49 protein-coding genes (2 of these 49 running past the window's edge) are annotated in these 55834 nt (G+C 70.0%); 20 read left to right on the top strand and 29 right to left on the bottom strand.

Annotated elements, in window-relative coordinates; all coding sequences use genetic code 11:
* The 4 genes from GTZ93_RS00745 to GTZ93_RS00730 form a co-directional block, all read left to right on the top strand.
* On the top strand, nt 1-1498 hold the 3' portion of the coding sequence (locus GTZ93_RS00745; RefSeq protein ID WP_167547836.1) for a M3 family metallopeptidase. 461 nt of this gene lie to the left of the window's left edge; the window shows 1498 of its 1959 coding nt (coding positions 462-1959); the start codon falls outside the window, past its left edge; its stop codon occupies nt 1496-1498.
* Nucleotides 1499-1777: 279 nt separating this feature from the next.
* Nucleotides 1778-3454, top strand: coding sequence for a DUF1592 domain-containing protein (locus GTZ93_RS00740; RefSeq protein WP_257979365.1), 1677 nt, complete (start codon nt 1778-1780; stop codon nt 3452-3454).
* Nucleotides 3451-4779: a DUF1552 domain-containing protein gene (locus GTZ93_RS00735; protein WP_139920634.1), complete on the top strand. Its 1329-nt coding sequence runs from the start codon at nt 3451-3453 to the stop codon at nt 4777-4779. Before GTZ93_RS00740 ends, GTZ93_RS00735 begins: the two co-directional genes overlap by 4 nt.
* 87 nt (nt 4780-4866) lie before the next feature.
* The gene (locus GTZ93_RS00730) at nt 4867-5520 is read left to right on the top strand and encodes a CAP domain-containing protein (protein WP_257979364.1); all 654 of its coding nucleotides are present in this window, start codon (nt 4867-4869) and stop codon (nt 5518-5520) included.
* Here GTZ93_RS00730 and GTZ93_RS00725 read toward each other — a convergent pair.
* The 3 genes from GTZ93_RS00725 to GTZ93_RS00715 form a co-directional block, all read right to left on the bottom strand.
* Nucleotides 5514-6470: a WD40 repeat domain-containing protein gene (locus GTZ93_RS00725; protein WP_257979363.1), complete on the bottom strand. Its 957-nt coding sequence runs from the start codon at nt 6468-6470 to the stop codon at nt 5514-5516. The genes GTZ93_RS00730 and GTZ93_RS00725 overlap by 7 nt on opposite strands.
* A 69-nt stretch (nt 6471-6539) precedes the next feature.
* On the bottom strand, nt 6540-7217 hold the full coding sequence (locus GTZ93_RS00720) for a tetratricopeptide repeat protein (RefSeq protein ID WP_139920628.1): 678 nt from the start codon (nt 7215-7217) through the stop codon (nt 6540-6542).
* A gap of 8 nt (nt 7218-7225) precedes the next feature.
* On the bottom strand, nt 7226-7438 hold the full coding sequence (locus GTZ93_RS00715) for a hypothetical protein (RefSeq protein WP_120566951.1): 213 nt from the start codon (nt 7436-7438) through the stop codon (nt 7226-7228).
* A 114-nt stretch (nt 7439-7552) separates the two neighbouring features.
* Here GTZ93_RS00715 and GTZ93_RS00710 point away from each other — a divergent pair, with 114 nt between their 5' ends.
* Nucleotides 7553-8161, top strand: coding sequence for a CAP domain-containing protein (locus tag GTZ93_RS00710; protein ID WP_139924212.1), 609 nt, complete (start codon nt 7553-7555; stop codon nt 8159-8161).
* A gap of 28 nt (nt 8162-8189) precedes the next feature.
* Here GTZ93_RS00710 and GTZ93_RS00705 read toward each other — a convergent pair whose 3' ends face one another.
* The 3 genes from GTZ93_RS00705 to GTZ93_RS00695 all read right to left on the bottom strand — a co-directional run bounded on the left by GTZ93_RS00705 (nt 8190) and on the right by GTZ93_RS00695 (nt 10519).
* Entirely contained in the window at nt 8190-9023 is an 834-nt protein-coding gene (locus GTZ93_RS00705) for a dienelactone hydrolase family protein (protein ID WP_121756209.1), read from the bottom strand.
* Nucleotides 9024-9202: 179 nt separating this feature from the next.
* Complete coding sequence (locus GTZ93_RS00700; protein WP_161662675.1) at nt 9203-10045, bottom strand: FKBP-type peptidyl-prolyl cis-trans isomerase; 843 nt, start codon at nt 10043-10045, stop codon at nt 9203-9205.
* 210 nt (nt 10046-10255) lie between these two features.
* The gene (locus GTZ93_RS00695; protein ID WP_120598713.1) at nt 10256-10519 is read right to left on the bottom strand and encodes a GlsB/YeaQ/YmgE family stress response membrane protein; all 264 of its coding nucleotides are present in this window, start codon (nt 10517-10519) and stop codon (nt 10256-10258) included.
* A gap of 154 nt (nt 10520-10673) precedes the next feature.
* On the opposite strand from GTZ93_RS00695, the gene GTZ93_RS00690 reads away from it, so the two are divergent.
* Entirely contained in the window at nt 10674-11858 is a 1185-nt protein-coding gene (locus GTZ93_RS00690; RefSeq protein WP_139921080.1) for an AAA family ATPase, read from the top strand.
* Nucleotides 11859-11876: 18 nt separating this feature from the next.
* Complete coding sequence (locus GTZ93_RS00685) at nt 11877-12983, top strand: GNAT family N-acetyltransferase (RefSeq protein WP_120579444.1); 1107 nt, start codon at nt 11877-11879, stop codon at nt 12981-12983.
* A 3-nt stretch (nt 12984-12986) separates the two neighbouring features.
* On the opposite strand, the gene GTZ93_RS00680 is transcribed toward GTZ93_RS00685, so the two are convergent.
* Nucleotides 12987-14441: an MATE family efflux transporter gene (locus GTZ93_RS00680; RefSeq protein ID WP_139921078.1), complete on the bottom strand. Its 1455-nt coding sequence runs from the start codon at nt 14439-14441 to the stop codon at nt 12987-12989.
* A gap of 223 nt (nt 14442-14664) precedes the next feature.
* Here GTZ93_RS00680 and GTZ93_RS00675 point away from each other — a divergent pair, with 223 nt between their 5' ends.
* Entirely contained in the window at nt 14665-15720 is a 1056-nt protein-coding gene (locus GTZ93_RS00675) for a DapH/DapD/GlmU-related protein (protein ID WP_139921076.1), read from the top strand.
* A 44-nt stretch (nt 15721-15764) separates the two neighbouring features.
* Nucleotides 15765-16148 carry a hypothetical protein gene (locus GTZ93_RS00670; protein WP_139921074.1) on the top strand — a complete coding sequence of 128 codons (384 nt, stop codon included), beginning with the start codon at nt 15765-15767 and terminating at the stop codon, nt 16146-16148.
* Here the strand turns inward: GTZ93_RS00670 and GTZ93_RS00665 are convergent.
* From GTZ93_RS00665 to GTZ93_RS00650, 4 genes are all read right to left on the bottom strand, one after another.
* Nucleotides 16145-17293 carry an aromatic ring-hydroxylating oxygenase subunit alpha gene (locus GTZ93_RS00665; protein ID WP_139921072.1) on the bottom strand — a complete coding sequence of 383 codons (1149 nt, stop codon included), beginning with the start codon at nt 17291-17293 and terminating at the stop codon, nt 16145-16147. The genes GTZ93_RS00670 and GTZ93_RS00665 overlap by 4 nt on opposite strands.
* Entirely contained in the window at nt 17290-18930 is a 1641-nt protein-coding gene (locus GTZ93_RS00660) for a GH3 auxin-responsive promoter family protein (RefSeq protein WP_139921082.1), read from the bottom strand. The genes GTZ93_RS00665 and GTZ93_RS00660 overlap by 4 nt, the downstream gene beginning before the upstream one ends.
* Nucleotides 18931-19035: 105 nt before the next feature.
* Nucleotides 19036-19797: a hypothetical protein gene (locus tag GTZ93_RS00655; protein WP_126935686.1), complete on the bottom strand. Its 762-nt coding sequence runs from the start codon at nt 19795-19797 to the stop codon at nt 19036-19038.
* Nucleotides 19798-19801: 4 nt separating this feature from the next.
* The gene (locus GTZ93_RS00650) at nt 19802-22639 is read right to left on the bottom strand and encodes an FG-GAP-like repeat-containing protein (RefSeq protein WP_257979390.1); all 2838 of its coding nucleotides are present in this window, start codon (nt 22637-22639) and stop codon (nt 19802-19804) included.
* A gap of 117 nt (nt 22640-22756) precedes the next feature.
* Here GTZ93_RS00650 and GTZ93_RS00645 point away from each other — a divergent pair, with 117 nt between their 5' ends.
* Together GTZ93_RS00645 and GTZ93_RS00640 are read left to right on the top strand one after the other, a co-directional pair.
* Complete coding sequence (locus GTZ93_RS00645) at nt 22757-23680, top strand: fatty acid desaturase family protein (protein WP_161662598.1); 924 nt, start codon at nt 22757-22759, stop codon at nt 23678-23680.
* Nucleotides 23680-24306 carry a hypothetical protein gene (locus GTZ93_RS00640; protein WP_121781177.1) on the top strand — a complete coding sequence of 209 codons (627 nt, stop codon included), beginning with the start codon at nt 23680-23682 and terminating at the stop codon, nt 24304-24306. Before GTZ93_RS00645 ends, GTZ93_RS00640 begins: the two co-directional genes overlap by 1 nt.
* Here GTZ93_RS00640 and GTZ93_RS00635 read toward each other — a convergent pair whose 3' ends face one another.
* The 7 genes from GTZ93_RS00635 to GTZ93_RS00605 form a co-directional block, all read right to left on the bottom strand.
* Nucleotides 24307-25542 (bottom strand): imm11 family protein, encoded by a 1236-nt coding sequence (locus tag GTZ93_RS00635; protein ID WP_139923107.1) that lies wholly within the window; start codon nt 25540-25542, stop codon nt 24307-24309.
* 21 nt (nt 25543-25563) lie between these two features.
* Nucleotides 25564-26889, bottom strand: coding sequence for an AHH domain-containing protein (locus tag GTZ93_RS00630; protein WP_139923109.1), 1326 nt, complete (start codon nt 26887-26889; stop codon nt 25564-25566).
* Between the two features lie 23 nt (nt 26890-26912).
* Complete coding sequence (locus tag GTZ93_RS00625; RefSeq protein ID WP_139923111.1) at nt 26913-28136, bottom strand: imm11 family protein; 1224 nt, start codon at nt 28134-28136, stop codon at nt 26913-26915.
* 21 nt (nt 28137-28157) lie between these two features.
* Entirely contained in the window at nt 28158-29483 is a 1326-nt protein-coding gene (locus GTZ93_RS00620; RefSeq protein WP_139923113.1) for an AHH domain-containing protein, read from the bottom strand.
* A gap of 12 nt (nt 29484-29495) precedes the next feature.
* Nucleotides 29496-29894, bottom strand: a complete 399-nt coding sequence (locus GTZ93_RS00615) for an STAS/SEC14 domain-containing protein (RefSeq protein WP_120566935.1) — start codon at nt 29892-29894, stop codon at nt 29496-29498.
* Between the two features lie 84 nt (nt 29895-29978).
* Nucleotides 29979-30470 carry a CinA family protein gene (locus GTZ93_RS00610; protein WP_121781181.1) on the bottom strand — a complete coding sequence of 164 codons (492 nt, stop codon included), beginning with the start codon at nt 30468-30470 and terminating at the stop codon, nt 29979-29981.
* A complete protein-coding gene (locus GTZ93_RS00605) occupies nt 30467-31576 on the bottom strand; it encodes a GRAS family protein (RefSeq protein ID WP_139924229.1) in 1110 nt (369 codons plus the stop codon). The genes GTZ93_RS00610 and GTZ93_RS00605 overlap by 4 nt, the downstream gene beginning before the upstream one ends.
* A gap of 410 nt (nt 31577-31986) precedes the next feature.
* On the opposite strand from GTZ93_RS00605, the gene GTZ93_RS00600 reads away from it, so the two are divergent.
* The 3 genes from GTZ93_RS00600 to GTZ93_RS00590 all read left to right on the top strand — a co-directional run bounded on the left by GTZ93_RS00600 (nt 31987) and on the right by GTZ93_RS00590 (nt 36708).
* Nucleotides 31987-34767 (top strand): TonB-dependent receptor domain-containing protein, encoded by a 2781-nt coding sequence (locus GTZ93_RS00600; RefSeq protein WP_139920297.1) that lies wholly within the window; start codon nt 31987-31989, stop codon nt 34765-34767.
* Between the two features lies 1 nt (nt 34768).
* Complete coding sequence (locus tag GTZ93_RS00595) at nt 34769-36046, top strand: hypothetical protein (RefSeq protein ID WP_139920298.1); 1278 nt, start codon at nt 34769-34771, stop codon at nt 36044-36046.
* A gap of 143 nt (nt 36047-36189) precedes the next feature.
* On the top strand, nt 36190-36708 hold the full coding sequence (locus GTZ93_RS00590; protein ID WP_139920300.1) for a hypothetical protein: 519 nt from the start codon (nt 36190-36192) through the stop codon (nt 36706-36708).
* Here GTZ93_RS00590 and GTZ93_RS00585 read toward each other — a convergent pair.
* The 5 genes from GTZ93_RS00585 to GTZ93_RS00565 form a co-directional block, all read right to left on the bottom strand.
* On the bottom strand, nt 36677-37987 hold the full coding sequence (locus GTZ93_RS00585) for a sensor histidine kinase (RefSeq protein ID WP_139920315.1): 1311 nt from the start codon (nt 37985-37987) through the stop codon (nt 36677-36679). The genes GTZ93_RS00590 and GTZ93_RS00585 overlap by 32 nt on opposite strands.
* 146 nt (nt 37988-38133) lie before the next feature.
* Nucleotides 38134-39540: a sigma-54-dependent transcriptional regulator gene (locus GTZ93_RS00580; RefSeq protein ID WP_257979345.1), complete on the bottom strand. Its 1407-nt coding sequence runs from the start codon at nt 39538-39540 to the stop codon at nt 38134-38136.
* A 42-nt stretch (nt 39541-39582) separates the two neighbouring features.
* Nucleotides 39583-42003, bottom strand: coding sequence for an ABC transporter permease (locus GTZ93_RS00575; protein WP_139920304.1), 2421 nt, complete (start codon nt 42001-42003; stop codon nt 39583-39585).
* A gap of 14 nt (nt 42004-42017) precedes the next feature.
* Entirely contained in the window at nt 42018-42761 is a 744-nt protein-coding gene (locus tag GTZ93_RS00570; RefSeq protein WP_390624853.1) for an ABC transporter ATP-binding protein, read from the bottom strand.
* Nucleotides 42761-44005, bottom strand: a complete 1245-nt coding sequence (locus GTZ93_RS00565; RefSeq protein ID WP_139920307.1) for an HlyD family secretion protein — start codon at nt 44003-44005, stop codon at nt 42761-42763. The genes GTZ93_RS00570 and GTZ93_RS00565 overlap by 1 nt, the downstream gene beginning before the upstream one ends.
* 218 nt (nt 44006-44223) lie before the next feature.
* Here GTZ93_RS00565 and GTZ93_RS00560 point away from each other — a divergent pair, with 218 nt between their 5' ends.
* Nucleotides 44224-45312 (top strand): hypothetical protein, encoded by a 1089-nt coding sequence (locus tag GTZ93_RS00560; protein ID WP_139920310.1) that lies wholly within the window; start codon nt 44224-44226, stop codon nt 45310-45312.
* 49 nt (nt 45313-45361) lie between these two features.
* Here the strand turns inward: GTZ93_RS00560 and GTZ93_RS00555 are convergent, their stop codons facing one another.
* On the bottom strand, nt 45362-45691 hold the full coding sequence (locus GTZ93_RS00555) for a helix-turn-helix domain-containing protein (RefSeq protein WP_139920311.1): 330 nt from the start codon (nt 45689-45691) through the stop codon (nt 45362-45364).
* Nucleotides 45688-46074: a type II toxin-antitoxin system RelE/ParE family toxin gene (locus tag GTZ93_RS00550; RefSeq protein WP_219629090.1), complete on the bottom strand. Its 387-nt coding sequence runs from the start codon at nt 46072-46074 to the stop codon at nt 45688-45690. The genes GTZ93_RS00555 and GTZ93_RS00550 overlap by 4 nt, the downstream gene beginning before the upstream one ends.
* Before the next feature lie 124 nt (nt 46075-46198).
* Between GTZ93_RS00550 and GTZ93_RS00545 the strand changes: the two genes are divergently transcribed.
* Nucleotides 46199-47767, top strand: coding sequence for an AMP-binding protein (locus tag GTZ93_RS00545; protein WP_139920313.1), 1569 nt, complete (start codon nt 46199-46201; stop codon nt 47765-47767).
* Between the two features lie 177 nt (nt 47768-47944).
* Nucleotides 47945-48313, top strand: a complete 369-nt coding sequence (locus GTZ93_RS00540) for a response regulator (protein WP_139924107.1) — start codon at nt 47945-47947, stop codon at nt 48311-48313.
* Here the strand turns inward: GTZ93_RS00540 and orn are convergent.
* The 3 genes from orn to GTZ93_RS00525 form a co-directional block, all read right to left on the bottom strand.
* On the bottom strand, nt 48310-48861 hold the full coding sequence (gene orn, locus GTZ93_RS00535; RefSeq protein ID WP_120579015.1) for an oligoribonuclease: 552 nt from the start codon (nt 48859-48861) through the stop codon (nt 48310-48312). The genes GTZ93_RS00540 and orn overlap by 4 nt on opposite strands.
* Nucleotides 48862-48967: 106 nt before the next feature.
* Complete coding sequence (locus tag GTZ93_RS00530; RefSeq protein WP_139924109.1) at nt 48968-49423, bottom strand: archease; 456 nt, start codon at nt 49421-49423, stop codon at nt 48968-48970.
* Between the two features lie 51 nt (nt 49424-49474).
* Nucleotides 49475-50161: a phosphoribosyltransferase gene (locus tag GTZ93_RS00525; protein ID WP_161662597.1), complete on the bottom strand. Its 687-nt coding sequence runs from the start codon at nt 50159-50161 to the stop codon at nt 49475-49477.
* Nucleotides 50162-50294: 133 nt separating this feature from the next.
* Here GTZ93_RS00525 and GTZ93_RS00520 point away from each other — a divergent pair, with 133 nt between their 5' ends.
* Nucleotides 50295-51206, top strand: coding sequence for a ribose-phosphate diphosphokinase (locus GTZ93_RS00520; protein ID WP_043320864.1), 912 nt, complete (start codon nt 50295-50297; stop codon nt 51204-51206).
* Nucleotides 51207-51217: 11 nt separating this feature from the next.
* Nucleotides 51218-51970 carry an enoyl-CoA hydratase gene (locus GTZ93_RS00515; protein ID WP_120579011.1) on the top strand — a complete coding sequence of 251 codons (753 nt, stop codon included), beginning with the start codon at nt 51218-51220 and terminating at the stop codon, nt 51968-51970.
* A gap of 78 nt (nt 51971-52048) precedes the next feature.
* Here GTZ93_RS00515 and GTZ93_RS00510 read toward each other — a convergent pair whose 3' ends face one another.
* The gene (locus tag GTZ93_RS00510; protein ID WP_306464195.1) at nt 52049-54640 is read right to left on the bottom strand and encodes a M1 family metallopeptidase; all 2592 of its coding nucleotides are present in this window, start codon (nt 54638-54640) and stop codon (nt 52049-52051) included.
* Nucleotides 54641-54900: 260 nt separating this feature from the next.
* Here GTZ93_RS00510 and GTZ93_RS00505 point away from each other — a divergent pair, with 260 nt between their 5' ends.
* Nucleotides 54901-55834, top strand: the 5' portion of a protein-coding gene (locus tag GTZ93_RS00505; RefSeq protein ID WP_390624845.1) for a lysophospholipid acyltransferase family protein. Its footprint extends 101 nt past the window's final position; the window shows 934 of its 1035 coding nt (coding positions 1-934); the start codon lies at nt 54901-54903; its stop codon lies beyond the right edge, outside the window.

Genomic DNA, 55834 nt, shown 5'->3' with positions numbered 1-55834 from the left:
CGGGCAGAACATCGCGGAGGACACGCGCAGCGTGGCCTTCACGACCAAGGACCTGGACGGGCTGCCGGAGGACTACAAGAAGGCGCACGCGCCCGGCGCGGACGGCAAGGTGGTCATCACCAGCAACTACCCGGACTACTTCCCGTTCATGACGTACGCGAAGAACGCGAAGGCGCGCGAGAAGCTCTGGCGCACCTACCGCCAGCGCGCGTTCCCCAAGAACCAGGCGGTGCTCGCGCAGCTCATCGAGAAGCGCAACGAGCTGGCCACGCTGCTGGGCTACGACACCTACGCGGCCTTCACGACCGAAACGCGCATGACGCGCACGCAGCAGGCCGCGGCGGACTTCATCGACCAGCTGGCGCAGGCCACGGAGGTTCGCGCGAAGAAGGAGATGGCGGACCTGCTGGCGCGCAAGAAGAAGGACGTGAAGGGCGCCACCGTGGTGGAGCCCTGGGACCAGGACTACTACGAGGACCGGCTGCGCGCGGAGAAGTTCGGGTTCGACTCGCAGGCGGTGCGGCCCTACCTGGAGTACGCGCGGGTGAAGGACGGCGTGATGGGCATCACCTCCAGCCTGTGGGGGGTGGCCTTCCAGCCGGTGAAGGACGCGAAGACGTGGCACACCGACGTGGAGGCGTATGACGTCGTGGACGGCGGCAAGCCGCTGGGCCGCATCTACCTGGACATGCACCCGCGCGACGACAAGTACAAGCACGCGGCGCAGTTCGACCTCGTCACGGGTGAGCTGGACAAGCGGCTGCCGGAGGCCGTGCTGGTGTGCAACTTCCCGCGCCCCGGAGACCTGATGACGCACGACGAGGTGGGCACGTTCTTCCACGAGTTCGGCCACCTGATGCACACCATCTTCTCCGGCCATCAGAAGTGGACGCCCATCTCCGGCATCTCCATGGAGCGTGACTTCGTGGAGACGCCGTCCATGCTGCTGCAGCAGTGGGCGGAGCAGCCGGAGGTGCTCAAGAGCTTCGCCAAGCACCACGAGTCCAACGAGCCCATCCCCGCGGAGCTGGTCGAGAAGCTGCGCGCGTCGAAGGAGTTCGGCCTGGGCCTGTACGCGCGCCGCCAGCTGTTCCTGTCCGCGGTCAGCCTCCAGTACTACTCGCGCGCGCCGGGCTTCGACACGTCCGCGGTGCTCTCCGAGCTGCAGAAGAAGCTGTCGCCCTTCCGCCACGAGTTCCGCGACGGCACCCACTTCGAGCTCGCCTTCGGGCACCTGGATGGGTACTCGGCCGCGTACTACACGTACCTCTGGTCCTCCGTCATCGCGAAGGACCTGGAGTCGAAGTTCCAGGAGAACGGCTACCTGGACCGCGACACGGCCATGCACTACCGCAAGACGGTGCTGGAGCCCGGCGGCTCCAAGCCCGCCGCGGAGCAGGTGAAGGACTTCCTCGGCCGGCCGTACGGCTTCGAGGCCTACCGCGCGTACCTCGACGGCTCCGCGAAGACGACGGGCACCGCGAAGGAAACGAAGTAGCGCAATCGCTTCTCCGGAAGCGGGCCGCATCCTTCAAGCCCGCTTCCGGGAGTGCCGCGCCGCCTGACCCGCCCTCGAGGGCAGGAGTCGGCGCGCGGTGCCCTTGCGGTCCCCGGGCCCTGCCCGGTCGCGGAACTCCCCTTCCCCACCTGAGCCCTCGCTCGTGCCCATCTCCACCCCGGGGACGGAGCCTGGCGTCGGCCTGTCGTCACGCCGCGGCTGGTGAGGGTCTTGCTTTGGAGCGCGCTCGCCGGGGCCCATTCGCGGCCCTGAGGAGGCGTGCACGCGGTGACGGCCTGCGGTTGGAGATGGTGGAAGGTGGGCCTCGCGGCGGTGGCGGTGGTGCTGGCCGCGGGCTGCAGCGATTCACTTCCCAAGGCGCGGGTGCTGCCAGGGCCGGACGCACCCGTGGATCCGCAGGACGCGCTGTGCCGCTCGGCGGCGCGAGACCCGGGCCGCGTCACGCTGCACCGCCTCAACCGCGCTGAGTACAACAACACCGTGCGCGACCTCTTGGGCGACACGGGCTCGCCCGCGAGCAGCTTCCCGCCGGACGACCACGGCTTCGGCTTCGACAACAACGCGGACGTGCTCAGCATGTCCCCGCTGCTGATGGAGAAGTACTCCCACGCGGCGGAGGCGCTGGTGGAGGCCGCGTGGAGGCGAGGCGCGTTCAATGCGTGCGTGCTCGACCCCGCCCAACCGGAGGCGTGCGCGCGCGAGCTGCTCAAGACCTTCGCGCGCAGGGCCTGGCGCCGGCCCGTCACGCCGGAAGAAGTCGAGCGGCTGGTCGCGTTCGTCGCGCTGGCCCGGCAGCAGGGCGACACGCCGGAGGCGGGCGTGAAGCTGGCGCTGCGCGCGGTGCTGGTGTCGCCGCACTTCCTCTTCCGCGTGGAGCTGGACCCTGCACCCACGTCCACGGTGCCGCACACCGTGAGCGACCTGGAGCTGGCGAGCCGCCTGTCCTACTTCCTCTGGAGCAGCATGCCGGATGAAGCGCTGCTGCAAGCGGCGGAAGGCGGCCACCTGCACGAGCCGGAGGTGCTGGAGGCGCAAGTGCGGCGCATGCTGGCGGACCCCAAGGCCCGCGCGCTGGTGGACAATTTCGCGGGGCAGTGGCTCTACACACGCGCGCTCGACTTCTCCCAACCGGAGTCGCGCTACGGCTTCGACGAACCGCTGCGCGAGGCCATGCGCCAGGAGATGCAGCTCGTCTTCCAGGAGTTCGTCACCGGGGACCACCGCCTCAAGGACCTGCTGGACGCGCCCTTCACCTACGTGAACGACCGGCTCGCTTCGCACTACGGCCTGCCCAAGCCCGGCACCCCCGCGATGACGCGCGTGGAGCTGAAGGACCACCCGGAGCGCGCAGGCTTGTTTGGCAAGGGCGCGTTGCTCACCGTCACCGCGAACCCGGACCGCACGTCGCCAGTGAAGCGCGGCGTCTGGGTGCTGGAGCAGCTGTTGTGCAAGGGGCCGCCACCGCCACCTCCCGACGCGGGAGGACTGGCCCCGGCGGTGGACCCCACGCTCAACATCAAGGCACGCATGGCGCAGCACCGCGTGGACCCCACCTGTTCGGGCTGTCACACGCTGATGGATCCGCTGGGCTTCGGCATGGAGAACTTCGACCCGGTGGGCCGCTGGCGCACGAAGGAGGAAGGCGGCGCGGTGGTGGACCCCAGCGGCGAGCTGCCCGGCGGCAAGGCGTTCAACGGCGTGACAGAGATGCGCGCCGTGGTGAAGCAGGACCCGGACCTGTCCGCGTGCATGACGCGCCACCTGCTCACCTACGCGCTCGGACGCGGTGCGGAAGAGCAGGACCGCTGCACCGTGCGCGACATCTCCCAGCAGGCCGAAACCCGGGGCGGCCGGCTCACCGACTACATCCTCGCCATCGTCCGCAGCGACGCGTTCCTGCAACGGCGTGGCGAAGCGGAGGGACAAAAGCCATGAGCCGCACCCCTGCCCTCTCCCGCCGGACGCTCCTGCGAGGCATGGGCGCGCTGATGGCGCTGCCCCTCCTGGACGTCATGCGCCCGCGCACGGCCCGCGCCGCCACGCCGGCCCCGCGCCGCTTCGTGGCCTTCTACACGCCCTGCGGCATCCACATGCCCAAGTGGACGCCCGGTGGGGAGGGCGCGAACTTCTCCCTGACGCCCACGCTCGCGTCGCTGGCGCCGGTGAAGGGGGACCTGCTGGTGCTGAGCGGCCTGGACAACCTGCCCGGCAAGCCAGACGGCGACGGCCACCACGCCGCCGCGACGTCCGCGTTCCTGTCCTGCGTGAAGGCGCGCAAGACGGAGGGCACCAATATCCGCACCGGCATCTCCATGGACCAGGTGATGGCGAACGCGCTGGGCAAGGCCACGCGCTACCCGTCGCTGGAGCTGGGCATCGACCAGGGCAAGGGCATTGGCAACTGCGACTCCGGCTACGCGTGCCCATACGCGAACAACATCGCGTGGGCGGGGCCGTCCACGCCCGTGCCCAAGGAGACGAAGCCTCGCGCGGCCTTCGAGCGGCTCTTCGCGGACTTCGACCCGAACGTCACGCAGGCGGAGCTGGCGAAGCGCAAGGCGTACGGTTTGAGCATCATCGACGCCGTGCGCGACGACGCGAAATCGCTCCAGGGGAAGCTGGGCACCACGGACAAGCGCAAGCTGGATGAGTACTTCACCGGCGTGCGCGAACTGGAGCTGCGCGTGAACGCGATGGACGGCACCGGCCCCACGTGCGGCGCCGCCATGACGCCCGCGGACAGCGACGACGTGCGCGAGAAGACGAAGGCGATGCTGGACCTCATCGTGCTCGCGTTCCAGTGCGACCTGACCCGCACCTGCACCTTCATGCTGGGCAACGCGCGCAGCACCCGCGTGTATTCGTTCCTGGGGCTGTCCGGCGAGCACCACACGTACTCGCACCACCAGCGGGTCCAGGCCAACTACGACGCGCTGGCGAAAATCGACAAGTGGGAGGTGGAGCAGTTCTCGTACCTCCTCCAGCGCATGAAGGGCGTGCAGGAGGAGGGCGGGACGTTGCTGGACCACAGCGCCGTGTACTTCTCCAGCGAGATTGCCGACGGCAACATGCACGAGCACAAGAACCTGCCCATCCTGCTCGCGGGCCGCGCGGGCGGCGCCATCGCTCCTGGCCGGCACATCCGCTATGGGGGGCAACCGCTGGCGAACCTCTACATCGCCCTGCTCGGCATGTTCGGCGTGTCCGCGACGTCCTTCGGCGACGACGGCACCGGGCCGCTCCCGGGCCTGAGGGCGTAGGGCAGGAAGGGGCTCGGGCCCCTCGGGGGTAGCCTGCCCGGTTCGGTTCTCCTGCACGCGGGGCCCAGGTGCGGAATGATTCCGCGCATGGCACTTCCTGTGTTCCGTCGCGGGCTCGCCGTGTTGCTGCTGGCCCCGTTGCTTGGCTGCGGTTCCAGCGCGAACGCGCAGCGGCCCGTCTCCGCCTCCACGAAGAAGGCCGCGGCCACCGCCGCCGCGCGCAAGGCAAATACGGCCACGCCCGCGCCTACCGAGGGCACGCGCAAGCCGGTGCCGACCGCCGCGGAGCTAAAGCGCGACATGGTGGCCGCGCACAACGAGGCGCGGTCGAAGGCCTCGCGCCCCACGCCGAAGCCGGCGCTGCCAGCGCTCACCTGGTCCGACGAGGCGGCGCGCAAGGCGGAGGCCTACGTGAAGGAGTGCCGCTTCGAGCACAACCCGGACCGGGGCACCTTCGGAGAGAACCTGGCCGCCGCGACGCCGGACACCTGGAACACCGCGCAGGTGGTGAAGGGCTGGGCGGACGAGTCCGCTGACTACGACTACGCCTCCGGCAAGTGCAAGGCCGGGAAGATGTGCGGCCACTACACGCAGGTGGTGTGGCGCACCACGAAGGCGGTGGGCTGCGCGACGCAGCTGTGCACGAAGAACTCGCCCTTCGGCGGCAACGTGAAGACGTGGCAACTCTGGGTGTGCAACTACGCGCCGCCGGGCAACTGGGTGGGCGAAAAGCCCTACTGAGCCGCGAGCGTGATGACCTCGATGCCGCTCGCCGTACCCACGGCGAAGCGGCGGTTCGCGGCGTCCAGCGCGAAGTGCGGCGGGGGCGGCAGATGGTGACGGATGCTGGCCAGCACCTTCCCCGTGTCCAGGTCCTCCCAGCGCTGCACCACGCGGCCGGTGGAGCGGGACACGAGCTTCGGGTGGCCGAAGAAGTCCACCACGTGCTCCGCGTCCACGACCATCAGCGGGCCTGCGGGCTCCTCCAGCTCCACCTCCGACAGCACCTTGCGCTCCGTGAGCGAGTACGTGCCCAGGTAGAAGGTGTCGCCGTCGCGGGACTCATCCACGCGGACGAAGACGAGCGTGTCCTTCACTCCAAAGGCGACGGACGTGAGGAAGATGCCGCCCTCCACGCCCTCCATCAGCGCGGCGCTGTCCAGCGACGCGGGCTCCTCCAGCGCGCGGGGCACGTCGAACACCGACGCCGCGTCCACCGGGTGCCAGATCCACCCCGCGCTCGCCAGGTAGCGCCCGTCCGGGCTGAACTGGAGCCGCGAGTGGAAGATGTCCGTCGGGGTGTTGTCGCGCTTCGTGAGGCGCTCGCCCGTGGCGGCGTCCTCCAGCTCCACCACGCAGTACGACTCCGGGCAGTGCGCCAGCAGCGTGCGTCCACTGGGGAGCGTGTGCAGGGCCACGGGATAGTCGTGGGTGTGCGCCTGGTAGAAGTCGCGCATGAGCTGCCTCACCACGCGCGTGCCGTCCAGCAGCAGTCCCGCGGTCCCCAGCGATTCGTACAGCACGCTGTAGCGGCCGTCCGGAGACATCACCGCTCGGTCGAAGCGGTAGGCGTAGCGCACATGCGGGTCGAAGGTGGTGCCATCCAGGTGGTAGCGCGTCAGCCCACCCACCGGGTCCACCAGCGCGTCGCCGCTCCAGCAGAGGGAGGACACGGCGCCCGGGGTCTTCAAGGTCTGTTTCTGGAAATCCATGGCGCCGGGGACGGGGGCGCCCGGCGCGGCCTGACGGCCCGCCCGGCTTCAGGCGGGGATCATCGTCAGCAGCTGCTGGGCCTTCGCGCGGAGCTCCTTGTCACCACCCTGGAGCACCTGCTGCGCGTGGTGGCGGGCCTTCGCCGGCTCTCCCAGGCGCAGCGCCAGCGCCAGGTTGAAGTGCGTGGTGGGGTCCTGGGGATGCGCCTCCAGCACCGGGGCCAGCACGCTCGCGGCGAGCGCCGGGCCTTCCTGCGGCACGTGCTCCAGGTAGTGCACCGCCAGGTCGTTGGGCGCGCCCGTGTCCGAGGGCGCCCGCGCGACGGCTTCTTCCAGCAGCGTGCGCACCCGGCCGCGCTGGCCCGCGACGTCCAGCGCCCGCGCCAGCTGCCGGCGGGCCTCCACCGACTCAGGGTCGCGCTGGAGGACCTCCTCGAAGAGGGGCACGGCCTCCGTCAGCTTGCCCGCGAGCAGCGCGGCCATGGCGTGCAGGCCGATGAAGTTGGGGTTCTCCGGCGCCAGCTGGCGCAGCCGCAGCGCGGCGGCCAGGGCGTTCTGCGTGAGTCCCCCGAGCAGCGACAGGTTGAAGATTTCTTCCCAGAGGACCGCGTCGTCCGACGCCAGCGTCAGCGCGTCCCGCAGCTCCTGAAGCGCGAGCCCCAGGTCCCCCGTCTCCAGATACGCCCGCGAGCGCTCCCACTGCGCGCGGTAGGACTCCTTGACCATCGTGCCCCTCAACCCCGGAACATCTTGTGGAACAGCCGCATGAACATGCCCGACTTGGGCGCGGTCTCCGGGCGGCCGGACTGCTGCTGCTGCGCCTCCGACTGGAGGTCCAGCTTCATCTTCAGCTTCTTGAGGTCCGGGTCGATGGAAAAGGTGCTGAACTCATCGTTCCCTTCAAGGGCTGTCTGGATCTTCCGCGCGCGGGATTCGTCTTGGCTCATGTCGCGTCTCCTGACCGGACCCTGACCCTACCACGGGGTCCTCGCCCCTCCCCATCCTCGCTGTCCCCCTGTCCGCTTGCCCGCACACCCACCCGCGCGCGGATAATCCCTCCCATGCGACGCCCTCCCCTCTTCCGTCCCCTGTCCGCCGTGCTGCTCACCCCGTTCCTCCTGCTCGCCTGTATCCCTGACGGGGACTCGGACGACACGCTCGAGGACGCGGGCGTCCAGGAGGACGGAGGCACCAGCGCCGATGGCGGCGGCGTGGAGCTGACGCAGTTCGCCCGCGACATGCTGGAGGCCCACAACGCGGCCCGCGCCGCCGCGAAGCCCACGCCGTCACCCGCGCTGGAGCCGCTCACGTGGGACCCCGCGGTGGCGGAGATCGCCCAGAAGTGGGTGGACAACTGCGATTACGAGCACAACGCGGGCCGTGGCAACGCGGGAGAGAACATCGCCGCCGCCACGCCGGACTACCTGAACGCGAAGACGGTGGTGAAGGGCTGGGTGGACGAGGTGGCGGACTACGACTACTCGAAGAACGCCTGCGCGTCGGGCAAGGCCTGCGGCCACTACACGCAGGTGGTGTGGCGCAACACGCGCCGCCTGGGCTGCGCCACGAAGCGCTGCACCGTCAATTCGCCCTTCGGGACGTCCAGCTGGGACTTCTGGGTGTGCAACTACGCGCCCCCGGGCAACTACGTGGGCCAGCGTCCCTACTGAAGGCCGCTGGCCCCACTGCGATGCGTCCTCAGCGCTTGAGCGTGCGCGCGAGGAACGCGGACGTCTCCGCCCAGGCGGACGCGGCGGCGCGCTCGTCGTAGCGGCCGCCGGAGGGGTTGGCGAAGGCGTGGTCCGCGTCGTACTCCACGATGCGGCTGCGCACGCCGGCCTCCTCCAGCGCCTTCTCGAAGGCCTGCACCGTCTCCGGCGGGATGGACTTGTCCTTCGTGCCAAAGATGCCCAGCACCTGGGCCTTGATGGTGGAGAGCTGCTGCGGGTCGGTCACCGGGTGGCCGTAGTAGATGACCGCCGCGCTCAGCTCCGGGATGGCCATGGCGGTGCGCAGCGACCAGCCGCCGCCAAAGCACCAGCCGATGCTGCCGGTGCGCACGGCCTGGATGCGCGGGTCTCCCTTGAGGAACGCGTGCGCGGCCAGCAGCGTCTTCGTGGCCTGGTCCGGGTCCACGGCCTTCACCAGCGCGAGCGCCTCGTCGGGGTTGGCGCCCACCTTGCCGTGGTAGAGGTCCACCGCGAGCGCCGCGTAGCCCTCCGCCGCCAGCCGGTCCGCCCAGGCCTGCACGTGCTCGTTGAGGCCCCACCACTCATGGATGACGATGACGGCGGGCAGGGGGCCCTTCGCGTTCGGAGGCAGGCTCAGGTAGGCCTTGGAGCCGTCGGACAGCTCCACCGGCTGGCCCTTGCGCTCGGGGGCGGCGTCCGTGCGCAGGGTGTGCATGGCCTTGAACTCCTCCTCGGAGACGGCGCCCGTGGCGGACGGCGTGCGCGCCACCTCCGCCGGACTGCTCGTCGCGCAGGCGCCCAGCATCAGCGCCGCCGCCAGCACCCACGTGAGCCTCTTCATGTCCGGCTTCATCGTCCGTGTCCTTTCGGGCCCGGGCTGTCCGGGCCGCCTTCCGGGCGTAGCGCGGTGAAGGTGGACGCGCCAGCGCGTTGAACCCCGGACGCGAAGAGGGCCGGCGCGAGGGGAAGTCCCTCACGTCGGCCCTCGGTCCCGCCGCTCCCGTCAAGGAGAGGGGGTGACTACTTCGTCGCCGGGGGCGGCTTGGCGGCCGGGGGCGGCTTCGCGCCGGGGGCCGGCGGCTTCGCGCCAGGGGGCGGGGTGCCCATGCCGGGCATGCCGGGCATGCCCGGAGGGGCCTCGGGGGCCTTCACGATCTCGAGCAGCTCGACCTCGAACACCAGGGCGGCGCCGCCGGGGATGTTCGGGGGCGCGCCGCGGTCGCCGTAGGCGATGTCGGAGGGGCACACGAGCTGCGCCTTGCCGCCGACCTTCATCTTCTGGAGGCCCTCGGTCCAGCACTTGATGACGCCCTGGAGCGGGAACTGCGTGGGCTCACCGCGCTTGTAGGAGGAGTCGAACTCCTTGCCGTCCGCGAGGGTGCCCTTGTAGTGCACCTTCACGATGTCGGAGGCCTGGGGCTGGGGACCGGTGCCCGCCTGGGTCTCCTTGTAGATGAGGCCGGACTCGGTCTTCACCGCGCCGGGCTCCTTGGCCTTCTCCTCCAGGAACTTCGCGGACTTCTCCTTCTCCGCGGTGGCCTTGCGCAGCGAACGCTCGCGCGCGAGGTCCTGGAGCTTGGGACCGTAGGTCTCCAGGTCCACGTCGGTCTTCTGACCGGTGACCTGGGCCGTGAGGCCGGCCTTCACGAACTCCAGCTCCTGCGGGGTCATGTCGAACACGCTGATGCTGCGGCCGATGGACAGGCCCAGCGCGTACAGCGTCTTCTGCTCCTCGGTCTGAGGAGCACCGGCGGTGGCCGCAGCCGTGGAGGTGCCGGTGGCGGAGGTCTCGCCCGGCTTCGCTCCCTGGCCCTGGCAGGCCGTCAGGCTCAGCATCGCCGCGATCAGGATCGTCTTCTTCATCATGATGTCGTCGCCTTTCCTTTGGCTCAGCGGCGGCCGACCGCCCCCCGCTGCATGCCTGGGGCGCGGTCTACTACAGAAAGTGCCCGGCATCCTCTTGGGAACCGTGCTTTCCCCGGATGGGGGTCCATGCAGGTAGGACAACCGGCCGCCGGGCCCCCAACCGGTGGGACGGCCCCGGATTCCCGGCCTGGGAGCGCTGGAAGGGTCCTACCGGGAGGAACGACCGCCAAACGCGGCCTGGGAGACCCCGAGCAGGACGATGGCGCCCAGGATGGCGCCCAGGAAGCCGGTGGGCTCCGGGTCGCGCCAGTCGGTGCCCCGCCAGACGGACGTGAGGAAGCCGCCCACGAAGGCCCCGGCGACGCCCAGGAGCGTGGTGCCAATGCACCCCAGGCGCTGGTTCCCCGGCAGCACGGCCCGGGCGATGAGCCCCGCGAAGAAGCCGAAGATGATCCACCCCAACAGCCCCATGACGTCCTCCCCGTGCGGCGAGTGAAGGCCCGCAATGTGGCGCAGGGCGGGCGGGGGCGGAAGTGCGGAGGTGGTGTCCTTGCCCCCTACCGGAAGCGTGTGGTGCGGTCGTTCGACCCCGGAGCGCCCTGGGGGGGTACCGGGAGGGAGCGCGATGCCCACGCTGACGCGACTCACCATCCGCCATTTCCGGAACGTCATTCCCACGACCCTGGAGTTCCGCCCGGACATCAACGTCCTGCTGGGCGGGAGCCAGACCGGGAAGACGACGCTGCTGCGGCTGCTGTCCACCGTCGTGGACCATCCCGACGAAGCCCTGAAGGATGACCCCTTCGACGTGAGCTGGCGCATCGCCAAGGAACAGCTGGAACTGGAATGCGCGATGACCCGACCGCGAACCGAAAGCGCCACGGACGAGTCTGGCGCGTCACGTTTTCCGCGGACGTTCTCCTGCACGCTCACGGACCACGGCACGGAGGTCCTCAAAGGGGACATCGGTCCGGATGGCACCCGTATCGAGCGGGACGGGAGAACGGAGCACCATCGCTACCCGCTCGTGACCTCGCCCTTCACGATCCTCCGCGTCGTCCTCTCCAAGCACGACGCACCCATGGAGCTGCGCTACCGGCTCATCACCTTCTCCCTGTTGACGGCGGGCAGGCTGGACGAAGGCCTCGAGGGCTACCACGCACTGCTCGACCTCGAGGGGTGGAGGATGGGCGTCCACGGCGCCTGGAACCTCCGCGCTGTTCCTTCTTCCTTCAGGGACCTGCTGGACACCGACCCGATTGGCACGACGTTGACGTTCACGCCGGAGTTCCTGACACACGCGGTCCGGGCACTTGGCTTCGACTCGGCCAGCGCGCGATTCGATATCGAGAGGCTGCCCGCGATCCCCAGCGGCTACCTCACCCAGCTGCGCAATCTGAGGTTCGTCTTCAAGCACGCCGATGAGGAGATCCCTCACGACCTGCTCGCCCCCGAGGAAAAGCTCCTCCTTGCTTTCTTCGCCCACGCCGACGCATCGCGCACCATCCTCATCGCGGACGAGCCGATGCATGGCTTCCACTTCAAGTGGGTCACCGACTGTCTGAGGCAAGTGGGTAATCGGCAGATGTTCCTGACCAACCAGAACCCTCTGCTCCTGGACGTTCTCCGCTTCGGGAGCGCCGAGGACGTTCGCCGGACCTTCACCCTGTGCAAGCAGGCCCACGATGAGTCGGGAGCACGGCTGGTCTGGCGCAACCCCACCGAGGACGAAGCGGAATCCTTCTTCCAGGCCCATCTGGCCGGGGGGCAGAGCGTTTCGGAGATCCTCCGAGCCCAGGGCCTCTGGTAACACGTCACCTCACCACCCATGAGCCCCCTCCGCCGAGCCACCCGGGACGACAACGCCGCGCTGCTGGACCTGTTCGGCGACGTGCCCATGACCGGGGACCTGGTGCTCAGCACGCAGCGGTCGCCGGACTACTTCGGCCTCTTCGCCATGCAGCGAGGTGACGCGGAGGTCTGGGCCCACGGCGAAACATCCCGCCTGGATGGAATGGGCGCCATCCACGTCCGCGACGGATGGCTGGAAGGCAGACCGTGCCGCGTGGGCTACCTGGGCGATTTGCGCACCCGCTTCTCCGCGCGCCGCGCCCGGGGCCTGGCCCGGTTCTATGGCCCCGTCCTGGAGGAGACCGCCCGCCGCCACGGCGTGGACGTGTTCCTCACCGCCGTCATGGCCTCCAACGCGGCCGCGCTCCAGGCGCTCGTGCGTCGTGGCGCGTCCCGGGAAGCGCAGCCGCACTACCACCTGATGCGCGCCTTCTCCGCCGTCTCGCTCCAGTTCGTGCTGCGCCGCAAGCCGCGCCCCAGCCGCTACACCGTTCGCCAGGCCACCGCCGCGGACGTGCCCGCCATGGCCGCGCTGCTGGACGCGGACCACCGTCAACGCCCCTTCGGCTACCGCTTCGACACCGGTGAACTGGAGCACCGGCTCGCGCACTGGCCTCGGCTTCGCGTGGAGGATTCGTTCCTCGCGTTCGACCCCGCGGGGAACCTCGTCGGCTGCACCTCCGCGTGGAACCCCGACGCCGTGAAGCGCTACCGCGTGCTCGCGTACCGGGGCGGCATGAAGTGGGTGCGCCGGGGCTTCAACGCGCTCGCCACCGTCACCGGCGCGCCCCGCCTGCCCGCGCCCGGCGGCGACTTCCGCTACTTCTACCTCTGCAACACCAGCATCCCCTCGGAGGACCCCGGCGTCCTGCGCGCGCTGCTGGACGCCGTCTACGCCGCGTTCCACGGCCGGGGCTTCCACTTCTTCACCGTGCAGCAGGACGCCAGTGACCCGCTGGCCTCGGCCTTCGATGGCTTCATCCAGCGGAGGCTGGACTTCCACCTCTACGCCGTCACGCCCGCGTCGCGCCCCCCGAGGACCTTCCCCGGGGGACGCACCGGCTTCGAAATCTGCCTGCCCTGACGCTCACACCACGCGCGTCTTCCAGCGCCCGCGCCGGAACAACACGATGCCCAGCACGGACATCAACGCGAAGGCCGCCGGCACCGCCCAGTACGCGCCCACCGAGCCCAGGCCCACCGGATGGGCCAGCACCCACGCCAGCGGCAGCTCCAGCACCCAGAGACACCCCAGGTCGATGAGCGTGGGCGTGCGCGTGTCCCCCGCGCCATTGAACGCGGAGGTGATGACCATGCCGTACGCGCACGACAGGAAGCTCAGGCTGAAGATGCGCAGCGCCGTGGCCCCTTCGTCCACCACCGCCGCATCCGTCGTGAACGCTCCCAGCAGCGGATGCGCGAAGATGAAGAACACCACGCCGATGCTGCCCAGCACCATCAGGTTGTACTTGCCCGCCAGCCACACCGCCTTCGCGCCCCGCTCCGGGTCCCCCGCGCCCATGCTCTGCCCCAGCAGCGTGGCCGCCGCGTTGCCCAGGCCCCACGCGGGCAGCAGCGCGAACATCACGATGCGGATGGCGATGGTGTAGCCCGCCAGCGCCGTGCTGCCGAACGACGACACGATGCGCACCAGCACCACCCAGCTGGACGTGGTCACCAGCGCCTGCACCATGCCCGCGCTCGACAACCGCAGCATCGCGAGCATCGTCGCGGGCTCCAGCGACACGTGCTCGCGCCGAATCTGGAGCCGGCCGTTGGACCGCACCAGCCGGAAGAGCTGGTACACCACGCCCGCGCTCCGGCCCAGCGTGGTGGCCCACGCCGCGCCCACCACGCCCATCTCCGGAAACGGCCCCCAGCCGAAGATGAGACACGGCGCGAGCACGATGTTGAGCCCGTTGGCCAGCATCAGCACGCGCATCGCGATGGCCGCGTCACCCGCGCCCCGGAAGATGGCGTTGATGAGGAAGAGCAGCAGGATGCTCACCACGCCGCCCATCATCACGCGCGTGTAGCCCACGCCGTGCTCCAGCACCCACGGCGAGCCGCCGAGCGCCGCCATCATCGGCCGGGCGAAGATGATGCCCGCCACGGCCAGCACCGTGGAGATGATGACCCCCAGGCCAATGGCTTGCACCGCCGTGCGCCCCGCGCGCTCCGCGTCCTTCTCTCCGATGCGGCGGGCCACCATCGCCGTGGCGCCGATGCTCAGGCCCATGCCGGCCGCGTAGATGATGGTGAGGATGCCCTCGGTGAGCCCCACCGTGGCCACCGCCTCCGCGCCCAACCGGCCGACGAAGGCGACGTCCACCACGGCGAACACCGACTCCATGCACATCTCCAGCACCATGGGCACGGCCAGCAGGAAGATGGCCCTCCCGAGTGGCAGCTGGGTGAGGTCCTGCTCCGTGCCGTGCAGGGCCTCTTTCGCGAGGGACCACAGCCCCTTCTTCACGGCGTCGCGGCTGGCCACGGGCTCGGGCGCCTGGGCGTGGCTGTCCGCCAGCGGTGTCTCTTCCACGGGGTGAGGCCTTTCGAGAGCGAGGGGACTTCCTACCGCGAAACGCCCACACGTGGCGCCCAGCGACGCGGCTTCCTACGCCCGCTGCCTCCCACTCCTGACATCTGAAGGTGCCGCACCCACCCTCATCGAGCCAGCAGGTGAGCGTCCGCTGCTGGACGGCTGCGTCGTGCCTTTGGACAACATGCCCTTGTGAGGGCCGGGAGTAGCTTGCTGCATCCCGATGAGTCCCTTACCCGCGACCGCTTCTCTCCTGCCCACCGCGGTAGGTCCTCATTTCACCCTGGCCTCGTCCGCGCGACTGCTGGGCTCCACGCAAGTGGGGCCCGGGGCCATCATCTCCCGAGGCGCCGTCGTGCGCTCGGTGGGAGGCTCCGTGATGTTGGGAGCCTTCTCCACGCTGCGCGAGGACGCGGTGGTGGTGGGCACTCCCGAACGGCCCACGTCCATCGGAGAGAAGACCGTGCTCGGTCCGCGCTCTCTCGTGATGGGTGCGCGTGTGGGGTCGCTGTGCGACATCGGCGGCGGCGCCATCCTGATGCCCGGCGTGACGCTGGGCGACCGCTGCCTGGTGGGAGAAGGCACGGTGTTGCCGCCGGGCATGACGGTGCCGGATCAATCCGTGGTGCTGGGCCGGCCGGGACAGGTCCTGCGGATGCTCTCCTCCGAGGACCTGACCCACCTGCAGCAGCGCCGCGGCGGCGACCTGTCGCTGCCCGCCGCACCTTTGACCCCTTTCTCCGCGCGAGACCGCGCCGAGGACGCCCCCATGGGACAGCTGTATGCCTTTCGCGACCGTCACCCCTTCGTCCACCCCACCGCCACCCTCTTCTCCTCCGCGGAGGTGTCCGGTGACGTGGTCATCGGCGCGGGGGCCATCATTGGCGCGGGCGTGAAGATCACCGGCGACCTGAACGGTCCGGTGCGCATTGGCGCGCGGGTGCAGATTTTGGAGAACACGGTGCTGCACCTGCAGCCGGACACCATGCTGGTGCTGGATGAGGGCGTGGTGGTGGGCCCGGGCTGCATCCTGCATGCGTGCAACCTGGGCGCGGGCACGGTGGTGGAGCCCGGCGCCATCCTCTGCGAGGGCAGTCACCTGGGGAAGGGCTGCCACGTGGCCGCCGGCAGCCTGGTGAAGGCGCGCGCGGTGTTCCCGGACTACGCGCTGGTGGAGGGCTTCCCCGCGGCGCAGGTGGGCACGCGCACGTCGCCGCCGGAGCCGCCGCGCTGGGTGCTCAGGCCGGAGGACCTGCCGGGCCTGCGGCGCATGGGGTGAGTGGATTTGCACTGACCGTGCGCTCTCTGGCAGGGTCGCGGGCCATGGACGCAGTCAATTCAATCATCGAGATCGCGGGCCCGCTGCTGTTGGGCATGGCCTGTGGCGCGCTCTTCCGGAAGTTCGTGTACCCGCGCGTCCTCGCGCAGTTGGGAAGCCTGGCCCGGCCGGTGACCTCCTCCGCCAACACGTGGATGCTGGTGGTGCAGATCTGCTTCACGCTGGGCCTGGCGGTGGCGTGCCATGCGTCCAACGCCATGGCGACGCTGATGTGGGCGCATGAGCATCTGCCTCCGCTGCCCTTCCCGTTCACCCTGGGGCTGCTCCACTGGATCTTCCTGGGTGCGACCTTCTTCTCCGGGTACTTCCTGGCGCTGATTCCCTCCTCGGACTCCGAGGAGGAGCAGTCGGCCTCCGGTACGGTCTAGACCCAGAAGACCACGTCGCGCTCCGCGTCCTCGGGACCGGAGCCGTGAGCGCCTTCGCGCAGCCAGCGGCGGTACGCCTCGATGTCCGCGTGGTGCAGGTCCGCCTCCGTGCCCGAGTACACGCCGCCGCCGGGACCATCCGTCAGCCCCTGGCGCTGCGTCTCCATGATGCGGACGTCCTGCTGGATGACCTGCCGCGTGTACCAGCGCACCAGCGGCGTCAGCGCGCGGCCCACCCATGCGCCCGGCACGTCCACCGGCAACCGGTAGCTGATGGCCGTGTACACGAGCGTGTCCGTGGGCCCGATGGGCGTGCACTGTGAGTTGATGGCGAAGCCGCTGTCTCCCCACTGGTAGTCCACGCGCGTGACGTTGGGGACGATGAACTCGTCCGTGTGCACGAGTGGCAGACCGCGCGGGTTGAACAGCCGCCCCAGGCCCGTGAGCGCGTCCTCCTCCTGGTGGTAGGTCATCCGCACGCGGCCCGCGTGGCGCTTCACCGTGGAGGGCACGCGCTTGCGCGTGGGATTGCGGAACCAGCCCCGGTGCACGAAGGACGTGTGCGGCACGTCCATGAAGTTCTCCACCAGGTTCGTCACGCCGTTCGCGAAGCGCGTGACCATGAAATAGACGGTCCAGCCGCGCTCGCCCCAGTAGGGCACGCGGAAGGGCTCCGCGCGGGCGTGGGTGACATCCGCGCCCAGGTAGACGTAGACGAGCCCGTCCTGTTCCCGCGCGGGGAAGCGCGCAAGCCGTCCCAGGTCGCAGGGCGCGGGCTGGAGGCCTTCGTGCGCGCAGGCGCGAGCGTCCAGCTTCTCCCCGCGTTGGGGAGGGCCCAGCGCGGGGATCTCCACCACCGCGCCGGACGCGTCGTAGACCCAGCCGTGGTACGGGCAGCCGAGCCGTCCGTCGAACACGTCGCCCTGGGACAGGCGCGCGTTGCGGTGGAGGCAGCGGTCGCGCAGCGCGGTGGGTGCGCCGTCGGGTCCGCGGAAGAGGACCAGCCCCGTGCCGAACACGGTGCGCGCGACGGGCTTGTTCGCGGGCAGCTCCGTGGAGAGGCACGCCACGTACCAGAAGTCCTTCAGCGCGCCGCAGCGAGCGAGGTCCGCCTCCGCGTCCAGGTCCACCGTGAGCATCGTCATGATGTCCCTCTTCCGAACCACTCCGCCCAGCCGGCCTGGCGGTGCAGGTCCACGGGCTTGATGTCGCCCGCGCGCTGACCGAGCTGGATGCATCGGGCCTCGTAACGCCGGGCCCCCTGCGTCACGCGCACCGCGCGCACCGGACCGAGCTGTCCCAGCTCCCGCGCGTAGCGGTAGTGGTGGCCTTCGCACAGGGCTCGCTCCACGTTCGCAGCCATGGCGTCCAGCTGGTTCGTGGGCAGGGCCGACTCAAGGAAGAGGCGGTAGGCCGGCGGTGTCCCCCACTCCGGCGCGAGCATGGCGAAGGCGGGCCGCGTGGGGCCCAGCGCGGCGTCCAGGACCGTGCCCACTCGCGCGGCGGAGAGCTTCTCGCCCACGAGGTCTGACACGGCATCCGCTCGGCCGAGGAACCGCAGACAGGGCGTCGCGTGCACGAAGCCTTCCACGCGGACGAGGTCCCCCAGTCGGTAGCGCAGCAGTCCGCCGGACGTGGAGAGGAGTACCGCATAGGTGCGGCCCGCCGTCAGCTCGTGCGCCAGGAGTGGGCGTGCGTCAGGGCGCTCCGGGTCCATGAACTCGATGAAGTGGCTCCGGACCGCGAGCACTGGCGCGGGCGCTTCGAAGAGGGGCACTGTGATGACGCCCTCCGTGGCGAGCAGGCCCTTGCCCTGGACCTCGATGCCCGGGAAGCGCCGGCATGCGCCAGCCACGGCGTACGAGGCCTGGGCGTCCGTCCACATGCTCAGGAGCGCGAGCCCTGGCCAGAGCGTGCGTCCGTCGCGCAGGGCGGCGCGCAGCACCTGGGCCCTCGGGATGTCACGCACGCCCTGGAGCCCCTGCACGAGCGCCGTCCAGGCAGGGTCGCTAGCCACGGGTGTGCCGTCCGCGTCCTGTTCAGGAGGCCGCAGCGTGCCGCGCTCCAGGTCCTCCGCGAGCCGTTCGCCGTGCCGCTCCAGTGCGTCCATCAGGAGCGTGAGGAAGCTGGGGTTCCAGACGCTGATCAGCGCCAGGTTCGAACACCGCACGAGGAACCACAGCGTCACGTAACGACACGGTTCGACGTGGGGAGCCTGCCCCACCGAGCCCGGCACGGCGAAGACGCGCGAGAGCAGCGGCTGCAACGGGCGCGGGAACCAGGCGCTGTCCTCCGCCGAGCCCACCCGGATGCCACCTGCGGTCCGGTGCTGTCTCCGGCCCAGCGGGGAGATGGACCAGTAGCTGGGGCCTTCGCGCACCGCGGGGCGGCGCAGGAAGACCTCGTGCAGCATGGGTGCGAGCGCGCGCTGGAACTCGCGCAGCAGGCCCTGCGTCACCGGCACCCGCTTGGACGCACCCGAGGAACCACCGGACAGCTCGAAGCGCAGCACGGGCTCACGAGTGAGGACCCGCGCTTCTCCCCGCGCGATGCGCTCGACGTCTTCCGTCACCGTGTCCGGCGTGGTGATGGGCACCGCGTCCTGGAACTCCCGAGCGGTGCGGATACGGCCGAAGTGCGGCAGCCGCTCCGCCTGTGCCGTGCCCTCCACGGCGCGGAGGATGCGCGCCAGACACTCCGCCTGCGCGACCTCCGGCTCGCGCAACGCATGACGGAAGCGCAGCGCGGACGGCGTCAGCGCCGCCATCGTGGCGGACAACATCGCACGGGAAGTCAGCACGTCACGTCCCCACGCGGATTCGCGGACAGCGCGGATGAGACCAGCGCCGCCATCGTGGCGGACACCATCGCACGGGAAGTCAGCACGTCACGTCCCCACGCGGACTCGCGATGCGTCCCGCTCCCGCCGGGCCCAGCGACGCAGCTGGCCCCAGACGCTTCGAGCCAGCGCCCTCGCCAGATCCCAGCCGCGGATCTCCACCAGACACACCAGCTCCTCGCCCTCGGCGTGGCCGGGGTTGCGTTCCGCGAAGTAGGCGATGTGCGGATGAGCCGCCGCGTCGCGGTCGATGGGCGAGACGCCATCCCGCACCCGGTAGTGCGCGCCGTCAAAGCGCAGCGTTCCCTTCGCCGCGTCGTACTGCGCGCCGAACCACCGCGTCGCCAGTCCCCGCAGGAACTCCGAGCGTCCTTCCGGCGGCGTCCAGTCCCGGCGCGGATGCGTGCGCGGGAAGTAGTTCACCGCCAACAGGTACGTCTTGTATCCGCCCGACAAGAGCAGCCAGTACAGCGGCCTCCACGGCCGGCGCAGCTTGCGCGCGAGCAACAACCTTCCGAACACCACCTGCAACGTCTTGTGGCCCCACCAGTCCGGATGGATGACCGTGTCACCCGAGTACAGCACCTCCACGCCACCCTCCTCCGCCACCCGTACCGTGCTGAACCCCACCAACTCCCGCGTGCGCCGGGCATGCAGCAGGAACACCCACTGCTTCGCGTCCAGGTCCGCGTGGAAACGCTCGGCGCTCACGCCCACGTAGCAGCACTGCATCAGCGCCAGCATCCGCGCCCGGGTGCCGGCGTCCAGGTCCTCCCGCCGCACCGTGGTGCCCTTCATCGCGGAGAGCATCGCTTCAGGGCCCTCCCCGCAGCGCCGTGGGCGCGGGAGGCTGACGCACCTCCTGGTAGCGGTCCGCCTCCAACGTCACCTCCTGCGGCTGCGCGCCATACCAGTGGATGACCGCCTTCACCGGTCCCGAGTGACGGCCCAGGCCGAAGTGCAGCCGGGGATCCGCCGACGCGGAGAACCCGCCCATCAGCCCCACCTCGCGCACCTGCTCCACGCGTTTGCCGTTGTCCTCGTAAGACACCACCACGCGCGAGCCCACCGCGCTGCGGTGCGTGCGCTGGCCGTCCCCCACCAGCGACAGGCCCACGAAGTGCGCGTCCGGCTTCGCTTCCGTGGCGCTGGCTCGCAGCGTGTTGCGGTACAGCGACACCGGCGCGTGCTGGTTGGTGATGAGCACGTCCAGGTCGCCGTCGTCATCCAGGTCCGCCATCAACACGCCGCGCGAGTTGTCCGGCGCTTCGATGCCCACGTCCTTCGCCACATCCACGAAGTGCCCCGGCCTCGCATCGCCCAGGTTGAGGTACACGCGGCGCGCTTCGTTCGGATAGAGCATGCGGCCCCGGATGTCGCCCCACTTGTCCGCGTACGTGTGCACCTCCGGGCCGGACTGCATCAACTTGTGGTTCACGTACCAGTAGTCGTTGCGCTGTCCCGCCGGGATGCGCCACTTCTCCGCGTCCAGACGCGCGTCCACCATGCCGTTGGCCTGCACCAGGTCCGGCCATCCGTCGTCGTCCAGGTCCCCCGCCGCCGCGCCCCAGCCGAAGCGGCGCTCGTTCAGCGCGCCCCGGAAGGTGGCCTCGTCCTTGAAGCGAGGGACGAAGGCGTCCTCGCCCGGCCCCACCATCCACAACAGGCTGCCCTCCGCCTGGAGCGAGTGGTGCACGTTGGACACGTACACATCCAACCAACCGTTGCGGTCGAAGTCCGCCACGCTCGCGTTCATGCCCTTGTACGTGTCGCGGCCAATCTCCCCGAAGCGGTTGCCCACGATGTGGCGGAAGTGCCGGCCACCCTCGTTCAGGTAGATGTCGTCCGGCCCGAAGTCGTTGGCCACGTAGAGGTCCGTCCACCCGTCCTGGTTCAGGTCCACCGTGCTCACCGCGAGCGACCAGTGCGTCTCCTTCAGGCCCAGCGCCTCCATGTCCTGCTTCTCGAACGTGCCGTCTCCTCGGCCCCGGTAGAGCGCGTTGCGCCCACCGTTGCTCGCGTTGTGCCAGCCGTCGTGCATGAAGCGCAGCATGCGGCGGTCACCCGCGTACTCGGGCTCGGGCAGCTTGAAGAGGTTGAGCGGCGGCGCGGGCTCCGGGTAGTCGGGCAGGTGCGTCGTCATCGCGTTGAGCACCAGCAGGTCCAGGTGCCCGTCGCGGTCGTAGTCCAGGAACGTGAGCCCCAGGCTCACCGCGTGGTCCGTCACGCCCGCGGATTCCGTCACGTCCTCGAAGCCCGCGGTGCCCGTCTCGCGCAGCGTGTTGCGCAGCAGGCGCACCGGCCCGAAGGCCACCGCCACCGCGAGGTCCTGGTCCCCGTCCCCATCCCAGTCCACGAACGTCCCGCCGCCCGCCAGGCCCTCCTCCTTGTAGCGGGTGGCGAAGCGCTCCAGCGCGGGCACGGGGACGCGTTCGAAGCGCAGCCCGCCCAGGTTGCGGTACAGGCCCGCGTGGTGCTCCGGCGTGCCCAGCGGGTGCGTGAGGAACAGGTCCAGCTTGCCGTCCCCGTCGAAGTCGCCGGTGGCCACCGCGTCGCCCACCGCGACCAGCCACTTGGCGACGTGGGCCACGCGCGGATCCAACTCCTCCAGCGTGTGACCCATCTGGGAGTCCAGGCCCGCTTGCTTGAGGTCCTGCGCGTTCAGGTGGAACGCGAGCGGCGCCTGACGCTCCCCCTGCGCCGCTGACACCGAGTAGCCCGTCGCCAGCACCGCCCCGAGTCCCCCCACCACGCCCACGCGCTTGAGCATGTCCGGAGCCAGGAGCCCGTGCAGCGCCGCGCCCCGGGTGCGCCACAGCTCGCGCGCGTGCATGAACACGAAGCGGGAGGTGGCCACGGTGAGCGCCGCGTAGAAGAACGTGTAGACGCTCTCCTTCAGGTGCAGCACCAGGTCCACGCAGGTGATGGCCAGCGCGACCAGCACCTGGGCCTTTGGCGTCGTGGGCGACGTCGCCGGGTCGGTGAGCATGTAGAAGACGAAGATGAAGAACGACGGCGCGCCCAGCGTGCCCAGGAACAGCACCTCCGGCGGCAGGTGGTGGCGGAGGATGAACGCTCGCAGCGCCGTCTGGAGCGCGTAGAAGGTCAGGAAGCTGATCACCAACCAGCCGCGGCCCACGCGGAAGAAGAACAGCACCATCGCCGCCATCACGATGAAGGCCGACAGCGCGACCTCCCCGTTGGCCCACTGGTAGGCGGGCGCGGCGGTGATGAGCTCGCGCGTGGTGAGCAGCGACACGGCCACCGCGAACATCGACGGGTTGAAGACGTGCCGCCCCTGGAAGGTCAGCACGTACTTGGAGCCGATGGCCAGCCACACCGGCAGCCACAAGAGCGTGCTCGCGTGCGAGTAGTTCAGGAGCAGCGCCAGCGAACAGCAGGAGATGTACGCGGAGAGCGGCAGCTCCTTGCGCCGCTTGAGCACCCAGCCCAGGACCGCGTCAAGCAGCGTGCCGGAGACGACCAGGAAGGCCATCTGCCCGGGGCTGCGGTTGAAGCCGAAGAAGGTGAAGCCCAGCACGCCGTAGAGCGTGAGCAGCGCCGCGAAGGGCAGCCTCGGGTCGTTCCAGCGGGGGAACACCCAACCGCCCCACTCCACACGCGTGCCCGCGAGGGCCGGCTGCGTCGGCATCTCCACACTCATGATTGACCGTCCCGGTGCACGCGCGGAGCGTGCCGTGCCCGTCTCCGGGTGTCCAATCCGCACGGGGCTTGCGTCCGGCGCCCATGCATGGAGTCCTGGCGCCCGATGTCCTCTTCCCTGCCTCGTCGCGCGGCGGTGCCTCGCGAGCTGCTCGTTCCCGCAACGCCCTCCGGACTGCTGCGCCTGGCGGCCGTGGAGTGGGCGGGGATGGCCCTGGGGTGGGCGGTCATGGCTTGGGCTCCTCCGGTGCTGGTGCCGTTGGCGGTGCTCGTCGTCGCGGGACGGCTGCATGCCCTGGGCGTCCTGCTTCATGACGCGGTCCACCTGCCTTCGCGAAGGCGGGAATGGCGACTGTGTCTGCTGGAGACCGTCGCGGGGTACCCCATTGCGTCCACGCTGGAGGCGATGCGCTACCACCACCTTCGCCATCATCGCGACGCGGGCCTGCCGTCGGATCCGTACCGCAAGCCTCCGGATGGAGGCCGGCTGCGCACGGCGTGGCGGTGGCTGCTGCTCCTGACTGTCATCCCCGGCTGGGTGCTGCGGGGACCGGTGGGGCTTTGCGCGTGGATGTTGCCTTCGCTGCGCACGGCATATGGGCGCGTGTTCCTGCAGGACCGCTCCGGACGGGTGCTCACGCGCGACGCGGAGGTGGCGGCGTGTGCTCGGGCGGAGGCGGGGCAGGTGCTGTTCCACCTGGGCGTGCTGGCGCTGGCGGTGCGGTGGCCTTCCGCGGTGCTGTGGGGGTATGCGGTGCCGTTGCTGGTGGCGTCTGGATTCAACGCGCACCGGTTGCTCGCGGAGCACACCGCCGCGCCCGTGCAAGGGCGGAAGCTGGAAGATGTGTTCGCGTGCACTCGCGACCATGGGCTCGGGTGGTGGGGAGGGTTGGGATTGGCGCCCCGGCACGTGGGGATGCACGTGGTGCATCACCTGCATCCGCAGGTGTCCTTCACGCATCTGCCCCGGCTTCGAGCGTGGTACGTCGAGCGGTTTCCCCACCACTATCCCCGGCCTCGTTCCTACTGATGCTCACTTCGTCGACGCGGGTGTTCCTGGTGGTGGCGTTGCTGGCGTGCGCGAGCGCGGCGGTGGTGTTCCGGCGCAGGCAGAACGCACAGGGCGGCCGAGGTGGACGCATCTCCGGACCCAAGATGGCGTGGCTGCTGTACGCGGTGTTCCTCTGGTTCCTGGTGTGCCCGCTGGTGGCGCTGGATGCGTCCGTGCCGATGGAGGCGCGCGTCGTGCTGGGGGCGTTCGCGGTGTCCATGTGGCTGCGCGGTGCCGCGGAGCTCTACATGCTCTACGTGTCGCGCAACTGGCGGCCGCCGTATGGCGTGGGCCATGACCTGGGGTGCATCGCGCTGGTGGGGGCGGGGCTCGTGTACACCGGGGAGAAGTGGGCCGGAGTGCTCGATGGGCGCGATGTGTGGTCGCTGGCGTTGGTGGGGTTGGTGCTGGTGAGCCTGCTGGTGGAGGTGGCATATGCGGCGCTGTTCCATCAGGCCGTGGAGGGACGCACCACCGGAGAGGATGGGGTGTGGTTCGCGGATGCCGAGCAGGCGCGGTTCCAGCGCATCAACCGGCTGACGCTGGCGCTCAACGTGCCACTGTATGGGGCGCTGGCGGTGTGGCTGATGATGGGAATGGGGTAGCTACACCACGGGCTGGCGCCAGGCCTTGGACAGGTGACCGGGGTGGGACTGGTTGAAGCGGTGGAGCAGTTCCTCCCGGCCGTGCTCCAGCAGGTACGTGAGCTCCCGGGGCATCAGCGTCTTCACGGTGACGAGCCGGACCTGTCCGTCCGGCATCGTGAAGTGACCCGGGAGTGCTGGGGTGTCCATGCCCAGGAGCACGCCGACGCGGCCGTCCTTGGTCAGGAGCGGTTCGGGCATGCGCTCTCCGTCCACTTCCATGGAGAGGATGCCGGTCCTGGCGGGTTCGCGCAGGTGTTCGTGGCCTACGAGCTCGTTGGCGATTCGTTCCAGCAGAAGCTGCTGCCAGCTCTTCGCCACGTTCTCCACGGGCTCGTCGGTTTCGAGCGCGAGCTCCAGGCCGAAGCCTACGGAGGGCGCCACGGCCTCCACGAAGAAGTCGGAGAGACCGTCCGTTACGAAGAGGGTGCGCCCTTCGGGCCTGTGAATGACTCGCCAGATCTGGCGCCTCGCGGGCCAGCCGCCTCCGACGACAATGGGGATGACGAAGCTGTCCTCCATGGTGCCCAGCGTGCGCCAGAACGCGGTGCGGGCCTTTTCGGTCCGGTCGTAGAGCACCTTGAGCTTGCGACTGTGTTCGCGCTGTTCAGGGCTGACTTCGCTGGGGCCTGTGACCTCTCTGAATGACATCCCCGTAGCGCCTGAACTCTCCAGGGCATCCTTGATGTCCTCGGAGACGAGGAGCACGACGTTCCAACCCCAGGGGCGGAAGACCTTGGCATCGCCCACTTTCGTCGGGTCGATGCGCAGGCCGTAGACGGCTCGATATGTCCCCGTCAATTCTGGTCGGTCATCCTCTGGCAGCCAGTACTTCACCTCGGCGGACTGTTGATCATCGATGCATCGAATGGTCCGTGTCGCGACGAGGATGAAGTAAGGCTCGGACTGTCCTTCGACCTCGACGGGAATGAGCTGTACGTCGTCCTGAGCCAGTTCCGCGAAGACATTCGCGACGCGCTTGTGGACAACAGGTGTCCCGCCCACACTCGACGTTGAGAAGTCTTGAACCACTCCCGGATGCCCGATGGGGATCGTCAGGCGCTCATGGACCTGGACCGGGCAGCCATCCGCGAACTGCCAGATGTCATCGATCTCATGCCCCTGGGCGTTCGTCGCTTCACCTGGAAGCCAGCGGCCGTGAATCTCCATGTCGTCGAGGAGTTTGAAGTACCTCATTGGGATTAGCCTTCCCGGTCGTCAGGGCTGCGTGACGAGCAAGTTGAGCCGACTGTTCTGCGTAGAGATCTCCGCTCCCAGCGACTCAAGCTCCTTCACAAGCTCCTTACCGCACGACTGAATGCTCCTGCATCTTCCCAGTGCCCGGCGCAAGCGTTCGTAGACTTCTTCATGGTACTTCTGAGGATGCGGTCCTTTATGTCCAGGAACACGGACTTTGTTTGCGGGATCATCCAAGGACATGCCCGCACGGTCGAAGAGGTCTTGGAACTTGGGCGACCAAGGTCCGCCATGATGCGTGGCTTCCCACCATTTATTCGTGGCGATGTGATGCTCGTGGACGTCGACGGGCGCGGGGACGTTCCGCCCCTTCGCGGACATCGCCACCGCGTTGGGCGCCAGCGCGAGGGTCACCTCGCCGCTCGCGGACACGGCAATCGCTGATACTTCCGCCGCTGCCACCAGCCGGAAGCCTCCCTGCTCCGCTCCCACCAGCGCGGCCTGCGCTGAACCGGGCAGCGTCGCGACCCTCGTCGCCAGCGTCTGCGCCGTGCTCCCCAGCGCCGCCATCGCCAGCATCACGAAGGCCCGTGCCGCCTGCTTTCCCATCACCTCGCCGTACTTCTCTCCCGCGTCCCGGATGCCGTCGAACGTCTCCGCCTCCCTCACCTCCGCCGCCAGCACCCTCCAGCCCTGGATGAGACTCCACACCGTGTCCCAGCCCAGGTACGCAATCAGCGCCACCGTCAGCGTCGCCGCTACGCCCTTCGACAGCAGCGGCTCCGGTACCAGCCACAGGCTGAAGTACACCGCTCCCGTCATCACCAGCAGGGACACCGTCGCCTCGGGGTCCACCATCCCCACCAAGGCTTCGGCCGTCTCCTCCCACACCGAGTCCAACGCAATGCGGAAGGCCAGCGTCCGCTTGCCCTCCTCATCCAGCGTCAGCCCTCCGTCCAACAGGTGCAGGCAATCTCCGGACAGCCGCTTGCGCACGCACCAGCGTCCGTAGGCGGCCTCCAGTTCAGTGCCCCCTTGCGACACGCGGACGCGGCCCTGCCTCGGGTCATCCACGGACACGACGCCCAGCGAGGCTCGCGGACGGTCCGATCCAGGATTCAACAGCCGGAGGGCTTCCCTCCTCGGATGCACCGACACCGACGCTCCACGCGCCAGCGTCCGCACTGCCTTCTCGAAGGTGTCGCCCTCCAGCGACACGGGCCTCGTGTCCGTGCGCGGCGTGTGCTCACGCGCCCGGCCTTCTCCCGTGTCCAACCGCCATGTCCGTGACGTCGCGCAGCCCGTCACGAACAGCATCCACATCACGCACAGCCAGCGCAGCGACATGGACTGCCTCCTGGCCTGAGCTACTACACCACAGGCTGGCGCCAGGCCTTGGACAGGTGGCCGGGGTTGGACTGGTTGAAGCGGTGGAGCAGTTCCTCCCGGCCGTGCTCCAGCAGGTACGTGAGCTCCCGGGGCATGAGTGTCTTCACGGTGACGAGCCGGACCTGTCCGTCCGGCATCGTGAAGTGACCCGGGAGTGCTGGGGTGTCCATGCCGAGGAGCACGCCGACGCGGCCGTCCTTCGTCAGGAGGGGTTCGGGCATGTGCTCTCCGTCCACTTCCATGGAGAGGATGCCGGTCCTGGCGGGTTCGCGCAGGTGTTCGTGGCCTACGAGTTCGTTGGCGATTCGTTCCAGCAGCGTCACGGGCCAGCCTGTCTGCGGCTCGTTGGTCTCGAGCGCGAGCTCCAGGCCGAAGCCTATAGAGGGCGCCACAGTCTCTACGAAGAAGTCGGAGAGGCCGTCCGTCACTAAGAGGGTGCGTCCTTCGGGCCGGTGGATGACTCGCCAGACCTGGCGCCTCGCGGGCCAGCCTCCTCCGACGACGATGGGGAGGATGGCGTTTTCGTCCAGCGTGCCCAGCGTGCGCCAGAACGCGGTGCGGGCCATTTCCGTTCGCTCGTAGAGGGCCTGGAGCTTGCGGTTGTGCTCACGCTGTTCCGGGCTGACTTCGCTCGGGCCTGTGACTTCCTTGAACGCAATTCCCGTGGCGCCGGTGCGCTCTAGGGCCTCCTTGATGTCCTCGGAGACAATGAGCGTGATGCTCCAGCCCCAGGGACGGAAGACCTTGGCATCGCCCACTTTCGTCGTGTCGATGCGCATACCCATGACGGACCTGTATCGCCCGGTCTTCTCCGGCCGCCCATCTTCAGGCAACCAATACAGCACCTCCGCCGACTCCTGGTCATCGATGCATCGGATGGTGCGAGTCGCAACGAGGATGAAGAAGGGCTCCGACTGTCCGTCGACATCGACCGGGATGAGCTGCACCTCATCAGGAGCCAACTCCGTGAACACACTTGCGACTCTCCGATGGACAATGGGCGCAGTTCCGACACTCGTCGTGGCGTAGTCGAGGATCTTCCCAGGATGACCAATGGGAATCCGTAGACGTTCGTTGATCTGGACCGGGCACCCCTTCCTGAACTGCCAGATGTCATCGACCTCCCGCCCCTTGGCATCCGTGGGCTCATCTGGCAACCAGCGGTCCCTCAACTCCATGTCGTCGTGAAGCTCGAAGTACCGCATCGGAATCCGTCTCCCTGTGAATCAGGGTTGGGTGACAAGAAGGTTGAGCCGGGTGTTCGGCTTGGAGATCTGCCTGCCCAGGGCTTGGAGTTCCCTCACCAGCGCTTCTTTGCATGTCAGGATGGTTCTGCAGTTTCCCAAGGCCTCACTCAACCTTGAGTGGACTGTCTCATGGTACTCGCGAGGATGCGGACCTTGATGGCCCTGGACACGAACCGTGTTCACTTCGTCGTCCAGTGACATGCCTGCGCGGTCGAAGAGTTTCTGGAACTTAGGTGACCAGGGACCACCGTTGTGCGTCGCCTCCCACCACTTGTTCGTGGCGATGTGATGTACCCGGACTTCGACCGGCACGGGGACGTTCCGCCCCTTCGCCGACATCGCCACCGCGTTGGGCGCCAGTGCGAGGGTCACCTCGCCGCTCGCGGACACCGCGATTGCTGAGACCTCCGCCGCGGCCACCAGCCGGAAGCCTCCCTGCTCCGCGCCCACCAGCGCCGCCTGCGCTGAGCCCGGCAGCGTCGCGACCCGCGTCGCCAGCGTCTGCGCCGTACTCCCCAGCGCCGCCATCGCCAGCATCACGAAGGCCCTTGCCGCCTGCTTTCCCATCACCTCGCCGTACTTCTCCCCCGCGTCCCGGATGCCGTCGAACGTCTCTGCTTCCCGCACCTCCGCCGCCAGCACCCTCCAGCCCTGGATGAGACTCCACACCGTGTCCCAGCCCAGGTATGCAATCAGCGCCACCGTCAGCGTCGCCGCCACGCCCTTCGACAGCAGCGGCTCCGGTACCAGCCACAGGCTGAAGTACACCGCTCCCGTCATCACCAGCAGGGACACCGTCGCCTCGGGGTCCACCATCCCCACCAAGGCTTCGGCCGTCTCCTCCCACACCGAGTCCAACGCAATACGGAAGGCCAGCGTCCGCTTGCCCTCCTCATCCAGCGTCAGCCCTCCGTCCAACAGGTGCAGGCAGTCTCCGGACAGCCGCTTGCGCACGCACCAGCGTCCGTAGGCGGCCTCCAGCTCCGTGCCCCCTTGCGACACGCGGACGCGGCCCTGCCTCGGGTCATCCACGGACACGACGCCCAGCGAGGCTCGCGGGCGGTCCGCTCCGGGATTCAACAGCCGGAGTGCTTCCCTCCTCGGATGCACGGACGCCGGCGCTCCAGGCGCCAGCGTCCGCACTGTCTCCTCGAAGATGTCGCCGTCCAGCGTCACGGGTCGCGTGTCCGTGCGCGGCGTGTGCTCACGCGCCCGGCCTTCTCCCGTGTCCAACCGCCATGTCCGTGACGTCGTGCAGCCCGTCACGAACAACACCCACAGCACGCACCACCCGCGCGCTGGCATGTTCGTTTCCGCTCAGCCCCGCAGCGCCACTCCCAGCTCCGCGTCTCCGTGCTTCAGCCAGGTCCTTGCCGCGGACTCCTGCCAGAAACGGCGGAGGATCTTGTCCGTCCCGCTTCCGGACGCCACCCGGTTCAACTGCAACGCGACGATCTGGTTCTGCACCAACTCCGCCACCCGCGTCACTCCGGAGCGCAGCCCGTACTCCTGCACCCTCCGGATGAGATCCGCGGCCTCCGGCGACGCCGGCCGGAACGTTCGCAGGTCCGCTTCGATCTTGATGGCCTGCCCCGCCACTTCATCCGTCGCGGCGCGCAGGTCCTCCACGAAGCGCTGCATCTCCTCCAGCCGGATGTAGCCCTCCAGCGCGAAGCTCACGATGGATTCCGCCCGGTCCACGTCGATTCGATACATCGAGGCCCCCTTCGTGAGACTGCGTCAAACCTTCTCCCCCATCACGCGTCCACGTGCCAACGTCCGGAGGGATGAGTCCCCTATTCAGGACTCCACTCCCACTTGCTCCAGAAGGAGGGCCAGCCCTCGCGCCGCCGCTGCATGCCGCACCTGCCGCCGGTCTCCTTCGAACCGGTGACGCTCCACCACCGCGGCCCTCCCGCGCCGCTGTACCGCGATGAACACCAGCCCCACCGGCTTCGCCTCCGTCCCTCCCCCGGGCCCCGCGATGCCCGTCTCCGCCACCGCCCAGTCCGCCCACGAACGCTCCAGCGCCCCCGCCGCCATCGCGCCCACCGCCTCCGCGCTCACCGAGCCGTGCGCCTGCAACAACGCCAGCGGCACCCCCAGCTGCTCTCCCTTCGACTCGTTCGAATACGGCACGAACCCTCGCTCCACCACAGCCGATGCCCCCGGCACCTCCGTCAGCGCCGCCGTCATCAGCCCTCCCGTACACGCCTCCGCCAATGCCAGCCGCACCCCGGCCTCACGGCACCTCGCGATGACCTTCGGCGCCAACGCATCCAGGTCGCTCACGCGCCCTCCCCTGGCACCGCCGCCAGCACCGACACCAGCACGTCGCCCCGGAAGGTGATGCCCACCGTGCCCTCCTCCACGCACAGCCCCACCGCCGGGTGCACGTCCGCCGGACACACCGCCTCCAGCCCGCCCCTCGGCGCAAAGCCTGCTCGCTGCAACCGCTCCCACCAGGCCAGGGCCGGCTCGTGGCGCTCACACCGCTCCGATTCGTTCACCGTGCCCACGATGTCATCCACCTCCCGGCCGAAGAATCGCTTGATGGCGCGACGCTCCGCGCTCGGTATCTCCAACGTATCCAGCAACTGGAACACGCGGGAGAAGTGATTCCACGCGTTCTTCAATCGCTCACGCGCCGGTGCACGGTGGTGATCCACGTGGGGCTCGCACATCACCACGCCTACCGGGCCCAGCGACGCCAGCCTCGCCAGCACCGCGTCGCGCGCCTCCATGCCCGACGCCTCCTTCTCCGCTACGTGATGCAGCGCGAACGCCGCGTTCACCACCAGCGGCCGGCGCACGGCTCGCAACGCCGCCCACGTCGCCATGTCCAGGTCCTCCACCGGCGACTCCAGCTTCACGAACTCGAGCGACAGCCCCACCTCGTCCGCCACCGCCAGCACCGCGTCGCGCGCCTCCACCAGGCTCGTGCCGCTGGGGTCCACTCCCACCACTGTCAGGTGCCGGGGCAGTGCTCCTGTCCTCGCCAGCGCCCGCAGCAGGTTGCACTCCTGCCTCCCCTGCCCGATGCCCACGTCCAGCAGCGTCGGCTCCGCGTGCCCTCGCAGGAAGTCCGCGAGCAGCGCGTTCGCCACCGCGTCCGCCGCCGACGCCAGCGGCAGGTGTTTCATCAACCGCCGGAACAACTCAATCTGTGGCGCGCCTCCGTCCACCTCCGACGCCCGGTACGGATGCAGCGCGCCCGTCGCGCCCTCCAACCGGCGCGACAATGCCGTGGCGAACACGGCGTAGTTCTCGTCCTCGGGAATGCGCTCCGCGTCCAACAACCGATAGAGCGCGGCCAGCGCCTCGACCGCCTCTATCGTTCGCGCTGACAACGCATGGTCCATCGCCCGGAGCAGCAGTTCGTCCTTCGGCGTCCGCATGCGCCCTCCCCGCGGAACCCTGGCCGTGGCTTCCGCTCGACATGAAAAAGTGTAACGACCGCCCATGTCGCGGCTCCAGGGGGCGGCACCTCGGGACAGAGGGCCGTGCGCGTTCGCACAGCGCGCCGCCCTGGGGGACGGAGTGGCGCGGCGCGGGGGGAATGGCGGGGGGTTCGAGCGGCCCGGCGACTCCTGGCACGGCATCCAATAGACTTCGCGTGAAAGGCACCGCAGGGATTCGCCTCCCGGTCCGTATGCCCTGCGTGAACCGACTTCCGCCACGGGCCGGGGAAGTCATGGGCGCCTTGAGCCGAATCCATGAACGCAGGCAGTGTCCTCGCCGGGCCGGAGCACTCCGACGCCAGCGCGGGTGTCACTTTTGTAGGGGTCCGGTGTTGAAGCGCCCGCCCATGTTCCTCCCCCGTGCCGCCCCCCTGGCGCTGACGCTCGTGCTCCTGTCCGCATCGACCGCCCTCGCGCAGGGCGTGCCCTCCTCCACCAGCGAGCCTCGCGCCGTGGAGGTGGACGTCCACGCCACCGACGCCGGCCAGGCCCTCTCCGCCGAGGACGCCCTCCGCCTGGGCTTCTCTCCGGACGCGGGTGACACGGCGCTCGTGCCGCCCAGCCTCACCGCCGACGCTCCCGCCGCATGGCCGGAAGGACTGGAGGGCACGCCGGGCGAGGTGGAGCTGGAGCTGCTGGTGGACGTGGAAGGCCACGTCGCGGAAGCGAAGGTGGTGCGCGCCGCCGCCGAGCCTCGCCTCACCGACGCGGCGCTCGCCGCGGCCCCGGGCCTGCGCTTCACCCCGGCCACACTGGCTGGCACTCCCGTGGCCGTGCGCCTGCCCTTCGTCTACCGCTTCACGCCGCCCGTGCAGGTCCCCGCCTCCACCACACGCGTCACCGGCGAGGTGCGCGCACGCGGCACGCGTCGCCCGCTACAGGACGCGGCCCTCTTCCTGGACGGCGCGATCCAGCCCGCCACCACCACGGACGCTCGGGGTCTCTTCACGGTGGACGTATCGCCGGGCTCGCACACGCTGGAGGTCCGCGCTCCTGGCCATGCGACGACGGTGTTCACGGAGACGCTGACGCAAGGACAGACGCTCCAGGTCGTCTACCGCCTCCAGCCTCGCGAGGTGAACCCCTACGAGACCGTCGTGCGCGACGAGCGTCCACGCACGGAGGTCACCCGCATCAGCCTGCACGAACAGGAGATCCGCGAGGTGCCCGGCACGATGGGCGACCCGTTCCGCGTGGTGATGCTGATGCCGGGCGTGGGCAGCCTCGCGTCAGGCATCAGCTACCCGGTGGTGCGCGGCAGCCAGCCCGCCGCCACGGGCTTCTTCCTGGACGGCGTGCGCATCCCGATGCTGTACCACCTGCTGCTCGGGCCCGCGGTGGTGCACCCGGACTTCATCGACACCGTGGACTTCTATCCGGGCACGCCGCCGGTACAGTACGGCCGCGTGCTGGGCGGCGCGGTGGAGGGCCGCCTCAGCCGCCCTCGCGAGGACCGGCTGCACTTCACCGCGTACGCGGACCTGCTCAACGCGGGCGGCTTCATCGAACAGCCCTTCGAGTCCACCGGCACCAGCGTCAGCCTGGCGGGCCGCTTCAGCTACTCCGCGCTGCTCATCTCGCTGGCGGCCAATGCCTTGCAGAACTCGGAAGCGGAGCGACTGCGCGCGGGCTTCTGGGACTACCAGGCGCGCGTCGAGCAGAAGGTGGGCAAAGGCCGCCTGCGCCTGTTCGCGCTGGGCAGCTCCGACGACGTGGGCATCTCGCCGGAGCTGCGGGCCGAAGCGGAAGGAGCCGGCGTCGTGTCGCGCTTCCACCGCATCGACCTGCGCGGCACGCATCCGGTGGCGGACGGCGAGGGCGAGGTCGGCATCACGCTGGGCTGGGACGGCCTGGGCCTCACCGGTGAGCGGACGCGCGACACCGGTGGCGACCTCTTCCGCGAGAAGGTGGGCGAGTACGGGCTGCGCCAGGCGAGCATCGCCGCGCGCGCGGGGTGGCGCCGCACGCTGACGTCCTCGCTGGACCTGGCCGTGGGCGCGGACGTGGAGCACCGCCGCTCCGCCACCACGCTCATCGGCACCGCGCGGCCTCCGGGCTGGCGGCCCTCCGACGACGCGGATCCGCTCAAGCGGCCCAGCGCGCTGGCCACCTTCTCCGGCGCGTATGCGTCCGTCACGTGGAAGCCCTCGGAAGACTGGGTGGTGACGCCGGGCCTGCGCGTGGATGCGTACCACCTGGTGCCGGGTATGACCTTCACCGCGGTGGAGCCGCGCCTGTCCGTACGCCGCACACTGACGGACACCCTCACGCTCAAGGGCGGCGCGGGCCTGTTCCACCAGCCGCCCACCGTGCTCGTGCACGTGCCCGCGGTCGACACCGCGAGCCTGCGCTACGGCCTCCAGTCCGGCGCGCAGTTCGACGTGGGCGCGGAGTGGAAGGCCTTCGAGGGGCTGGAGCTGAGCGCGGACGCGTACTTCAACCCGCTCTCCCGCGCGGTGGAGTTCGACCTGGTGGACGTGGCGGAGAACCGCCGCCGCCGGGGCGGCCTGGGCGAGGACCCCGCCACCACCGGCTACGCCTACGGCTTCGACCTGATGGCGCGCCATCCGCTGGGCCGCCACTGGTTCGGCTGGGTGTCCTACAGCTTCCTGCAGAGCAAGCGGAAGGCGCGCTTCGCCCGCATCGGCGACGACAACCGCGTGCTGGAGACGGTGGAGGGCACGCTGCCCTTCGCCTTCGAGCAGGCGCACACCTTCAACGCCGCGCTCAGCTACAAGTTCGGCAACAACTGGACCGTGGGCACGGTGGTGCACTTCAACACCGGCCGTCCGGAGACGGGGCAGCTCACCTCCCAGACGCAGCGCTGGGTGACGAACGGCGACGGCTCGACGGAATGGGTGCGGCAGGACTTGGACCGCACGCAGCGCCTGTCGCCGTTCTTCCGCGTGGACGCGCGCATCGCGAAGTCGTGGGCCTACCAGGACTTCACCCTGGATGCGTCACTCGACGTGCTCAACCTCTCCGCACAGCAGGAGGTGGTGGCCTACGAGTACCGCTCCGAAGGCGGCGACTACGAGGGCTCCCCCCACAAGGACGTCCGCCCCGTGCGGGTCCCCATGCGCATCCCCGTCATCCTCCCCCTCTTCGGGCTCAAGGCGACCTACTGACATGCGACGCGCACTCGTCACTTCCCTGGGACTGCTGGCCTTCACCACCGCTGGCTGCGACCGCTATCCCGAGGACCCCATCTTCGCGTACGGCCGCGCGCTCCACCGCGACGGCACGCCGCGCTCCGGCGAGACGCTGAGCCTGGAGCGGCTGGAGGACGACGTCTTCACGCCGCTCACCACCGCCACGACGGAGGCCTCGGGCGACTTCACCCTGGAGATGCTGTCCGGGGACGCCGTGCGCGAGGAGGACTACTACAGGCGCTCGAACCGCCTGCGGCTGGCGCTGCCGCTGGACGCGGACGGCAGCGGCACCTTCCTCTCGTTCACCATGCAGGACGACGTGGAGCTGCCCACGCTGAAGCCGTGGGATGCGCGCCCGATCGTGGGCAGCAGCGACCAGGGCCCCACCGTGGCCTTCCCGCCCGCGCCCCCGGCACCTCCCGTGCCGGAGACCGGCGACACGCTGGAGCTGCTCGCCGACGACGGTTCGACGATTCCCCTGCTGCCCACCGCCCCGGAGCCCCTGCTGTGGGTCACGTCCGGCGGCGAGCTGCTCTGGCGGCAGAAGGGCACGGAGTCCCCATGGACGCCGAGCCCGTACGTGCTGGAGGACTTCGCCGCGCCCCAGGTGCGGCTGCGCGCCGCCAGCATGGGCTCGTGGTTGTTCTCTCCGCTGGGCGGTGAGTCCAGCTCCGTCTATTTCCGGCAGGAATGGCGCACCGGCGCCGAACCGCTGCCCGCAGGGACGCTGCGCCCCATCAGTCGCGGCGCGACGTGCGAGCCGTCCTTTCCGGATGTCTGTCCATGGACGGATGGCCTGCTCACCCCGGTGGACTTCTGGGAGAAGGAGACCGACCCCCGCTTCCACAACGTCGTCATCACCCTGCCCCAGCCGGCCCTGCCGCGCCGCGCGGTGGTGCGCGGGCTGTATTACCTGCAAGGCAGGGGCGGTAAGGATTGGCTCGTCCTGGAGGGCAGTGTTGACGGCGAACAGTGGCAATCCCTGGCGCGCGTCGTACTGCGGGACATGAGCCCGCTGGAGCAGTCCCTGCGCGATGCGACGTTCGGCCTCTACACCGAGCCCGCCGAGGGGGCATCTCCCTATGGGGACGGGATGCTCCGCCTGGGCGTCCAGGAGCCGGTCTTCCAGGACGTGCCCCTCACCCCCACCGGGCCCGTGCGCTTCGTGCGGCTCTCCGTGGAATCCCTGATGTACGACGGTACGGCCCCACCCGCTGAGTTCTATTCCCTCTCCGAACTGTCCATCTTTGAATAGTCATTACAAATGACCATCCAACCCCCGGAAGTTGCTTGTCTGGGCGCAGCCCGGGAGTCCTGCCCAATCAAATAAATCAAGAAATAATGGGCGAACCGTTCTTCTCCTGTGGCACCGCTCATTCGTGCCCGAGGAGGGCCCTGATGATTGCGCTGACCTGGACGTATGGGCAGCTCCTCAAGGGATTGACGGAGCGGGTGCGCCGGGTGCTGCTGGTGCAGGTGCTCATCCTGGCGCCGAGCTTCGGGGTGCTGGAGCTGGACCCATGGGGTCCTTCGCACCGAGGACTTTCCCTGACACGTCTGGCGCTATGGGGCTGCGCCGTGGGGCTGTTGTGGGCCCTGCACCGGTATGCCTTCGGGCGCTCGCGGGTGGCGTCATGGCAGCGCGTGCTGTGGGTGACGGCGCTGTGCTGGCTGGGGCAGTGGCTGGGCGGCTTCGTCGCGCTGGAGGCACTGCCGCGCTCGCTCCAGCAGTGGTCCGATGCGCGATGGATCCACGTGGGCTTCACCGTGCTGTTCTTCTGGGCGGCGACCGCGCTGCTCTACCGGCTGGCCGCGCCCATGCCGGAGCCTGAGGCCGTTCCCGCCGCGCCCACGGGCCCCCAAGCCCCGTCCGGCAAGAAGCGCTTCACGCGCGCGGAGCGTCCAGCGGGAGCCTGAGCCTCGCGCGGCAGCCTCGGCCGTCCGTGCGGTTCTCCAGGCGCAGGCTGCCTCCGTGCGCTTCGGCGATCTGCCGGCTGAGCGCCAGGCCGATGCCACTGCCCTGGGGCTTGGTGGTGAAGAAGGGCACGAAGAGGTTCGCGGTGTCCGAGAGGCCGGGGCCCTCATCCTCCACCCAGACCTCCACCGCGCCCGGCGAGTGCACCGCCCAGGAAACCCAGACACCGCCCACGCCCTCTTCCGACAGGACCGCGTCCACGGCGTTGCGCACCAGGTTGATGAGCAGTTGCTCCAGCTGGTCTCCATCTCCGGACACGGTGAGGACGGGGCCCGGACGCACGGCGACGGGGCGGCGCGGCTCCAGGGCCACCACTCGCCGCACCCAGGGCTCCACTTCGACGGGGCCCAGCGTGGGTGGAGGCAGGCGCGCGAGCCGCGCGTGGGCGGACATGAAGCGGGACAGCGCCTCCGCTCGGCGGGCGATGATGCCCAGGCCGTGACGGGTGTCCTCCTCCCAGTCCGCGGGCCGCGGGACCTGGGCGACGGTGTCTCGGAGGGCATCCGCGATGGATTGGATGGGGGTGAGGGAGTTGTTGATCTCGTGGCTGAGCACGCGGACCAGCCGGCGCCAGGCTTCGCGTTCTTCCTCGCGCAATGCCAGACGCAGGTCGGTGAGCACGACGAGTTGGTGGGGTTGGCCGCCTTCGCGGAAGGTGCCTCGCCACAGTTCGTAGGGGCCGCCGTCCTGCTGCGCGAAGACGCGCGTGAGGCGGCGGGGGGCGGGGCCTTCCAGCAGGTCGCTCCAGCCGAGTGCTTCGGCGCGCTGGCCCAACAACTGCGCGCGCGGCAGACCCACGAGCCGGGCGCCCGCGCGGTTCACCAGCTTGAGGGTGCCGGAGGCGTCGAAGGCGAGCACCGCGACGTCGATGGCCTCCATGATCTGGCCCAGCAGCGCGCCGGCCTCCATCGCGCCCAGGCGCTGTTCGCGCAGGGTGTCGCCCAGGGCGTTGACCTCCAGGAGCACCTCACCGAGTGGATCGCCCGCGCGTCCGCCCCTGCCGCGCACGGAGTAGTCCCCTTCGCGCAGGGCGGCCAACAGGCCCGCGACGGTGTGCAGGGGGCGCACGACGCGCTCGCGGAGCGCCAGACAGGATCCAGCGTGGATGCCCACCACGAGGACGGACAGCGTCCAGCGCACCTTGGCGGTGAAGTCCCCCGTCCAGAGGAGCGCGAACGTCACGAGGACCGCGGGCAGCCCCGCGAGGACCGCGAGCCACATCACTCGCAGGTCGTACGGCACGCGTGCCGTGGGTTCGTGCGCATCCTGCGCGTGCTTCGTGATGCGCGGGTCGTGCGGCGCCGGAACCTGCCGCACCTCCTCGTGCGTCGTAGCGCTCGGGCCTTGCGGCTCCGGGGAACCGCGTTTCACCTTGCGCCCTTGATGCCGTAGTACTGGAGCCGCCGGTAGAGCGCGCTGCGCGACAGGCCCAGCGCCTTCGCTGCTTCGCTCACGTTGCCGTCATGCCGGCCGAGGGCGCGCTCGATGAGGTAGCGCTCCACCTCCTCCAGCGTCATCTCCTCCAGGCGCGTGCTCCCTCCCCCCGGCGGGCCCATCCGCTTGAGCAGCAGGTCCTCCGCCTCCACGCGGTCCCCCACCGCCATCAGCAGCGCGCGCTCCACCGCGTGCTCCAGTTCGCGCACGTTGCCCGGCCACGGATACGCGATGAGCGCTTCCAGTGCTCCCGGTGCCAGGTGGATGTTGGGACGGCCGTAGCGCTGTCCCTGCGCCGCCAGGAAGTGCGTCGCGAGCAACGGGATGTCCTCGCGCCGCTCCCGCAGCGGCGGCAGCTGCACCTCCACCGTGTTGAGCCGGTAGAGCAGGTCCTCGCGGAAGCGGCCCTCCGCCGCCGCCCGGCCCAGGTCCACGTTCGTCGCGCTCACCACTCGCACGTCCACGCGCCGCGTCCGTGACGAGCCCACCGGGTGCAACTCCCCCGTCTGGAGCACCCGCAGCAACTTCGCCTGCTGCGTGAGCGGCATGTTCCCAATCTCATCCAGGAAGAGCGTGCCGCCGTCCGCCAGTTCGAAGCAGCCGATGCGGTCCGCCTTCGCATCCGTGAAGGCTCCCTTCACGTGACCGAAGAGCTCGCTCTCGAAGACGCCCTCGGACAGGCCGCCGGAGTTCACCGCGACGAAGGGCCGGTCCGCGCGCGTGCTCGCCGCGTGGAGGAGCCGCGCCACCACCTCCTTGCCCGTGCCGTGCTCCCCTGTCACCAGCACCGGCGCGGACGACGGCGCCACCCGCTCGATGAGCCTGCGCACCGGCAGCATCGCCCGCGACTCGCCTACCAACGGTGAGCGTCCGCCCTGCTCGCGGCGCAGGTGCTGGTTCTCCTCCTCCAGCCGCCGGCCGCGCTTCAACGCCCGGGACAGCTCCAGCTGCGTGCGCAGCGTGGCCAGCAGGCGCGTGTTGTCCCAGGGCTTCTGCACGTAGTCGCGCGCGCCCAGGCGCATCGCCTCCACCGCGCCCTCCACGCTGCCCCACGCCGTCATCACCACCACGGGCAGCAGCGCGTCCCTCACGCGCAGCTCGCCCAGCAGGTCCAGGCCCTCGCGCCCGGACGTGGTGTCGCGTGCGTAGTTGAGGTCCATCAACACCAGCTCAACGTCCTCCGCGTCCAGCGTGGCCTTCACGCCCGCGGGGGACTGCGCGCTCACCACCGTGTAGCCGTCGCGCTTGAGCAACAGCCGCAACGCCTCCAGCACGTCCGGCTGGTCGTCGGCCACGAGGATGCGGGTGGTACGCGGAGAGGCAGCGGTGGGTTCGGACACGGAGGACGCCACGGTGATGAACTGTGCCAGAAAGGAGGGAGGTCAGTCGGCCCGGAGCGCGATGATGGGGTCCACGCGCGTCGCCCGTCGAGCAGGCAGCCACGACGCCCCCAGCGCCACCCCCGTCAGCAGCAGCGCGACCCCGCCGAACGTCCACGGGTCGTCCACCGACACGCCATACAGCAGCGACCCCAACAGCCGCGCCAGTCCCAAGGACAGGCACAGCCCCACCGCCACGCCCGTGAGCGACAGCCGCAGGCCCTGGGCCAGCACCAGCCGCAGCACGTCGCCTCGCGCCGCGCCCAATGCCATGCGGATGCCCAGCTCCCGCGTGCGCTGCGTCACCGAGAAGGCGATGACGCCCGACAGCCCCAGCGCCGCGAGCAGCAGCGCGACGCCCGCGAACAGGCCCATCACCAGCGCGGACAACCGCCGGGGGCCCGTGGACTGGTCCATCCGCCGCGTGAGAGAGGACACGTCGAACAGCGGCAGGTCCGCGTCCACCGCGCGCACCTCCGCCTCCACCTGGGCGCGCAAGGCCTCCGGGTCCCCGGACTTCACGCGCACCGCCAGGCCCATGTACACGGACGGCAGCTGCGACAGCGAGTAGTACGCCGCCGGGCGCGCCGGCACGTCCAGGCCCCACTCGCGCAGGTCGTCCACGACGCCCACCACCGTGGTCCACTGCATGTCCTGGCCGTGCAACTTCAACCGCTGCCCCAGCGCGTCGCCCTTCGGCCAGAAGAGGTCCGCGAAGGAGCGGTTGATGACCACCGCCCAGGGCGCGTCCGGCCCATCCGAGTCCTCCAGCAACCGCCCCTGCCGCAGGTGGACGCGCAACGCGTGCAGGTAGCCGGGGGTGAGGGCGCGGAACTCCACCGCCTTCCACAGCTCGCCCGGCTGACGCGGACGCCCGTCGATGTCGAAGCTGTTGTCCATGGCGCCCCCCAGCGGGAGCACGTTCGTCAGCCCCGCGGACTCCACGCCCGGCAGCGCCTGGAGCCGGGGCAACAGGGCCTGCAGGAAGGCCGCCTGCTTCGGCCGGTCCGGGTACTGCACCTTCGGCAGCGCGAGCGCCCCGGTGAGCACGCCTTCGGACTCGAAGCCCGCGTCCACGCGCTGGAGCGCGAGGAAGCTCTTCACGAACAGGCCCGCGCCCACCAGCAACACCAGCGCGAGCGACACCTGCGCCACCACCAGCGCGGCGCGCAGCCGGCTCGTGCGGTGGCTACCTGTTGCGCGTGCGCCTTCACGCATCGCCGCGTGCAGGTCCACGCGGCTGGCCTGGAGCGCGGGCACCAGCCCGAAGAGCACGCCCGTGAGCACCGACACCGCCAACGTGAAGAGCACGGAGGCCACGTCCAGCTTCACGCCATGGGCCCGGGGCAGGCCCTCGCCCACCGTGGCCACCAGCGCATCCGTGCCCCAGAGCGCCAGCAGCAGCCCCACCGCGCCCGCCACCAGCGACAGCACCAGGCTCTCCGTGAGGAATTGCGCCACCAGCCGCATCCGGCCCGCGCCCAGCGCCGCGCGGATGGACACCTCGCGGCCTCGCGACACCGCCCTCGCGAGCAGCAGGTTGGCCACGCTGGAGCACGCCACCAGCAGCACGAAGCCCACCGCGCCCCAGAGCAGCCACAGCGTCTCGCGGACCCCGCCCACCACGTGGTCCTCCAGCGACTTCACGCTCATGGACCACCCCGCCTGCTTGTACTGGTCCACCAGGTCCGCCGAGCGCGCATTGCCCATGCGCACCAGGTCCGCTCGCGCCGCGTCCAGCGTCACGCCTGGCTTGAGCCGCGCCATCACGCTCAGGAAGCGGTTGCCGCGCCGGGACTCCTCCTGCTGCTGCGGCGTGGGCGCGAAGGGCAACACGACCTCCGTGTCCTCCGGGTAGACGCCACCCGGGGGCAGCACCCCCACCACCGTGTGCGGCACGCCGTCCAATCGCAGCTCACGACCCAGCACCTCCGGGTCCCTCGCGAAGTGCGTGCGCCACGCGGCGTCCGTGAGCACGACGACCTTGTCCTGACCCGGCGTCTCCTCTTCTTGCGTGAAGCCCCGGCCGAGCACCGGCGAGACGCCCAGCGTGGGCAGGAACGACGCCGTGGCGATGACGACGCGCAGGCGCCGGGGCGACTCCGCACCGGTGAGCGTCATGTCGTCGGGCCGGAAGGCCGACAGCGACGTGAAGGCCTTCGTGTGCGTATTCAGGTCTCGATACTCGGGGATGGAGTTCGACACCTCTTTGAGGCCGAAGGCGTCGAAGTTCGGGGCCAGCAACACCAGCCGCTCCGGCTGGGTGAACGGCGGCGGAGTGAGCAGCACGCCCTTCACCACGCTGAACACGGCGCTGTTCGCGCCGATGCCCAGGGCCAGCGTCAGCACCGCCACCGCCACGAAGCCGGGGGCGTTCTTCAGGGAGCGCCACGCGTAGCGCAAGTCACCGAGCAGGTGTTCCATGGCCGTGTCCCGCTTCAGCGAAGCTGCTCGTCCTGCACCACGCGGCCGTCGAACAGGCTCACCGTGCGCGTGGCGATGCGCGCGTGCGCCGGGTCGTGCGTCACCATGCAGATGGTGGAGCCCGCCTTGTGCAGGTCGGACAACAGCTGCATCACCGCCTCGCCGTTCTTCGAGTCCAGGTTACCGGTGGGCTCGTCCGCCAGGAGGATGAGGGGGTCTCCCGCCACGGCGCGCGCCACCGCCACGCGCTGCTGCTGACCGCCGGACAGCTGCCCCGGCAGGTGCCGCGCCCGGTGCGCCATGCCCACGCGCTCCAGGGCCCGCTCCACGCGCTGCTTGCGGTCCTGCGCGGGCAGTCCCCGGTAGGTGAGCGGCAGCTCCACGTTCTCGAAGACGGTCAGGTCGCCGATGAGGTTGAAGCTCTGGAAGATGAAGCCGATGTGCTGGTTGCGCACCTTCGCCCGGTCCGTGGGCGACAGCTCCAGCACGCTCCGGCCATCCAGCAGGTAGCTGCCGCGTGTGGCGGTGTCGAGCAGCCCCAGCACCGCGAGCAGCGTGGACTTGCCGGAGCCAGACGGGCCGACAATGGCCACCCATTCGTTCTGACGGATGGTGAGCTGGATGTTGGAGAGGGCGTGCGTCTCCACCTCCTCCGTCTCGAACACCTTGGTGAGCCCATCGAGTTGGAGCAGCGCTTTGCCCGGCACCGCGCCCGGGGCCACGGACTTCGCATCGCGGTCGTTCGTCATCGTCGTCATCATCGCAGCCTCACGCGCTCCACCGCATCCCACGCGGTCATGTCCGACAGCACCACCTGATCGCCTTCTGAAAGTCCCTGCACGACCTCCACCGCGTTCACCGAGCCGCGGCCCAGCTTCACGGGGATGCGCACCGCCTCGTCGCCTCCGGGCAGCAGCCGGAAGAGCGCCAGCGTGCTCTCCGACTGGGCTCCCGCCGGACGGCCCACGGACAGCACGTCGTCCAGCCGCTCCAGCTCCACGGTGCCCTCCACGGTGAGGTCCGGACGGGCGCCTTTGGGCAGCGCGTCCGGCAGCGACACCTCCACGCGCACCGTGCCCTGGCTGGCCGCGGGGGCCACGCGCGCCACGGTGCCCTCCACCACGCCGTTGCGCGTGTCCACCTGCGCCTTCAGGCCCGGGAGGATGTCGCGCGCCTGCGTCTCCGCGATTCTCAGCTCCGCCTTGAGCCGCTCCGGCTTCACCACCTTGGCCAGGAGCACGCCGGGCGTCACCCACTGGCCCAGTTCCAGCGGCAGCTCCTGGAGCACGCCGTCCTCGCCCGCGAGCACCTTCATGGACTCCACCTGCTGACGGCGGAAGCGCGCCACGGCCTTCAGCCGCTCCACCTGCTCCTGCTGTGAAGCCAGACGCTGGCGCAGGCTCTGGGACATGACGTCCAGGCGCTGGCGCTCCAACTCCAGACGCTGGCCCGCCTCCTGCGCCTTCTCCTGCGCCTGGCGCGTCTCCAGGTCTCCGACGAAGGCCTTCTGGAAGAGCGTCGCGTTGGCCTGGGCGCGGCGGGTGGCGTCAGCGGACTCGGCGGTGAGGGCGGCCACGGCGGCCTGCTGGGACAGCCGCTGCGTCTGGAGCAGCTCGCGCAGCTCCAGGTAGTCGCCCTCGGCGCTCGCGAGCTGGCGTTCGGCCTCCAGGGCCTGGAGCTGCACGTCCGGGTTGGACAGCTCCATGAGGAGCGTGCCCGCGGTGACGGTGGCGCCGGGCTTCACGTGGATGCGCTCCACGCGGCCGGCGGTGTCGGCGGTGAGCCAGCGGATGGATTCAGGCACCAGCGAGCCGGTGCCCTTCACCTGGCGCACCAGCGGGCCGCGCTTCACCGTGTCCAGCCACACCGAGGCCTTGTCCACGGTGGGCGCGGCGGGGCGCAGCCGGGACAGCCCCACCGTCACCGCCACGAGCGCGGCGAGCCCCAGGGCGGCCAGGAGGTAGGGTTTGCGGCGGGGTGCTCGGGCCTTCGGGATGTCCACGCCCCGGGCCATAGCGAGCCGTGTGCCAGGGCTTCGAGCCGGGCCAAGTGCCCGGAAACACGAGGGTGGCGCAAGGGAGGCCGGCGGCGTTGACCGCTTGCGCGAAGGGCGCGTCCCAGGAACGGACACCGCGAAGAAGTGTGCTGAGGGTGAATAGAAACAGCGTCAGGCCGTCTGCTTGCTCGATTCAATTCCCGCACAATTTCGAGGAACACCCCATGCGCTCCACCGCCCTGCGGACGCGCGCCGGCATCCTGCTGGCCGCCACCCTTCTGCCCTTGTCCGCCTTCGCCGATGCCCTGTACCTCCAGCTCACGGACGTGGGCAGCGAAGTGGACGCCAGCGGGCTGACCGCGAGCACCGTGGCGGAGCGCACGCGCTACGGCATCGAGGAGGCGCTGAAGAGCGCCACCACGGAAGCCATCCTGATGGACCCCCAGCACGAGGGTTCGCCCGACGTGACGGTGAGCGCGAAGGTGACGCGGGCCGGGGAGAAGTACCGGCTGACGTATCAACTGGCCACGACGCACGCGCCGGTGCGCACCAAGACGCTGTCGTACGACTTCGCCAATCCCAGCCTGAGCGACAAGGGTTCGGTGGTGATGGCGCAGGCGGTGCTGGCCGAGGCCCAGAAGCTGGAGGCCGCGAGCCAGGAGACGCCGGTGGCGACGGGCGAGGTGCCCGCCGCGGCGGACTCGGACTCGCTGGTGTCGGAGCGTTCGAGCAACGACGCGTCCCGTTATGAGGGCATGGCCGGGGACTCGATGGGGCGCGAGACGGAGAGCCCGCAGCTGCCTCCCCGGCGCGGTGGCCGGACGAACCTGGACCTGGGCCTGGCGTTGGGCTTCAACAGCCCGTCCGGCATCTTCGGCGGCGAGCTGGAGTACCGGGTGGCGCCCATCCTGGGGCTCAACCTGAGCGCCGGCACGGGCGCCTGGGGCTTCCGCGTGGGTCCGGTGGCGCGCCTGTATCCGCTGGGCGAGGTACGCACGAGCCCGTTCCTGGAGGCGGGCATGAGCTTCAACATGGGCACGACGTCGTCGACCCGGCTCACCATCGGCGACGAGTCCGAGGTGTACACGACGGAGAAGCTGTTCACGCCGGTGGCGACGCTGGCGGTGGGCATGCGTCAGTCGATGGGCCCCATGTACCTGGGCCTGCGCGCGGGCTGGGGCTTCCGCCTGCGTGAGGACAACTGGACCACGTCGGACGGCCGCGACCCGAACCTCTTTGACGCGCTCGACATCGGCACCAGCCAGCACGGCGGATTCCTGTGCAGCGTCACGCTGGGCATGTCGATCTTCTAGCGGTGCTACGGGTGGGGCGCGGGAGCCGGTGAGCCCGCGTCCTGCAACGTCAGGCAGTGATGACCTCCAGATGTCCTGGAGCCCGGGACCGGGGCCGGTCGCGCACGACGATCTGCACATCACTGCCCAGGAGGGTCAGGAAGCGGATCAGTCGCTCCGTCGAAAAGCCCGCCATGCGTCCACGCAGCAGGGCCGAGACCTTGGGCTGATCCACTCCCAGCAGCTTCGCCGCCGCTGCTTGGGTCAGCTTCTTCCTGGCGATGATGTCCGCGATCCTCGCGACAAGCTCCGCCTTGGCCAGAGCCTCCTCTGGCTGAGCGACCTCCAGGTCCCGGAAGACATTCCCACTGCTGGCCGTGAACTTCGGTCCGCTCCTCATTCTGAGTCCTCTTTCTCAGCGTGCTTCCGAGCCGCGTGGAGGGCTTCCGCCGCCTTCAGACGGAGCTTCACCAGATCGATGTCCTGCTTGGGAGTCTTGATCCCCTTCCTCGACTTCTTCTGGAAGGCATGCAGCACGTAGACGACTCCCTTCAGCTTGACCGTGTAGACCGCCCGGAAGGTGTCACCGTCGAAGTCCTCGACGACCTCCAGCACTCCAGCCCCCTTGAAGCCGGTGAGGGGCTTTGCGTCCGGGTGCTTTCCTCCCGTCTGAGCTTGGTGCAGGGCGTAGCCCATGACTCCTCGCACCTCTTCAGGAAACGACTTCAAGTCCTCCAAGCTGCTTCCCACCCAGATGAGCGGCCTCGCCATCGTCTGAATCATGCCAATTCTGGCATGTTGCGGCAACCTTACCGGACCATAGTGTCAGGACTGCTTGGCAGCCCGTCCGGTCCTGAAGTCGGAGCAACGCTCCCATTCCCACCGGCAGGCGCTAGGCTCGCGCGCCATGCCGTCCTCCCTGCTTGAAGTGTTCCTGGACCACGCCCGTCACGAACCCTCTCGCCCGCTGCTCTCCTTCGAGGGGACCACGTACACGCGAGGACAGCTGGCGGAGCGGGTCACCGCGTTTGCTCGCGGACTCAAGGTCCGGGGGCTGGCTCCGGGAGACCGCGTCGCGCTCTTCCTGGAGAACAGCGACGCGTTCGTCATCACCTGGCTGGGTGTCCAGGCCGCGGGCTGCGTCGCCGTGCTCGTCAATACGGCCTACCGCCAGGTGGAGCTGGCCCACATCCTCTCCGACGCGGAGGTGAAGGTCTGCGTCACCGGGACCTCTGGCGCCTCGGAGCTCGCGCCACTGCGCGACCAACTCCCATCCCTGCAATGGCTCATCACCGTGGAGCCACCTCCACCCGGGCTCCCCGCGTCCCTGCCCTCCGTGGCGTTCCAGGACGTGCTTGCACAGGGCGCCGCATCCACCGCGGCCCTGCCCCTGCCCCGCGCGGAGGACCTCGCCGTGCTGGGCTACACGTCCGGCACCACCGGCCGCTCCAAGGGCGCCATGCTCCAGCACCGGCAGCTGCTCTCCAACGTGCGCGCCGTCACCGAAGCCTGGCACTGGACCGACGCGGATCGGCTCCTGCTCACCCTTCCCCTCTTCCACACCCACGGCCTCATGGTGGGCCTCCACGGCACCCTCTTCACCGGCGCCAGCGCGGACCTGCGCCGCCGCTTCGTCGCTTCCGAAGCGCTCACCGCCCTGCACGACGATGCGTCCATCACCCTCTTCTTCGGCGTGCCCACCATGTACGGCCGCCTCCTGGAGGAATCCCGCCGCACCGGCGTGACGCCGCACCCCTTGCGCCTGTGGGTCTCCGGCTCCGCCCCCCTGAGCCCCCAGCTGTGCCTGGACATCGAGGCGCGCTTCGGCGCCCGCATCCTGGAGCGCTACGGGATGACCGAAACGATCATGAACACCACCCAGCCCTACGACGGCGAGCGCCGCCCCGGCACCGTGGGCATGCCCTTCCCCGGCCAGGAGGCCCGCGTCGTGGACGTGCGCTCCCGCCAGCCCCTGCCCCGCGGCGAAACAGGCGAAATCGAAGTCCGTGGCCCCCACGTCTTCACCGGCTACTGGCGCCGCCCGGACGCCACCGCCGAAGCCTTCGACGCCGAGGGCTGGTTCCGCACCGGCGACCTGGGCGAATGGGACCCGGACGGATTCCTGCGCATCACCGGCCGGGCCCGGGAGCTCATCATCAGCGGTGGCTTCAACATCTACCCCCGCGAAGTCGAAGAGGTCCTCACCGCGCACCCCGCCGTCGCCGAGGCCGCCGTCCTGGGCCTACCCGACCCGGACTTCGGTGAGCAGGTCGTCGCCGTCATCGTCTCCCACCCCGGCGCCTCCACCGACGCCCAGGCCCTGGTGGACTGGTGCCGCGAACGGCTCGCTGCCTTCAAGAAGCCGCGCCGCGTCGTCTTCACCGACGCCCTGCCCCGCAACGCCCTCGGAAAGGTCCAGAAACACATCCTCAAGGAGCGCCTGGCCGGCTCCCAGGCCGCATCCACCGCCACCTGACCAACAGAACGCACACCGTCCCCTGGCCGAACTGGCGCGCGGACCTACCTTCTCGGGCGAGAGAAAATGGAGCCACCGCCTGAAGTCCGACACCGCCCGCATCCCGTCCAGCCCGCCCCCGGCCTCCCGGCCGACAGGGGTCCCGGGCCGAGTGCGTGCGGTGGAGGGGGCCCGCGCATGAAGCGGTTGCTCATCGTGGACGACGAGCTCGCCATCGTGGAGGCGCTCGAGGACATCCTGTCCCTCGAAGGCTACGACATCGTCACCGCGTACAACGGCGACGAGGGTCTCCAGCGGCTCATGACCTCCAAGCCGGACCTGGTGCTGTTGGATTTGATGATGCCGGTGATGGACGGCGGAGAGCTGCTGCGCCGCATCCGCGCCCATCCGGACCTGTGCGACCTGCCCGTGGTGGTGATGAGCGCGGGCCGCCTCACGGACGAGGAGCGCCGCGCCAGTTCCCACTTCCTCGCCAAGCCCTTCGAGCTGGACGACCTGCTGGGCACCATCGCGAAGCAGCTGCCCGCGGACGGGCTCCTCGCCTAGCCCGGCGTCGCGCGGAAGAGGACGTCGCGGTAGTACTGCAGCTCGCTGATGCTGGAGCGCAGGTCCGCGAGCGCGGTGTGCCCGCTGGGCGGCTTGCGCGGCTCCACCAGCGCCGGGTACCAGGCGCGCGTAATCACCTTGAGGCTCGTCACGTCCACCATGCGGTAGTGCAGGTAGCGGTCCACCATGGGCATGTGGTCGATGAGGAAGCGCCGGTCCGTGTGGATGGAGTTGCCCGCGAGGATGCCCTCGCCCAGGTCGCAGTAGTCCGCGATGAAGGACGTCACCTCGCGCTCCACCACGCGCAGGGACGACGTGGACGCGCGCACCTTCTCCAGCAGGCCGTTCTTCGTGTGCATCTCGCGCACGACGGGCTCCATGCGCTGGAGCATCTCCTCCGGCTGCCAGACGACCCGCTCGAACTCACCCATGGGGCGCAGGTCCGGGCCGGTGACGATGATGCCCACCTCGATGATGCCGCAGGTATTGGGGTCCAGCCCGGTCATCTCCAGGTCGAGCCATACAAAGCGGATGTCACGGGAAGCCATGTCCGGAGATTCCTGGTCGCGAAGAGGAAGACGCCCCCTATAGCAGCCCGGAGCCCCGGCGCACCCCCTCCGTGGACGAATCGTCCCGCCGCGCCCGCCTGCCTCCCTAGAAGTCCACCAGCGCCTCGGCGGTCCACACGCCCTCCGGCCCCTGGCGCACGGACACTTCGGTGAGCGACGCGCCCGTCACCGCCACGTGCGTGCCATGTCGAGCCTGTCCCGCGCGCTCGCCAAAGCCGTGGCCAAAGAGGTTCAGCCCGTCCAGCCGCACCACGAAGCACTGGAAGCGCAGGCGCCGTCCGGCCATCGCGCCCACCACCGCCCGCAGCCAGTCCGCGAGCAGCTGGTCATGGTCCGAGGACTGGCAGTCCACCTCCAGCTCCTCGTGCGCCTCCACGCTGCGCGGGTCCGTCACCAACGCGCAGAGTCCCAGCGCCGCCATCTCGAAGGCCTGCTCCATGGAGCGGCCCACGCCCCGCACCCCAAGCAGCTCCTCGCGCGTGAAGTGCTCCCAGTGCGTCCGGGGCCTGCTGTCATCCGCATGCACGGTTTCCACATCCATACGTCCTCCTCATGTCCTCGTCGTCATCCGCTTTGCGTTCCCGAAAGCCCGTCAGAACCACCACCCGCCCGCCACGTCCGGAGCCACGCCCTGCGGCCGGGCGGGGCTGGCCTCCCGGGCGCGCGTGAGCCAGCGCCGCAGCTCGTCCTGGGTGAGCGCGGGGAAGGTGTCGTAGGCCTCGGAGACCTCGCGCAGCGCGGGGTCCAGCGTCAGCGCGTGCACCGCGTCCGCGCGGCCCCGGACGAGCTCCAGCGCGCGCGGCGTCGCCACGCCCACCGCCACGATGCGCCGGCGCACGCCCTGCTGCTTCAGCGCCAGGAGCGCCGCGGTCACGGTGGCGCCCGTCACCATCCCGTCATCCACCAGCAGCGCCGTGCAGCCGCGGATCCGCGGCGTGAGGCCGCCTCGCAGCTGCCGGGCCTGATGCTCCACGTCGTCCACCTCCTCGTGCACGAAGCGCTGGAGCGTCTCCCCGGGCAGCTTCGCCTGGCTTGCGGCCTGGGGGTCCAGGTACAGCCCGCCGCCTTCCGTCACCGCGCCCAGCATGAGGCGGCCCCCCGGCACGCGCAGCCTCCGCGCCACCCACAGGTCCAGGGGAGCCCTCAGTGCCCGGGCCACCTCGTACGCCACGCGCAGCCCGCCGCGCGTCAGCCCCAGGACGCACACGTCCCCGGAGCGGTAGGGCGTCAACACCCCCGCGAGCTTCTGCCCCGCCTCCGCCCTGTCCCGGAAACGCATCGGTCTGCCTCCACCCCCGGAAGGTGCTCTTCCCTCCGGAGTGTGTCGGCGGAGGCACGTTCAGTGGCTCTCCTGGCGGCATGCCCGGGGGGCCAGGGCACCGCGAGCGCCTCCCGCGCTAGGGTGTGCCCCCATGACGCCCATCGCCCTCGTCGTCGGCAGTGCCAGTCCCCACCTCGGCCGTGCGCTCGCCCAGGCGTTCGGCGCGGAGCCGGTGGGGGTGAAGCGGGAGCGCTTCCCGGATGGAGAACTGCACATCGAGGTGCCCCCGGAGGAGGTGCGCGGCCGCCGCGTCGTCATCCTCCAGTCCTCCACCCCGCCCGTGGGCGAGAACCTGATGGAGCTGCTGCTGCTCGCGGACGCGTGCTGGCGGGCGGGCGCGGCCTCGATGGAGGCGGTGATTCCCTACGTGGGCTACGCGCGCCAGGACCGGCGGGCCCGGCCGGGCGAGCCCCTGGGCGGCCGTCTGGTGGCGGACATGGTGTCCCATGGCCGCTTCACGCGGGTGTTCACCGTGGACCTGCACAACCCGGCGCTGGAGGGCTGCTTCGGCGCCCCGCTGGAGCACCTGTCCGCGCTGCCGCTGCTGGCGGACGCGCTGCGCCCCCACGTCACCGACACGACCGTGGTGGTGGCGCCGGACCTGGGCGCGGTGAAGCGGGCGGAGGCGCTGGCGAAGCTGCTCGGCCGTCCGTGGGCGGTGGTGCACAAGGCGCGGCTGAGCGGCAACGACGTGGAGACGCTGGGCCTGCTGGGCCAGGTGCGCGGCATGCGCCCCATCCTGGTGGACGACATGGTGTCCACCGGCGGCACGCTGGCGGCGGCGGCGAAGGAGCTGAAGGGCGAGGGCTGCGTGGACGACTTCATCCTCGCCACCACGCACGCCCTGCTGGTGGGCCCCGCGCTGGAGCGCCTGCACGGCGTGCCGGTGAAGCGGCTGGTCAGCACGGACAGCGTGGAGCACCGGCAGGACCTGCCCTTCCCCCACCAGGTGGTGACGCTGGCCCCGCTGCTCTTGCGCGCACTGCGGCCCGACGCGCGTTAGTCTGCCCGGCCATGTCCGACACGCTTCTGACGCAGCTCGACGCCGGGGTCTTCTCCGTCACCTTCAACCGGCCGGAGAAGAAGAACGCCTTCACCCACGCCATGTACGAGGCCGCCACCGCCGCCCTCCTGGAGGCGGACCGCCGCGACGACGTCCGGGTGGTCCTCCTGTCCGGCGCGGGCGGCGCGTTCACCGCGGGCAATGACATTGGCGACTTCCTGGAGCACCCGCCCACGGGCGAGGACAGCGCGGTGTTCCAGTACCTGCGCGCCCTGGCCGGCCTGAGCAAGCCCGTGCTGGCGGCGGTGGAGGGCGCGGCGGTGGGCATTGGCACCACCATGCTCCTGCACTGCGACTACGTGGTGGCCGGGGAGAAGACGCGCTTCAACATGCCCTTCGTCAACCTGGGCCTGTGCGCGGAAGGCGCCAGCAGCCTGCTGCTCCCGCGCATGGCGGGCTTCGCGCTGGCGTCGGAGCTGCTGCTGTTCGGCGACCCGTTCGACGCGGCCACCGCGCTGCGCGCCGGCATCATCAACAAGGCCGTCCCGGAGGCGCAGCTGAAGGAAGTGGCCACCGAGCGCGCCCGCGCCCTGGCCCAGCGTCCCGCCCAGGCCCTGAAGGTGACCAAGGCGCTCATCCGCGGCCCGCTGCGCGACCAGGTGGACGCCGCCCTCAAGCGCGAGGGCGCCGAGTTCGTCCAGCGCCTCGCGTCCGACGAAGCGAAGGAAGCCTTCATGTCCTTCATGTCGCGCGGCCGGAAGTAGGCCTCCCCGCCGCGACGCGTGCGGCACTCCCGGGTCCGCGTGCATGTCACGCGGACCCGGTGTCGTTTCAGGGACTGACTACCGCGGCGCGGGCGGCGCCTGCGGAGTCTTGGCCGGCTTGCCGGTCAGGAAGGCCCCGATGCTCGCGCCCTGGGCCTCCTTCAGCGCGATGCACTGGTCCACGATTTCCAGCACCTGCCGCAGCACGCGCTCGGAGCCGGGCACCTTGCCCACGCGCGGCTCGAAGAAGGCGGCCACCTCCTGGCGCTTGCTCGCGTCGCAGTAGCCGGCGCCCATGTACGGCAGCCGCGAGCCCATGCCCTCCGGCAGCAGGCCCGGCTTGTCGTCGGTGCCCACCAGCGTGTCGAAGTTCGTCTTCAGGAACTCCACCGCGGTGTCGCGGGTGCGGGGGTCGCGCGACGCGCCCATCAGGAGCCACAGGTTCTCACGCATGTCCTGCTTGGGGTCGAGCAGCAGCTCCAGGTTCGCCTTCACCAGCTTCGGGTCCGTGGCGTGGCTCAGGCCGCCCAGCAACTGCTGGCGCTGGTAGCGGCTCTGCTCGCCGCGCAGGGCCTCCATCAGCTTCGTGTGCAGGGCCGCGTCCCCGTGCTCCACCGCGATGGCGAGCACCGCGCCCACGACGTCCGGCGCCACCGCCTTGCGGTCCTTGAGCCACTGGTCCGCCAGCGTGCGTGCCTCCGCGATGAGCTTCGGGTCGTCGCCCTCGTTGCCGGCGAGCTCCAGCAGGCGCGGACGCAGCAGGCGCAGGTCCTCGCTCTCACCGGCGCGCGGCTTGAAGCCCAGCTTGCGCGCGCGCGGTCCGAAGGTGTCGCGGACGTAGCGGGCGCGGTCCGCGTTCTGCGCCTCCGGGAGCAGCCGCGACGACACCAGGTCCATCAGCTCCAGGCCCGCCTCCAGCACCTGCCGGTCCGGGTCCTCCGCCACGCCGGTGAGCAGCGGCAGCGCGTCCGCCGCGGGCATGAGCCCCGCCTTCGCCAGCGCCAGCGAGTCACTCAGCAGCACCACCCGCTCCGCGCGCGACAGCTTCGACAGGCCGGACTTCATCAGCTTCGCGTGCGCATCACCCGCCAGGCGCATGCGGTAGTAGCCCGAGCCGTCCGCGTTGGGGAACACCCACGCCGGGCACGCCTTCGCCTCCGTCAGGGCGATCTCCGCCTTCTCCTCCGTCATCAGCGTGCAGGCGGTGGCCTCCTTGCCCGCGCCCGGGTACTTCACGCACACCGGCACCTTCCACGACTGCGCCTCCGGAGCCTTGGAGCCCAGGCGCATGTAGCGCTGCTGGGTGAGGGCCACGCGCGGCTTGCCGCCGTCGCACAGCAGGGTCGCGGTGATGAAGGGCGCGCCCGTCTGGTCCAGGAAGCTGTTCATCACCTGGGACACGTCCTTGCCGGACTCGGCGGACAGCGCGTCCAGGAAGTCCTTCGCGGTGGCGTTCTTCCCCGCGTGCGCGCGGATGTAGCGCTGGATGCCCTTCTGGAAGACGTCCCGGCCCAGCCACGTCTCCGCCATGGCCAGCACCGCGCTGCCCTTGCCGTAGGTGATGCCGTCGAAGGCGTTCTGGATGTCACCCGCGTTCTGGATGGGCTGACGGATGAAGCGCGCGGCGACGAGGCTGTCCGCGTCCAGCGCGTCGTTGCGGGACTGCACGCGCTCCACCGGCGCGTCCCACGTGGGCTGGTACGTCTCCACGATGCGCGGGGTCATCCACGAGGCGAAGGACTCGTTGAGCCACAGGTCGTCCCACCACGCCAGGGTGACCAGGTCGCCGAACCACTGGTGCGCCAGCTCGTGCACCTGCACGTTCGCGAACGCGCGCTGGCGCCACACGGCGTCCTCCTCCGGCTTCGCCAGCGCGAGGCGCGAGTTGAACGTCACGAGGCCCGGGTTCTCCATGGCGCCGCCCATCAGCGGCACCGCGAGCACGTCCAGCTTCTCGTACGCGTACGGGATGCCGAAGTACGCCTCCAGGCGCTCCAGGATTTCCGGCGTCACCTTCGCGGCCCACGCGCCTTCGCTGGCCCGGCCGCGCGGCGTGATGATGCGCGTCTTCACCTGCTTCTGCCCCGCGTCGCGCGCGGGCAGGAAGTCGAACGGGCCCACGCCGAAGGCGATGAGGTAGCTGGGCAGGGGCTGCGTGGGGGCGAAGCGGTAGATGTGCCAGCCGTCCGCGCCCTTCTCGTCCGCGAGCTGCGGCGTGTTGGTGACGGCCACGTTGCCTTCCGGCACGTGGAAGGTGAGCTGCCACGGCACCTTGAAGCCGGGCTCGTCGAAGGACGGGAAGGCGCGGCGCGCGCCCAGCGGCTCGAACTGCGTGTAGATGTACCAGTCGCCACCTTCGTTGACGCGGAAGGCGCCGGACGTCTCGCGCTCGGACGCGGTGCCCGTGTACGTGAGGTGCAGCTTCGCGCCGCCCACGGCCAGCGGCTTCGCCAGCGTCAGGCCGAGGAAGTCCTCGCCGGAGGAGGAGGCCTTGAGCGTCTGCGTGACGCCGCCCTGCTCCAGCGTGGCCTCCTTCACGATGAGGCCCTTGCCGTGCATCCAGATGATGTTGGTGGCCTTGGCCACCTCCAGCATGACGTCGACGGTGCCTTCGAAGGACTCGGCCTTCGGATCCATCTTCAAGACGATGGCGTACTTCGTGGGCCGCACGTCCTCAGGCAGCCGCAGCGTGGGAGGCGTGGGCGCCGTGGCCGCCTGAATGGCGGGCGGCGTTTCAACAGCACCGGGAGCGGGAGCGTTACCCTGTCGGGCACCGCATGCCGCAAGGAAGGTTGCGGTGGCCAGGGCCACCGGACGGAGCAGGTTGGGCATGGCCGCGCAGTGTGGACCAGAGCAGCCTGGCAAGGTAGCGACGAGCAAGCGGTGCGTGGCCTTGCTGTCAGGTCGTGTTCGCGATGGAGTGCGCCGCTGTGTCCGCTCCCCTTTCATCGCATCCGCTGCCATCGCAAACGAACACCCCTCCCGAGGGGAAAAGGCCGCCGGAGCACCTGCGCCGCATCATCGGCTCGCCGCCGGGCCCCCTCGTGGCGTTCCTGACGCGAGGCGTCTGGGCGTTGCTCACCGCGTTGTCGCCGAAAGCGCGGGATGCGCTCGCACGCTTCGTGGCGAACCTGGCCTACACGCTGGGCATCCGCCGCAAGGTGGCGCTGGACAACCTGGCGCACGCCATGCCGGAGAAGAGTGAAGCCGAGCGCCACGACATCGCACGGGGTGCGTACCTCACCATGGCGCGCGTGGTGGTGGAGTCGCTGCCGTCCGGGGACCGGATGACGCCGGACTGGGACCAGCAGGGCATCGAGGGCGAGGAGGCGTGGGCGGCGCTCAAGGCGCACGTGGCCACGGGCAAGGGCGCGCTGCTGGTGACGGCGCACTTCGGCAACTGGGAGCTGGTGGGCCAGATGCTGATCCGCTGGGGCATCCCGCTCAACGCGCTGGTGCGTCCGCTCAAGGGCGCGCTGAACACGCGCATCGCGGTGAACCGGTTGGGCGCGGGCGCGGGGCTCATCTATCCGAAGGGCGCCATCCAGGAGATTACGGACGCGGTGAACCGCGGCGAGTCCGCGTACATGCTGCTGGACCAGGCGCTGCCCGCGAAGTCCGCGGTGTTCGTGCCCTTCTTCGGTCGGCTCGCGTCCACGACGCCCGCCATGGCGGTGGCCGCCGAGCGCACGGGCGTGCCGGTGTTCGTGGTGATGGGCGTGCGGCCTCCCGGCCCTGGCGCGCGCTACAAGCTGGAGGTGGAGGGCCCCATCCTCCCGCCGCAACCCGGCGAGTGCGCGGACCCCATCACCGAGCACACCGCGCGAGTCACCGCGGCGATGGAGCGCGCCATCCGCCGGCATC

It is taken from the genome of Corallococcus exiguus (genome assembly GCF_009909105.1).
In the GTDB taxonomy this organism is placed as follows: Bacteria; Myxococcota; Myxococcia; order Myxococcales; family Myxococcaceae; genus Corallococcus; species Corallococcus exiguus.
The sequence above is the reverse complement of the archived record's forward strand: the minus strand, read 5'-3'. Positions and strand labels throughout refer to the sequence as shown.

Coding starts and splice junctions, on each gene's coding strand:
- GTZ93_RS00735 (WP_139920634.1), top strand. CDS start 3,451: ATGAGCCGCACCCCTGCCCTCTCCCGCCGGACGCTCCTGCGAGGCATG.
- GTZ93_RS00730 (WP_257979364.1), top strand. CDS start 4,867: ATGGCACTTCCTGTGTTCCGTCGCGGGCTCGCCGTGTTGCTGCTGGCC.
- GTZ93_RS00720 (WP_139920628.1), bottom strand. CDS start 7,217: ATGGTCAAGGAGTCCTACCGCGCGCAGTGGGAGCGCTCGCGGGCGTAT.
- GTZ93_RS00715 (WP_120566951.1), bottom strand. CDS start 7,438: ATGAGCCAAGACGAATCCCGCGCGCGGAAGATCCAGACAGCCCTTGAA.
- GTZ93_RS00710 (WP_139924212.1), top strand. CDS start 7,553: ATGCGACGCCCTCCCCTCTTCCGTCCCCTGTCCGCCGTGCTGCTCACC.
- GTZ93_RS00705 (WP_121756209.1), bottom strand. CDS start 9,023: ATGAAGAGGCTCACGTGGGTGCTGGCGGCGGCGCTGATGCTGGGCGCC.
- GTZ93_RS00700 (WP_161662675.1), bottom strand. CDS start 10,045: ATGAAGAAGACGATCCTGATCGCGGCGATGCTGAGCCTGACGGCCTGC.
- GTZ93_RS00695 (WP_120598713.1), bottom strand. CDS start 10,519: ATGGGGCTGTTGGGGTGGATCATCTTCGGCTTCTTCGCGGGGCTCATC.
- GTZ93_RS00690 (WP_139921080.1), top strand. CDS start 10,674: ATGCCCACGCTGACGCGACTCACCATCCGCCATTTCCGGAACGTCATT.
- GTZ93_RS00685 (WP_120579444.1), top strand. CDS start 11,877: ATGAGCCCCCTCCGCCGAGCCACCCGGGACGACAACGCCGCGCTGCTG.
- GTZ93_RS00675 (WP_139921076.1), top strand. CDS start 14,665: ATGAGTCCCTTACCCGCGACCGCTTCTCTCCTGCCCACCGCGGTAGGT.
- GTZ93_RS00670 (WP_139921074.1), top strand. CDS start 15,765: ATGGACGCAGTCAATTCAATCATCGAGATCGCGGGCCCGCTGCTGTTG.
- GTZ93_RS00665 (WP_139921072.1), bottom strand. CDS start 17,293: ATGACGATGCTCACGGTGGACCTGGACGCGGAGGCGGACCTCGCTCGC.
- GTZ93_RS00660 (WP_139921082.1), bottom strand. CDS start 18,930: ATGTTGTCCGCCACGATGGCGGCGCTGACGCCGTCCGCGCTGCGCTTC.
- GTZ93_RS00655 (WP_126935686.1), bottom strand. CDS start 19,797: ATGCTCTCCGCGATGAAGGGCACCACGGTGCGGCGGGAGGACCTGGAC.
- GTZ93_RS00650 (WP_257979390.1), bottom strand. CDS start 22,639: ATGCCGACGCAGCCGGCCCTCGCGGGCACGCGTGTGGAGTGGGGCGGT.
- GTZ93_RS00645 (WP_161662598.1), top strand. CDS start 22,757: ATGTCCTCTTCCCTGCCTCGTCGCGCGGCGGTGCCTCGCGAGCTGCTC.
- GTZ93_RS00640 (WP_121781177.1), top strand. CDS start 23,680: ATGCTCACTTCGTCGACGCGGGTGTTCCTGGTGGTGGCGTTGCTGGCG.
- GTZ93_RS00635 (WP_139923107.1), bottom strand. CDS start 25,542: ATGAGGTACTTCAAACTCCTCGACGACATGGAGATTCACGGCCGCTGG.
- GTZ93_RS00630 (WP_139923109.1), bottom strand. CDS start 26,889: ATGTCGCTGCGCTGGCTGTGCGTGATGTGGATGCTGTTCGTGACGGGC.
- GTZ93_RS00625 (WP_139923111.1), bottom strand. CDS start 28,136: ATGCGGTACTTCGAGCTTCACGACGACATGGAGTTGAGGGACCGCTGG.
- GTZ93_RS00620 (WP_139923113.1), bottom strand. CDS start 29,483: ATGCCAGCGCGCGGGTGGTGCGTGCTGTGGGTGTTGTTCGTGACGGGC.
- GTZ93_RS00615 (WP_120566935.1), bottom strand. CDS start 29,894: ATGTATCGAATCGACGTGGACCGGGCGGAATCCATCGTGAGCTTCGCG.
- GTZ93_RS00605 (WP_139924229.1), bottom strand. CDS start 31,576: ATGCGGACGCCGAAGGACGAACTGCTGCTCCGGGCGATGGACCATGCG.
- GTZ93_RS00600 (WP_139920297.1), top strand. CDS start 31,987: ATGTTCCTCCCCCGTGCCGCCCCCCTGGCGCTGACGCTCGTGCTCCTG.
- GTZ93_RS00595 (WP_139920298.1), top strand. CDS start 34,769: ATGCGACGCGCACTCGTCACTTCCCTGGGACTGCTGGCCTTCACCACC.
- GTZ93_RS00590 (WP_139920300.1), top strand. CDS start 36,190: ATGATTGCGCTGACCTGGACGTATGGGCAGCTCCTCAAGGGATTGACG.
- GTZ93_RS00585 (WP_139920315.1), bottom strand. CDS start 37,987: ATGTGGCTCGCGGTCCTCGCGGGGCTGCCCGCGGTCCTCGTGACGTTC.
- GTZ93_RS00575 (WP_139920304.1), bottom strand. CDS start 42,003: ATGGAACACCTGCTCGGTGACTTGCGCTACGCGTGGCGCTCCCTGAAG.
- GTZ93_RS00570 (WP_390624853.1), bottom strand. CDS start 42,761: ATGACGACGATGACGAACGACCGCGATGCGAAGTCCGTGGCCCCGGGC.
- GTZ93_RS00560 (WP_139920310.1), top strand. CDS start 44,224: ATGCGCTCCACCGCCCTGCGGACGCGCGCCGGCATCCTGCTGGCCGCC.
- GTZ93_RS00555 (WP_139920311.1), bottom strand. CDS start 45,691: ATGAGGAGCGGACCGAAGTTCACGGCCAGCAGTGGGAATGTCTTCCGG.
- GTZ93_RS00550 (WP_219629090.1), bottom strand. CDS start 46,074: ATGATTCAGACGATGGCGAGGCCGCTCATCTGGGTGGGAAGCAGCTTG.
- GTZ93_RS00545 (WP_139920313.1), top strand. CDS start 46,199: ATGCCGTCCTCCCTGCTTGAAGTGTTCCTGGACCACGCCCGTCACGAA.
- GTZ93_RS00540 (WP_139924107.1), top strand. CDS start 47,945: ATGAAGCGGTTGCTCATCGTGGACGACGAGCTCGCCATCGTGGAGGCG.
- orn (WP_120579015.1), bottom strand. CDS start 48,861: ATGGCTTCCCGTGACATCCGCTTTGTATGGCTCGACCTGGAGATGACC.
- GTZ93_RS00530 (WP_139924109.1), bottom strand. CDS start 49,423: ATGGATGTGGAAACCGTGCATGCGGATGACAGCAGGCCCCGGACGCAC.
- GTZ93_RS00525 (WP_161662597.1), bottom strand. CDS start 50,161: ATGCGTTTCCGGGACAGGGCGGAGGCGGGGCAGAAGCTCGCGGGGGTG.
- GTZ93_RS00520 (WP_043320864.1), top strand. CDS start 50,295: ATGACGCCCATCGCCCTCGTCGTCGGCAGTGCCAGTCCCCACCTCGGC.
- GTZ93_RS00515 (WP_120579011.1), top strand. CDS start 51,218: ATGTCCGACACGCTTCTGACGCAGCTCGACGCCGGGGTCTTCTCCGTC.